The organism is Bacteroides sp. 43_46 (assembly GCF_001915455.1).
Classification (GTDB): domain Bacteria; phylum Bacteroidota; class Bacteroidia; order Bacteroidales; family Bacteroidaceae; genus Bacteroides; species Bacteroides caccae.
On sequence record NZ_MNQN01000112.1, the window covers coordinates 1 to 55,811 of the forward strand.

General features: G+C 43.1%; 43 protein-coding genes. 30 read left to right on the forward strand and 13 right to left on the reverse strand.

The genetic code is table 11. The annotated features are described in order from the left end of the window. Positions 1–264 precede the first annotated feature (264 nt). Positions 265–738: a 23S rRNA (pseudouridine(1915)-N(3))-methyltransferase RlmH gene (gene rlmH / locus BHV72_RS10940; protein ID WP_005678559.1), complete on the reverse strand. Its 474-nt coding sequence runs from the start codon at positions 736–738 to the stop codon at positions 265–267. Positions 739–865: 127 nt separating this feature from the next. Between rlmH and BHV72_RS10945 the strand changes: the two genes are divergently transcribed. From BHV72_RS10945 to BHV72_RS10975, 7 genes are all read left to right on the forward strand, one after another. Next, positions 866–1,258 (forward strand): DUF4783 domain-containing protein, encoded by a 393-nt coding sequence (locus BHV72_RS10945; RefSeq protein ID WP_005678560.1) that lies wholly within the window; start codon positions 866–868, stop codon positions 1,256–1,258. Continuing rightward, positions 1,251–2,099, forward strand: a complete 849-nt coding sequence (gene nadC / locus BHV72_RS10950) for a carboxylating nicotinate-nucleotide diphosphorylase (RefSeq protein ID WP_005678561.1) — start codon at positions 1,251–1,253, stop codon at positions 2,097–2,099. Before BHV72_RS10945 ends, nadC begins: the two co-directional genes overlap by 8 nt. A gap of 249 nt (positions 2,100–2,348) precedes the next feature. Then, a complete protein-coding gene (locus BHV72_RS10955) occupies positions 2,349–2,900 on the forward strand; it encodes an RNA polymerase sigma factor (RefSeq protein WP_055171863.1) in 552 nt (183 codons plus the stop codon). After that, entirely contained in the window at positions 2,884–3,936 is a 1,053-nt protein-coding gene (locus BHV72_RS10960; RefSeq protein WP_286855936.1) for a putative outer membrane beta-barrel protein, read from the forward strand. Before BHV72_RS10955 ends, BHV72_RS10960 begins: the two co-directional genes overlap by 17 nt. 12 nt (positions 3,937–3,948) lie before the next feature. Next, complete coding sequence (locus tag BHV72_RS10965; RefSeq protein WP_005678564.1) at positions 3,949–4,470, forward strand: DUF4943 family protein; 522 nt, start codon at positions 3,949–3,951, stop codon at positions 4,468–4,470. Positions 4,471–4,509: 39 nt separating this feature from the next. After that, complete coding sequence (locus BHV72_RS10970) at positions 4,510–5,226, forward strand: DUF4858 domain-containing protein (protein ID WP_055256072.1); 717 nt, start codon at positions 4,510–4,512, stop codon at positions 5,224–5,226. A 170-nt stretch (positions 5,227–5,396) separates the two neighbouring features. Further along, positions 5,397–6,332, forward strand: a complete 936-nt coding sequence (locus BHV72_RS10975) for an NAD(P)H-dependent flavin oxidoreductase (RefSeq protein ID WP_122264070.1) — start codon at positions 5,397–5,399, stop codon at positions 6,330–6,332. A gap of 248 nt (positions 6,333–6,580) precedes the next feature. On the opposite strand, the gene BHV72_RS10980 is transcribed toward BHV72_RS10975, so the two are convergent. From BHV72_RS10980 to BHV72_RS10990, 3 genes are read right to left on the reverse strand one after another with little or no spacing between them, the layout of a single operon-like run. Further along, on the reverse strand, positions 6,581–7,912 hold the full coding sequence (locus tag BHV72_RS10980; protein ID WP_122264069.1) for a RagB/SusD family nutrient uptake outer membrane protein: 1,332 nt from the start codon (positions 7,910–7,912) through the stop codon (positions 6,581–6,583). Between the two features lie 12 nt (positions 7,913–7,924). Next, positions 7,925–11,233 carry a SusC/RagA family TonB-linked outer membrane protein gene (locus BHV72_RS10985; protein ID WP_122295453.1) on the reverse strand — a complete coding sequence of 1,103 codons (3,309 nt, stop codon included), beginning with the start codon at positions 11,231–11,233 and terminating at the stop codon, positions 7,925–7,927. Between the two features lie 33 nt (positions 11,234–11,266). Next, positions 11,267–13,897 (reverse strand): zinc-dependent metalloprotease, encoded by a 2,631-nt coding sequence (locus BHV72_RS10990; RefSeq protein WP_122264067.1) that lies wholly within the window; start codon positions 13,895–13,897, stop codon positions 11,267–11,269. A gap of 197 nt (positions 13,898–14,094) precedes the next feature. Here BHV72_RS10990 and BHV72_RS10995 point away from each other — a divergent pair, with 197 nt between their 5' ends. From BHV72_RS10995 to BHV72_RS11020, 6 genes are all read left to right on the forward strand, one after another. Next, positions 14,095–15,747 (forward strand): M23 family metallopeptidase, encoded by a 1,653-nt coding sequence (locus BHV72_RS10995; RefSeq protein WP_286855974.1) that lies wholly within the window; start codon positions 14,095–14,097, stop codon positions 15,745–15,747. 21 nt (positions 15,748–15,768) lie between these two features. After that, entirely contained in the window at positions 15,769–17,409 is a 1,641-nt protein-coding gene (locus BHV72_RS11000; protein WP_122264066.1) for a C69 family dipeptidase, read from the forward strand. 185 nt (positions 17,410–17,594) lie between these two features. Further along, a complete protein-coding gene (locus BHV72_RS11005) occupies positions 17,595–19,169 on the forward strand; it encodes a tetratricopeptide repeat protein (protein ID WP_286855942.1) in 1,575 nt (524 codons plus the stop codon). 35 nt (positions 19,170–19,204) lie between these two features. After that, entirely contained in the window at positions 19,205–20,368 is a 1,164-nt protein-coding gene (locus tag BHV72_RS11010; RefSeq protein WP_286855944.1) for a DUF4934 domain-containing protein, read from the forward strand. Between the two features lie 7 nt (positions 20,369–20,375). After that, positions 20,376–21,551 carry a DUF4934 domain-containing protein gene (locus BHV72_RS11015; RefSeq protein WP_286855946.1) on the forward strand — a complete coding sequence of 392 codons (1,176 nt, stop codon included), beginning with the start codon at positions 20,376–20,378 and terminating at the stop codon, positions 21,549–21,551. A 132-nt stretch (positions 21,552–21,683) separates the two neighbouring features. Further along, on the forward strand, positions 21,684–23,429 hold the full coding sequence (locus BHV72_RS11020) for a phospho-sugar mutase (protein ID WP_286855947.1): 1,746 nt from the start codon (positions 21,684–21,686) through the stop codon (positions 23,427–23,429). A 356-nt stretch (positions 23,430–23,785) separates the two neighbouring features. Here BHV72_RS11020 and BHV72_RS11025 read toward each other — a convergent pair whose 3' ends face one another. From BHV72_RS11025 to BHV72_RS11065, 9 genes are all read right to left on the reverse strand, one after another. Continuing rightward, positions 23,786–24,958 carry a DUF418 domain-containing protein gene (locus tag BHV72_RS11025; protein WP_005678583.1) on the reverse strand — a complete coding sequence of 391 codons (1,173 nt, stop codon included), beginning with the start codon at positions 24,956–24,958 and terminating at the stop codon, positions 23,786–23,788. After that, positions 24,927–26,018 carry an acyltransferase family protein gene (locus BHV72_RS11030; RefSeq protein WP_258908704.1) on the reverse strand — a complete coding sequence of 364 codons (1,092 nt, stop codon included), beginning with the start codon at positions 26,016–26,018 and terminating at the stop codon, positions 24,927–24,929. Before BHV72_RS11030 ends, BHV72_RS11025 begins: the two co-directional genes overlap by 32 nt. 82 nt (positions 26,019–26,100) lie before the next feature. Next, positions 26,101–26,664 (reverse strand): Crp/Fnr family transcriptional regulator, encoded by a 564-nt coding sequence (locus BHV72_RS11035; RefSeq protein ID WP_005678585.1) that lies wholly within the window; start codon positions 26,662–26,664, stop codon positions 26,101–26,103. A 6-nt stretch (positions 26,665–26,670) separates the two neighbouring features. Beyond that, the gene (gene nudC, locus BHV72_RS11040) at positions 26,671–27,465 is read right to left on the reverse strand and encodes an NAD(+) diphosphatase (protein ID WP_286855976.1); all 795 of its coding nucleotides are present in this window, start codon (positions 27,463–27,465) and stop codon (positions 26,671–26,673) included. An 80-nt stretch (positions 27,466–27,545) separates the two neighbouring features. Beyond that, positions 27,546–29,198 (reverse strand): ABC-F family ATP-binding cassette domain-containing protein, encoded by a 1,653-nt coding sequence (locus tag BHV72_RS11045; protein WP_022042122.1) that lies wholly within the window; start codon positions 29,196–29,198, stop codon positions 27,546–27,548. A 646-nt stretch (positions 29,199–29,844) separates the two neighbouring features. Then, positions 29,845–31,218: an FAD-dependent oxidoreductase gene (locus BHV72_RS11050; protein WP_286855953.1), complete on the reverse strand. Its 1,374-nt coding sequence runs from the start codon at positions 31,216–31,218 to the stop codon at positions 29,845–29,847. A 99-nt stretch (positions 31,219–31,317) separates the two neighbouring features. Further along, positions 31,318–31,899 carry a DUF417 family protein gene (locus tag BHV72_RS11055; protein WP_005678592.1) on the reverse strand — a complete coding sequence of 194 codons (582 nt, stop codon included), beginning with the start codon at positions 31,897–31,899 and terminating at the stop codon, positions 31,318–31,320. An 86-nt stretch (positions 31,900–31,985) separates the two neighbouring features. Beyond that, positions 31,986–32,825, reverse strand: coding sequence for an AraC family transcriptional regulator (locus tag BHV72_RS11060; protein ID WP_005678594.1), 840 nt, complete (start codon positions 32,823–32,825; stop codon positions 31,986–31,988). Between the two features lie 2 nt (positions 32,826–32,827). After that, a complete protein-coding gene (locus BHV72_RS11065) occupies positions 32,828–33,310 on the reverse strand; it encodes a cytidine deaminase (protein WP_005678595.1) in 483 nt (160 codons plus the stop codon). A gap of 110 nt (positions 33,311–33,420) precedes the next feature. On the opposite strand from BHV72_RS11065, the gene BHV72_RS11070 reads away from it, so the two are divergent. From BHV72_RS11070 to BHV72_RS11150, 17 genes are all read left to right on the forward strand, one after another. Then, the gene (locus tag BHV72_RS11070) at positions 33,421–34,326 is read left to right on the forward strand and encodes a glucosaminidase domain-containing protein (RefSeq protein ID WP_286855956.1); all 906 of its coding nucleotides are present in this window, start codon (positions 33,421–33,423) and stop codon (positions 34,324–34,326) included. Positions 34,327–34,428: 102 nt separating this feature from the next. After that, positions 34,429–35,799: an NAD(P)/FAD-dependent oxidoreductase gene (locus BHV72_RS11075; protein WP_022042119.1), complete on the forward strand. Its 1,371-nt coding sequence runs from the start codon at positions 34,429–34,431 to the stop codon at positions 35,797–35,799. Positions 35,800–35,981: 182 nt separating this feature from the next. Next, the gene (locus BHV72_RS11080; protein ID WP_122264059.1) at positions 35,982–37,229 is read left to right on the forward strand and encodes an efflux RND transporter periplasmic adaptor subunit; all 1,248 of its coding nucleotides are present in this window, start codon (positions 35,982–35,984) and stop codon (positions 37,227–37,229) included. Positions 37,230–37,239: 10 nt separating this feature from the next. Then, positions 37,240–38,535, forward strand: coding sequence for an ABC transporter permease (locus tag BHV72_RS11085; protein WP_122350542.1), 1,296 nt, complete (start codon positions 37,240–37,242; stop codon positions 38,533–38,535). A gap of 35 nt (positions 38,536–38,570) precedes the next feature. Beyond that, positions 38,571–39,866: an ABC transporter permease gene (locus BHV72_RS11090; protein ID WP_005681526.1), complete on the forward strand. Its 1,296-nt coding sequence runs from the start codon at positions 38,571–38,573 to the stop codon at positions 39,864–39,866. A 68-nt stretch (positions 39,867–39,934) separates the two neighbouring features. Next, positions 39,935–40,600 carry an ABC transporter ATP-binding protein gene (locus BHV72_RS11095; protein WP_005681524.1) on the forward strand — a complete coding sequence of 222 codons (666 nt, stop codon included), beginning with the start codon at positions 39,935–39,937 and terminating at the stop codon, positions 40,598–40,600. Positions 40,601–40,684: 84 nt separating this feature from the next. Next, positions 40,685–43,294 (forward strand): ABC transporter substrate binding protein, encoded by a 2,610-nt coding sequence (locus tag BHV72_RS11100; protein ID WP_286855962.1) that lies wholly within the window; start codon positions 40,685–40,687, stop codon positions 43,292–43,294. A gap of 175 nt (positions 43,295–43,469) precedes the next feature. Next, complete coding sequence (locus BHV72_RS11105; protein WP_286855963.1) at positions 43,470–44,948, forward strand: TolC family protein; 1,479 nt, start codon at positions 43,470–43,472, stop codon at positions 44,946–44,948. 101 nt (positions 44,949–45,049) lie between these two features. Beyond that, complete coding sequence (locus BHV72_RS11110; protein WP_005678609.1) at positions 45,050–46,405, forward strand: sigma-54-dependent transcriptional regulator; 1,356 nt, start codon at positions 45,050–45,052, stop codon at positions 46,403–46,405. A 79-nt stretch (positions 46,406–46,484) separates the two neighbouring features. Continuing rightward, on the forward strand, positions 46,485–47,819 hold the full coding sequence (locus BHV72_RS11115) for a sensor histidine kinase (protein ID WP_005681521.1): 1,335 nt from the start codon (positions 46,485–46,487) through the stop codon (positions 47,817–47,819). Positions 47,820–47,916: 97 nt separating this feature from the next. Continuing rightward, positions 47,917–50,469 carry a DUF5686 and carboxypeptidase-like regulatory domain-containing protein gene (locus tag BHV72_RS11120; protein ID WP_234109824.1) on the forward strand — a complete coding sequence of 851 codons (2,553 nt, stop codon included), beginning with the start codon at positions 47,917–47,919 and terminating at the stop codon, positions 50,467–50,469. Positions 50,470–50,577: 108 nt separating this feature from the next. Beyond that, complete coding sequence (locus BHV72_RS11125) at positions 50,578–51,867, forward strand: inositol-3-phosphate synthase (RefSeq protein WP_005678613.1); 1,290 nt, start codon at positions 50,578–50,580, stop codon at positions 51,865–51,867. A 99-nt stretch (positions 51,868–51,966) separates the two neighbouring features. Beyond that, the gene (locus tag BHV72_RS11130) at positions 51,967–52,446 is read left to right on the forward strand and encodes a phosphatidylglycerophosphatase A family protein (RefSeq protein WP_122295461.1); all 480 of its coding nucleotides are present in this window, start codon (positions 51,967–51,969) and stop codon (positions 52,444–52,446) included. A 14-nt stretch (positions 52,447–52,460) separates the two neighbouring features. Then, positions 52,461–52,928: a GtrA family protein gene (locus BHV72_RS11135; protein WP_005681519.1), complete on the forward strand. Its 468-nt coding sequence runs from the start codon at positions 52,461–52,463 to the stop codon at positions 52,926–52,928. A 43-nt stretch (positions 52,929–52,971) separates the two neighbouring features. After that, positions 52,972–53,622: a CDP-alcohol phosphatidyltransferase family protein gene (locus BHV72_RS11140; RefSeq protein WP_286855971.1), complete on the forward strand. Its 651-nt coding sequence runs from the start codon at positions 52,972–52,974 to the stop codon at positions 53,620–53,622. Positions 53,623–53,668: 46 nt separating this feature from the next. After that, on the forward strand, positions 53,669–54,604 hold the full coding sequence (locus tag BHV72_RS11145) for a phosphoinositol dihydroceramide synthase (RefSeq protein WP_005678618.1): 936 nt from the start codon (positions 53,669–53,671) through the stop codon (positions 54,602–54,604). Between the two features lie 23 nt (positions 54,605–54,627). Next, positions 54,628–55,620: a lysylphosphatidylglycerol synthase transmembrane domain-containing protein gene (locus tag BHV72_RS11150; protein ID WP_005681518.1), complete on the forward strand. Its 993-nt coding sequence runs from the start codon at positions 54,628–54,630 to the stop codon at positions 55,618–55,620. Positions 55,621–55,811: the final 191 nt, after the last annotated feature.

Consider the following 55,811-nt stretch of genomic DNA (forward strand, 5'->3'; position numbering starts at 1 on the left):
ACATGTAATAAGTTCTGCAAGAACTAAATAAACTAACTACTTCTTCCATATATAACAAATACATACTAAATTACTCATTCCCTCATATTTACAAACTATATGATATTCGGCAAATGTCTCTCTTTGGGAATAATTATTGTTGAGTAGAGCGCAGTTTCATATTATCTTAGCTCAGTATTTTAAACCATGAATATTCCTGTATGTATACAGGAAAATCATGAAAGAGGGTAGTACTTCATTCCTCTGTGATTTGTTCGTTAAGTATTACTCATGATGATACGGTCCGCCATTCAGTATCGTCATTGCCCGATAAATCTGCTCCACGAATATTAATCGGATCATCTGATGCGAAAAAGTCATTTTCGACATTGAAATTTTTTCGTTTGCTGCTTGATATACCTTTTCTGAAAATCCATAAGGGCCTCCGATAATGAAAACTAGCCGCTTGTTGACTGTGTTCATTTTTCGTTTCATATAATCGGCAAATTCGAGAGAACGCATCTCTTTTCCATGTTCATCAAGTAATACGATTACGTCTCCCGGTTGGAGTGATTTCAATATCAGTTCTCCTTCTTTTTCTTTCTGCACTTCCATTGAAAGGCTTTTTGTGTTTTTTAGTTCGGGGATTACTTCCATATCAAAAGTAATATAGCGTTTGGTGCGCTGAATATAGTCATTAATGGCAGTTATATAGTGTTGTTCTACGGTTCGTCCAACGACGAGCAGGATTGTTTTCATACGTCTGTTATTCTGATTAATGCACAAAAATAGGCATTTTTTATGTTATTCTGCAATTAATGATTACCTTTGCCTATCATTAGTTGAAAGTTTAAGGCTTTAAACTTCAACTTTAAAGCTTGTATTTATGAAAAAACGAGTGCTTGTAGGAATGACCGCTTTGCTTCTTTCTATCTCGTTGCTTATGGCGCAAGAGATACCGGCAGGAGTGATTACGGCATTTAAAAGAGGAAGTTCGCAAGAGCTGAGTAAGTATATGGGGGGCAAGGTAAACTTGGTGCTCCAGGGTCGCTCGACAAACGTTGACAAGCAGAAAGCAACAGCTATGATGCAAGATTTCTTTACGGAGAATAAAGTCAGCGGATTTAACGTAAATCATCAGGGAAAACGGGATGAATCGAGTTTCATTATTGGTACATTGGCTACTACCAGAGGAAACTTCCGTGTAAACTGCTTCCTGAAGAAAGTGGAGAATCAATATTTAATACATCAAATAAGAATTGACAAAATCAATGAATAAGGAAAAAGAACTGATCGACAAGCTGATCGATCTTGCTTTTGCAGAAGATATAGGGGATGGGGATCATACCACCCTTTCATGTATTCCCGCTACTGCTATGGGAAAATCAAAATTGCTTATCAAAGAGGCCGGTGTGCTGGCAGGTATAGAAGTAGCCAAAGAAATTTTCAATCGTTTCGATCCTACGATGAAAGTCGAGGTATTTATCAACGATGGAACGGAAGTGGAACCGGGTGATGTGGCAATGTTGGTAGAAGGAAAAGTGCAGTCACTACTTCAGACTGAACGCCTGATGCTGAACGTGATGCAACGTATGAGTGGTATAGCGACAATGACCCGCAAATACGCTAAGAAATTGGAAGGTACCCGTACTCATGTGTTAGATACGCGTAAGACAACTCCCGGAATGCGTATCCTCGAAAAAATGGCAGTAAAGATTGGCGGTGGTGTAAATCATCGTATCGGACTTTTCGACATGATTCTCCTGAAAGATAATCACGTGGATTTTGCCGGAGGTATTGATAAAGCTATTACCCGTGCCAAAGAATATTGTAAAGAAAAGGGCAAAGATCTGAAAATCGAAATTGAAGTTCGGAACTTTGATGAACTGCAACAAGTTCTCGACTTGGGTGGTGTGGACCGTATTATGTTTGATAACTTCACTCCTGAAATGACGAAAAAGGCAGTAGAGATGGTAGCAGGTAAATATGAGACCGAATCTTCTGGCGGTATTACTTTTGATACTCTTCGAGACTATGCCGAATGTGGCGTAGACTTTATTTCGGTAGGAGCTTTGACTCATTCGGTGAAAGGGCTGGATATGAGTTTCAAGGCATGCTGATTATAAGCGGTAAACGATAAACAGTAAACGGTGAACGATAAACAGTCAATGGTGAATACTTTGCAGCACGGTAGTGTATAGTGCTGTTCATTGTTTACCGTTTATCGTTCACCTTTTCTTTTTCTCCATTTATTATTTATCGTCTCTTTAACTTCTTTTAGCAATATTCATTGCAGCATTCCTCAAATTCTTGCGTCTAATGGACAAACGACGCAGACATACGTTCGATTTTTAAAAAAGGTAATTGACTTGGAAAACGAGATAGAACTGATAAAGGGCTGTCGGGCAGGAAAGGATTCAGCCCGGAAGGAACTTTACACCCTCTATTCCAAACAGATGCTGGCGGTATGTTTCCGCTATACGGGCGATATGGATGCAGCGCACGATGTATTGCATGATGGTTTCATTAAGATTTTTACCAACTTCTCGTTTCGGGGCGAATCTTCGCTTAGCACATGGATTACCCGGGTAATGGTCACCCAGTCGCTCGATTATTTGCGGCGTGAGAAACGAGTCAGTCAGTTGGTGGTGCATGAAGATGAGCTTCCCGACATACCTGATATATCGGACTCGGGAGGAGGGGCTGGAATCTCAGAGGAACAATTAATGGCTTTTATTGCCGAATTACCGGATGGATGCCGAACCGTTTTCAACCTTTATGTGTTTGAAGAGAAGTCACACAAGGAGATAGCCAAGATGCTTCATATTAAAGAGCACTCGTCTACTTCGCAGTTACACCGGGCCAAGTATTTATTAGCAAAAAGAATTAAAGAGTATAGAAATCATGAAGAAAGAAAATGATGAAATAACCGATCTGTTTCGCACTCGTCTCGCTGATGCCGGGATGAATGTCCGGGACGGCTTCTGGGAAGAACTCTCACAGGAGATTCCTGTGGCTTGCCAGCAACGTCGTCGGTTACTACTCTTCCGTGTAGCAGCTGCGGCATCTGTGTTGCTTGTCTTGGCGGCTTCATCGGCTACCTTCTTATATCTTTCTCCAAAAGAGGAAATGGAAGAAGCATTTACCAAGATAGCCGTGGCGAACGGAGGGCAGTTGGACGGAGATGGAATACGTGTCAATCAACTACCGTTGCCGGTAGAACCAGTGTTGCCGAAACCGGCTCCTAAATCTTATGGAATGTTGTCTCAATACACAGAAGAAGATTCGCTTTCCATTACCTTCTCTATGTCGTTCTCTTTCTCGGCTACGACTTCCACCGGAAATGGAAACCGATATGGAAACCAAGGCCATAATGGCTATTGGCAGGCAACGAATGGTAATACGGAATCATCGGATTCGCGAAAAGAACAATATGAAACGGGCGAATCAGCAGTCCGGAAGATCTCTACAAAGAAAAACCGCTGGGCGATGAAAGCCCAAGTTGGTACGGCACTTCCAGCAGAGGATGGCGTCTATAAAATGCCGGTTTCTGTAGGTGTAACCGTAGAACGGAAATTAAATGATTATCTGGGTATTGAAACCGGATTGCTTTATTCAAATCTCCGCTCGGCAGGGCAGCATTTACATTATCTTGGTATTCCCGTCAAAATTAACGTGACATTGTTGGATACAAAAAAAGTTGACCTTTACGCTACAGTAGGAGGAATTATAGATAAATGCATTGCCGGTGCACCGGACAACAGTTTCAAAGAAGAACCTGTCCAATTGGCTGTGACCGCTGGTATTGGAATTAATTATAAGATAAATGATCGCCTCGCGCTTTTTGCCGAACCGGGTGTTTCTCATCATTTCAAAACTGATTCGAAACTAGCTACGGTACGCACGAAACGGCCGACTAATTTTAATTTGCTTTGCGGACTTCGCATGACGTATTAATCCTTGAAGAAAATGAAAAAAACACTTGTAATGCTGTTGGCTATTTGCCTGATTGTATCCTTTACTGGGTGCGGCAGCGAAGAAATGGATTATAACAATCCGGATGTTACCCTTTTTGTGAAGCAATTGAAGACGGGTACGTATAAGATGAAGAATGACAAAGGAGTGGTGGAGGTCCCTCATTTTACGGAAGAGGATATTCCCGAACTTCTGAACTATGCGGAAGATCTGACTATTATTCCTTCTTTCCCGTCGGTTTATAATATGAATAATGGTAAAATCCGTTTAGGTGAGTGTATGCTTTGGGTGATTGAATCTATTCGTCAAGGTACACCTCCGTCGTTGGGTTGCAAAATGGTGTTGGCTAATGCCGAGAATTATGAAGCACTCTATTTCCTGACAGACGAAGAAGTACTTGATGCTGCCGCTTGCTACCGTCGTTGGTGGGAAGAAAGACAATACCCGAAGACGCGGTGGACGATTGACCCGTGTTACGATGAACCGCTTTGTGGTACAGGGTATCGCTGGTGGTAAAAAAGAGGAGAATCTTCGGGAAATAAAAAAACAATAAAAATGAGGAAACGTTTATTTATATCGGCAGTATCACTGCTGCTGACAGTGGTATGCTATGCCCAGTGGTCTGTACAGGATTCACTCAAATTGCAGAAGCTATTGGAGAGCAGTGAGGAGTTGAAGCTGAATCCGAAAGCAGTTAGGCAGATTGATTTCGGCAGTGCGGTGGGTACTCCCCGGATGTCGGAGGAGAAAAGCTGGATGCTGCCTGACGAATCGCTTCCCGAAGCATTGCCTAAACCAAAAGTAGTTCTTTCTTTGATGCCATATAAGGCTAATACCCGTTTTAATTGGGATCCGGTTTATCAAAAAAAGATAAGGGTGGATAAGAATACATGGCGGGGAGATCCTTTCTATGAGATTCGACACCAAAGATCGTATACCAACTGGGCACGGAATCCGATGGCAAAAGGTATACGGAAGTCTTTAGAGGAAATACAGGCGAGCGGAGTACGGTTCCGTCAGTTAAGTGAACGTGCCAATGGGATGATGGTGAATTCGGTGGTGACGGATAGTCCTATTCCTTTGTTTGGTGGTAGCGGAGTGTATATCAATGGAGGAACTATTGGAGGACTTGATCTGATGGCTGTCTTTACAAAGAACTTCTGGGATAAGAAAGGAAGAGATCGTCGTGAACGTACGCTGGAAGTTTTGAGAGCTTATGGGGATTCTACCACGGTGTTGATTAATAAACCTATTGAACAGATTATCCGTTGAGGGTGTTTATATAAATGTGCTAATGTCGCGATACGACAATATACTGACTAGGGAACGTTTGTAATTGAATAATTTATATATTTGTATATTGTTGTATTAGCGCATTAGTAATTTAGCTGGTTATTCTAGCCGGTATATTAGTAAATTAGCACATTGATAAATTATTAATTATGAATAGAATTACTTCTCTTCTGGGGATTCAATACCCTATTGTTCAAGGTGGAATGGTATGGTGCAGTGGTTGGAGGCTTGCTTCCGCAGTGAGTAACGCTGGTGGTTTGGGACTGATTGGTGCAGGTTCTATGCATCCGGAGATTTTACGCGAGCATATTCGCAAATGCCGTGTAGCTACAGAGTTTCCTTTTGGTGTGAACATTCCTTTGATGTATCCGCAGATAGAAGAAATCATGAATATTGTGGTAGAAGAGGGAGTGAAGATTATTTTTACTTCTGCCGGGAATCCGAAAACATGGACAGGATGGTTGAAAGAGCGTGGAATTACGGTTGTTCATATCGTTTCTTCTTCCCGTTTTGCTGTGAAGTGTGAGGAGGCCGGGGTAGATGCAGTGGTAGCGGAAGGTTTCGAAGCCGGCGGACATAACGGGCGTGAGGAAACTACTACTTTTTGTTTGATTCCTGCTGTACGTGAAGCAACGACTTTACCTTTGATTGCAGCAGGAGGTATCGCTACGGGAGAAGGAATACTGGCTGCTATGGTATTAGGGGCTGAAGGTGTTCAGATAGGAACTCGTTTTGCATTGACTGATGAGAGTTCTGCAAGTCCGCTATTCAAGGAATATTGTTTGAGTCTGGGTGAGGGGGATACTAAGTTGCTGTTGAAAAAATTAGCTCCGACTCGTCTTGTGAAAAATAGTTTCCGGGAAGCTGTAGAGAAGGCCGAAGATAGTGGAGCTTCCATGGAAGAATTAAGAGCTTTATTGGGACGGGGGCGTGCCAAAAAAGGCATCTTTGAAGGAGATCTTGAAGAAGGAGAACTGGAAATAGGACAAGTATCGTCGATAATTTCCCGTCAGCAGCCTGTGGCGGAGGTCATGAAAGAATTAGTGGAAGCTTGTCAACGGGCAGCGAAAAAAGATTATTTGTAGTTTAATGAGGTTGTGCCGGCATTTTGAAGTGCACCCCAAAAGTTAGACACAACCTCATGTTTTAGAACAGAATGTCGTCTGCGTTGAGATGAATAAGTAGTGCATAGAGTGGTTGTTTATAGACATTCATTGTCCTGTTTTTGATTTTCATGCTTTTTCCATAGAGACCCACTCGTGTTATGTTATTATTAAAGGGTTCTGCAAGATCATATCTGAAAGGAAGTACTTTCTTGTCTTAGTCTTGATTATTAATGCTGTAATTCTGGATTAGCATCAATAGCAGCCTGTGGAATACGCAATGTATAGCGTGCATCGTCTTTCTCTAAAATATACGTTTTACCATCGATAACTTTTTCGATGCGTGGGCGGGTAGTGCGTCGTAAATCAAACCAACGATGACCTTCGAAAGCGAGTTCTTTAGTACGTTCTTCTTGAATTTCAGCAAGAAGCGCTTCTTGGGACATTACTTCTATTTCATTTTTTTTCAGTGTATAACCTTCCGGGGTATATCGGTTTTCTATAAGCTTTAATAATCGACCACGAGCCTCCGAGAGCTTATTTAAGTGAGCAGCGGCTTCTGCTGCATTCAGATAAATTTCTCCCGTGCGGAAAGAACATGAGAATTGCGTAGAACCGCATTTTAGAACAGGAAAATTACCATTTTTGTCTGCTACGTCAAAGTATTTGTTAGGGCGTAAATCATTTCTGTCATATTTTTCTTTCAGCATAGGTGTGGCTCTAAATGCTTTATCGACATCTTTACATACATATTCATAGGCTGTGATGACCTCTGTTGATTGAAAATCATTGGGAATTTTAGAATTCTCTTTATTAAAATCTTCTAATGATGATTTTTGTGATAAGACCTTTTCTGCACTATTATAAGTTTCTTGCCATTTTCCCATATATAAATATACGCGTGATTCCATAGCATCTACCGATATAGTTGAAAAACGATATGAGTATTGTTTCTCCCACTCTTTGCAATGGATCAATTTACGAGCTGATTCAATATCATTTAAAATCGCTGTATATACTTCACTAACAGTATTACGGGACGGAGTTTTTTCCAAATCAATATCTAACTTTATTGGAATTGCTTTAGTTTCCGGAGCTCCATCTTTTGTATATGGTTGTCCGTAAAGATTCACTAATAGAAAATGCATATATCCTCTAAGTAGATATGCTTCTCCTACAAGTTGATCGATGTCTTCCTGAGTTCCTTCTGTTATTTTATCTCTATTATCTATTATGGCGTTGGCATAATAGATAATGCTATAATAATTGCTCCAAGCAAATTCACGTGTACCGGGAATAGGATTAGAGTCGTTCCATTTCTCAATTTCCGAATAATAGTTTTGATCATATTCATTATCTCTGATTGTCACCTCATCGGTACGAAATTCAGTAACTCCTCTGTCGAAGAGAGGCTGGGAATATGCTTCTGTTAGCAATGCCCGATATTCTGATAGAGTATTTGGAATTACTTTTCCTATAGGTTGGATATCTAAAAAACTGTCACAGGAAGTTATTAATAGGCTTCCCAATAATGCAAAAGTAATATATAATTTCTTAGTCATGCTTATTCTTTTTTAGAAGTTTAGGCTTAAATTGAATGTCACTGATTTTGCAATGGGAGTTGCATACAGATTTCCCATTGATTCAGGGTCCAGATAATTCTTGTAGCTGGAACCGAATACAAATAAGTTACGTGCCTCTACAGCGACGGTTGCTCCGTTGATGTTTATTCTGTTTAGTAACTTTGAAGGAATCTGGTAAGCTAAACGTATATTTTGCAAACGTATATAATTTAACTTTTTGACCCAAATATCTAAGGAGTTGTAAATACGTGGTTGATCAAACAACAAACTATATTCTGCAGGATTAGAAGCAGCTGTCAATATGGCGGGGAATTTTCCGTTTTTGTTTTCAGGAGTCCATCTATCCAGAATATCCCGATTGGTATTGCGGCTCGCATCAAATTTTGTCAGACTGTAAGAAGGTGTTGTTTTTACATAAGCCCCAAAATTATAGGAGAAGTTCAAGTTCAATTCCCAACTCTTATAATTAAAGGTATTCATAAATCCTCCGGTATATGGAGCGTCGGATGTTCCTATATAGCTATAGAATTCTCTTTCTTCAAGAGTTGATACTTGAGGAGTATAGATTCCGATTCCCCATTCGTCTATTGCTACTTTATATAAATCTTCAAGAAACATGCTTTTTCCGTTCTTTGCCTTTACGCGAATACGTCCGGTTTCAGAATCAATGCCATCAGTCTTCAAAGCAAAAATAGCTCCGACAGGATAACCTTCAAGACTGGGAGTTTCTTGTGAATCCGGAGTATTAATTTTCAGTACTTTATTTTGGTTATATGCAAAATTGAATGTTGTGTACCATGAAAATTTTTTGGTGGTAATATTGCGTGTTTGCAGATTTATTTCTACTCCTTTATTCTCCATGCTGGCCCAATTAATCGTCATTGTTTCAAATCCGTTTTCTAACGGCAGAAGTTTTTTCCCAATCAGGTCCGTTCCTTTTCTATAGTAATAGTCTACACTTAAATTGATTGCCTGGTTTAATACGGAGAAATCTAATCCAAGGTTATATGAAGCAGTTTTTTCCCAACGTAATTTGCTGTTGGGAGCACCTTCTATTTGGATAGTTTGTTCTTCGTCATATCCGGGTAAGAGTCCTACATTGTCATAGGATCCTACTAGGAATGGTGAAGTAGTTTTATCGATATTTCCTTGCAGACCGTAAGAAAGACGAATTGCCAGGTTATCAATCCATTTGTATCGTTGTATAAAAGGTTCATTGGAGGCGCGCCACATACCACTAATTGAATAAATTGGTAAATAGCGATATTTCTTATCTACTCCGAAAAGGTCAGAGCCATCCATACGTACACTTCCCCCTATCGTATAGCGGCTCATGAATGAATATGAACCTGTAGTATAGAAGGACGCAAAAGCATTTTCTTGATAAGTTTTAGTATGTAGTTTATATTTCTCTGCATCCTTGTCATTTCTGATATTCAGTGGCTTTGTTGTCAATGTTTTGGGATCATAACCATATCCGGCTGTAAATTGAGTGTTATACCAGTTCTTTCTTATTTCAGAACCTGCCATTATTTGAATATCATGGATATCATTGAATGTATTTTTGTATTCTCCTTGTACTTTCCATGTAATTTGAGAAGTCGTAGCATTATTTACAGTATGCATTCCTCCTTTGGGAACAATGTATTGATTTTCGTCATAGCTACTATCTTCGCGTATGTTACGCATATTGAATGTATTTTCTCCTACATATTGTTCCTGAGAAGATTGATCCCATTGAATACCAACTTGAGAACTGAGTTTCCATTGATCGTTAAAACGTAGTTCTGTGTCGAAGATTGAATTGAATGAAGAAATGATTGTTTCATTATCTGTATTTTCTCGTTCTTCAAAGATATTAAATCCACGTTTTAAGTCAGGTTCATCTCCAGGGAGGATATCATAATCATATTGGTAGTTGTGCTCTGCATCATACGGATAAAAATAGGGATTGGCCGTACGAGAGTAGAATACAGGATTGGAATAACCATACTTATCAGATACAAAGTTTTGATTCTTTCGTCTGTTGGCGAAAATAGAGACACCAATTTTTAATATTTTGTTGATTTGATAAGAAGTCTTACTTGTCAGATTGAAACGTGTCATACTAACTCCCGGTACATTACCATTTTCTTTGGAGTAGCCTAATGAGTTGTAATACGTTGTTTTCTCTGTGCCTCCTGAAATACTTATATTGTATTCTTGTGTGAAAGCATCTCTAAATAATATATCATTCCAATCAGTCTGCATCGTTTTTAATTGATTGATAGCATTCTGAGCTTCGGGGGATAATCCCTCCCAACCATTTTGCAGATATTGATTCATTAAATTGTATTTATTCAAAATGGTTGCAACGCCACCTTTGTTGGGATATATGCTTTGATTGTTTTTTAATAATTGTAGTTCTAGATCTACTTTTTCTTGTGAATTTAACAAATTCAGACGGGAAGTGTCTAGATTAGGAGTATAAGTTAATTTCGTGTTGAAATTAATGATTGGTTTTCCTGTTCTTCCACGTTTGGTTGTAACTACGATGACACCATTAGCAGCACGTGCGCCATAAATTGCAGTAGCGGCAGCGTCTTTCAAGATAGTGATACTTTCTATGTCATTTGGACTTAATCCTGCAATAGATGATTGTTGCATATTGACGATATCATTATCTGTTGCATCATCTAATTTAGGAATATCTGTTCCTTCTAAGGGCATACCGTCTAATACCCATAACGGGTCCTGGGTTCCATTTAAAGAAGCCGTTCCCCGAATACGGATACGTGCCGGAGCTCCTGGTGCACCTGAAGTTGTTGTGACGGCTACGCCGGCGATTTGTCCGGTTAGTGCTTGGTCGATACTTTTATTCGCTCCGATCATGGCATCAGATAATTCTACCTTTGCAATAGCTGCCGTTAATTTTCGACGTTCTAATGTCTGGTATCCCGTTACTACCACATCCGCCAGAGCATGTGCCGAAGGTTGTAGTACAATACGGTAGTTTTTTTTATTTCCTTGCAATATAATCGCTTGTTCTTCGAACCCAATATAGCTGCAATGAATACGAGTCACTTTTTCCGGAACGGAAATAGAAAACTTACCGTCAATATCAGTGATAGTACCCAAAGAGGTTTGTGATACTCCGGCTTTTTTCAGATCATCGGCGTGAACATATACAGAAGCACCAATTAGAGGTTCATTGTCTTCACCAGAAATGACAACACCAGTTATCGTGTGGTTGGTAGCACTGGCAAAAACCAGTGCATTCACAAATAAGCATATAATAATGCACAAAAATTTGATTCTCATTAATTGTAAGATAGTTTAATTAACAGGTTTGTTTTACTTGATTCCCAAAGCGGTATTAATACGTAAAATCATATCTTCATAATGATAACGTGTAGCGGTATCGGAAGTCCCCAGACGATTTTGCAATAACTTCTTGATACGCAATAATTCACCACGTTTTACAGAAATGGCATCTGAAATGCGGTTAAGTTGACTTCCGTAAAAATTGAGTACACGTGGAGCACCCATGCGGTCTTCTTGACGAAGTGCACGTTGTTCGGCAGCATAGCAGCTACAGAAAGGAGTGGTATGGTCAAGCAAAAAATGTTCGTTGGCGATCTTCTTGTTGATTTTTACAGCTTCGGGCTCTGCGGCAGCGGTAAGTAATGCATCCAGAAAGTTTTTCTGCAAAGAGCGTTCCATAACGTTAGGGATACCTCCGCGTTCAGTAATACCGAAAATATTTTTGTGGAGTCCGTTCATTAGTTCAACTACCGTGAATGCTTTCTTACCGTTGACGGATTCATTCTCAATCATACGCATTAGGCGGGTATTGCCTAGTAAATCCCAAAGAATATAGGCTTGTGCATTCTTAAGGATTTGAGTGGGTGCATTTTCTTGCTTTCCGATCGGAGTGTTGCGGAGCAGATAAGTATATTGCCCGACTTCCGTATCAAATAACCATTTAGGATATGTCAGGACTTCATCCATTAGGAATTTCAGGGCTGCCTGTTGCTTTTCTTTTTCAACAAATGTGTAGGTTTTCACTCCGTCGCCTACTATGGTGTTTTCAATATAAATACCGCCGATATTGGCAAGTACATGATATAGATAATTGTTCCATTGGTTGATGACGGCATAGTAGAGGCGTGACGCTTCTTCATAAGTCTGTCCCTTTTCTCCGGTAGTAGTCCACTGAAGAATTTGCGGAACGATACGTTTCAAGTTAGCAATGCCAAGTTGTGACGAACGAACCGGGTCGTCTCCCAAATCTTCGTTCTGGGCACGCGGGTCTACGGCGTCACGTACATCTTGTGCCTCACTATATTTGTAAAGACGGTCTGTATGTTTACTCAAGAAATCGAAAAGAATATCCTTTTCTTCTTCCGGAGTATTCTTGCCATACCAGCGATATCCATATTCGATAGCAAACATATCATAAGGACCGATATGCGGGGACAGTACTTTTACACCGTCTCCCGGTTGGGCGATATAATTGAAACGCGCATAATCCATAATAGACGAAGCAGTCGAATTCATTCGGGAAGTGAATGCCGCAGAACGCAATGAGTCTGTTGGGAATGCCCATGAACCCATCATGTTGTGACGTAATCCTAGTGAGTGACCTACCTCATGGCAAGCAACAAAACGAATGGCATCCCCCATTAACGAATCAGGTAATTGTACGCTGCGAGCTTCCGGACAAACAGTTCCTGTCTGAACAGTAATCCATTCACGTACCATAGAAAGTACATTGTGCCACCACATGATATCTGCTTCCAGAATTTCTCCCGAACGAGGGTCGAGTAGGGAAGGTCCCATTGCGTTTTTCTTTTCTGATGCAGCATAAGTCAGTACCGAGTAATTGACGTCATCCATGTCTACATGCATACTGTCTGTGATTTCTTTAGCGATAATTGCATTTTTGAAACCGGCTTTTTCGAAAGCAGTCTGCCAGTCTTCTATTCCTTTCTTTATGTATGACCGCCATTGATAAGGAGTCGAATTATCGATGTAGAACACAATTGGCTTAATAGGTTCTACTGTCTGACCTTTTAGATATGCTTCCCGGTCTTCTGGTTTGGGTTCCATACGCCAACGGGTAATATATTGTTTCTTATCCGTTCCTTGTTGTGCGTCACTGAAACTTAATAACGGATTGGTGAAGTAGCCGACTTTCTGATTGTCGAAACGTCCTGTCATCGGTTTTTCCGGTAATAAAAGAATAGAGGAACTAACTTCCACCGTCACATATACGCTTGTCGTTCCTTCTGTCACTTTAGTGGTCAGCTCAGAAGTTGCTACAACGTTGTTAGGGAAAGATTTGATCGACAAAATACGTGATAAGTTCTTGATAGCGGAAGTCCCTAAATTAATGTTTGTAAAAACATTATTGATACTGGTTTCCGTACCATCGTAAATATCATTCACTTTGATCACCAATGCAGTGGAGTCCTGATTGATAGCTTCTATTTTGAAAGCGGCAATCAGTGGCGAGATAAAATTGTCCTTTACCGAACGGAAGATAGCGTCCGTTTGAGGAGCCAGTGGTAATGGGCGTTGTTGGCGAAACATCAGTTTGCCGGTTGCCTTGTCCCATTCCATACTAACCATTTGGTTCTCGTAGTTCACTCCGCGGTTCACTCCTGCGTCATTCAGTTCGGCAGGTACCCGTTGCAGTTTATTGACAATTAATAAATCACGCCCTAAAAGTGATGTAGGAATTTCAAAATAATAATCGTTCTTTTTTTGATGAACAGCAAACATTCCTTTGGTAATTTTGCTACCTTCCACAAGCTTTTCGTAGTCGCTTTTGGTTTTCTCCTCTTGCTCTGGTTTCTTCTTTCTCTTTTTAAACCAACTCTGATTTTCTGTAGCAGGGATAGTTGCAGATGTTGAGTGTGTTTCTCCACTCATCAATATACATGCAATGACCGCTGCCATTACCTTTACATACATTCTCATTGAGTCCTTTTATGTTTAATTATTATTAAAATCGGGCACAAAAGTACTAATATAAATAACATAATTGCTACAGATTTGCAATGAATATAATAATAAAAAGGATTATTAACTAGTATTTCCGCTTATCATTCCTTTCGGATATTTCGTAGTTTAGTGGGAATAGTGTACATTTGCGGGAGTAAAAAGTGAATGGAATGATGAGACGATATATCACCACTTTGATGTTGGCTTGCTGCATCGGAGGATATGGGCAAGAAAAGAAGCAAGCCACCTTTGTACCACCTTTTGACTTTCCTCTTACATTGAGCGGAAACTTCGGAGAAATCCGTTCTAATCACTTTCACGGCGGATTGGATTTTAAAACGGGAGGAGTAATCGGTAAACCTGTTCGTGCATTGGCAGAAGGCTATATTTCACGTATCCGTGTGACGAATGGTTCGGGCTATGTACTTGATGTCTGCTATCATAACGGTTATTCTACTATCAATCGTCATTTGAGCGGTTTTATTTCCCCTATTGCCGAAAGGGTGGAAAAACTGCAATATGAAAATGAAAACTGGGAAGTAGAGATTATCCCCGAACCGGATGAGTATCCAGTAAAAGCGGGACAACAAATAGCATGGAGTGGGAATACCGGCTATTCATTCGGACCGCATCTTCATTTGGATGTTTTTGAAACGGAGACGGGAGATTATGTAGATCCCATGCCTTTTTTCAAAACGAAAATAAAAGATACGCGTGCTCCGAAAGCGGACGGCATAATGTTTTTTCCTCAACTTGGTAAAGGAGTAGTGGATGGTAAGCAAGAAAATAAAATGATTCTTCCGAACACCGGACGTCCGGTGGAAGCATGGGGTGTGATAGGTACAGGCATCAAGGCGTATGACTATATGGATGGAGTGAGCAATCATTACGGAGTGTATTCTGTAGTGCTTACAGTAGATGAGAAAGAAGTATTCCGCAGTACTGTCGATCGTTTCTCACAAGAAGAAAACCGGATGATTAACTCTTGGACTTGCGGGCAATATATGAAATCCTTCATCGAGCCGGGAAATACATTACGTTTATTAAAGGCATCGAACACTAATCGTGGTTTGGTGACTATTGATGAAGAACGCGATTATCGCTTCATGTATACTCTGAAGGACGTTTTTGGCAATACTTCTAAATATAGTTTCACGGTTAGGGGGCGAAAACAACCGCTTGAGCCATTGCAACATCGCGAAAAGTATTTCTTTGCGTGGGATAAGGTAAACTATCTGCAAGAGCCGGGTTTGAATCTGGTTGTTCCCAAAGGAATGTTATATGACGATGCCCCCCTTAATTATCAAGTAAAAGCTGATAGCGGTGCTGTTGCGTTTACATATCAGTTAAATGACAAACCGATTCCGCTTCATGCAAGCTGTGAATTGCGTATTGGCTTACGTAGAAAGCCTATAACTGATACTACAAAATATTATGTAGTCCGTGTCACCCCGAGAGGAGGAAAATATAGTGTCGGTGGAAAGTATGAAGACGGATACATGAAGGTATCTATTCGTGAATTGGGAACTTATACGGTTGCCATTGACACAATTCCGCCTGAAATTATTCCTGTTAATAAGAAGCAATGGGGAAGAACCGGAAAGATTATCTATCGTTTGAAGGACAAAGGAACGGGTATTGCATCCTACCGTGGAACGATTGACGGCGAATATGCACTTTTCGGACGACCGAATATTGTGAAATCGTATTGGGAATGTGTACTTGATCCGAAGCGTGTGAAGAAAGGTGGAAAACATATCGTTGAATTTACGGTAACTGATTATTGCGGAAATGAAACCGTATCCCGTGAAAGTTTTATCTGGTAAATTATTAAAAGAAAATCATATATGAAGAAAAGACTTATTTTTTGTGCTGCTCTATTCCTGGCGGCAGTGGCGGATACTTTCGCCTGTACTAATTTAATTGTCGGCAAGAATGCATCGACTGATGGTTCGACTATCGTTTCCTATTCTGCCGACTCGTATGGCCTGTTTGGAGAACTTTATCACTATCCTGCTGCTACATATCCTAAAGGAACCATGTTGAAAGTGTACGAATGGGATACCGGTAAATATTTGGGAGAAATCGAACAGGCACGCCAGACTTACAATGTAGTGGGTAATATGAATGAATATCAAGTTACTATTGGTGAGACAACTTTTGGCGGACGCCCTGAATTGGCTGATTCTACAGGAATTATCGACTATGGAAGTCTGATTTATATTGGTCTGCAACGTTCGCGTACAGCTCGCGAAGCGATTAAGGTGATGACTGATTTGGTACAGCAATACGGTTATTACAGTGAAGGGGAATCTTTTACCATTGCCGACCCGAATGAAATTTGGATTATGGAAATGATTGGTAAAGGTCCCGGTATCCGTGGAGCAGTATGGGTAGCTGTACGTGTGCCGGATGACTGTATCTCGGCTCACGCCAACCAATCACGCATTCATCAGTTCGATATGAACGACAAGGAGAATTGTATATACTCGCCGGATGTCGTATCTTTTGCCCGTGAGAAAGGCTATTTCAGTGGTGTGAATAAGGATTTCAGCTTTGCCAATGCGTATGCACCGTTGGATTTCGGAGCCCGTCGTTTCTGTGAAGCTCGTGTGTGGAGCTATTTCAATAAATTTACAGATAACGGTAAAGATTATCTTCCTTATATAGAAGGAAAGACTAATACCCCAATGCCTCTTTTTGTGAAGCCGAAGCATAAGCTTTCCGTGCAGGATGTAAAAGACATGATGCGTGACCATTATGAAGGTACGCCTCTCGATATTTCCAATGATTTCGGGGCAGGTCTTTACAAGACTCCCTATCGTCTTTCTCCTCTGAATTTCAAAGTAGGCGACCGGGAATATTTCAACGAACGTCCGATTTCCACTCAACAAAGCGGCTTTGTATTTGTGGCGCAGATGCGTGCCAATAAACCCGATCCGATAGGTGGTGTGCTTTGGTTTGGAGTAGATGATGCGAATATGGCGGTGTTCACACCTGTTTATTGCTGTGTAACTAAAGCTCCGGTATGTTACACACGTGTGGACGGAGCTGATTATATCACTTTCTCATGGAATTCGGCTTTCTGGATTTTCAATTGGGTGTCTAATATGGTTTATCCCCGTTACAGTTTGATGATTGATGATGTACGTGCAACTCAAAAAGAACTGGAAACGACTTTCAATAATGCTCAGGAGGGCATAGAAGAAATGGCTGCCAGACTTTTGGCTAAAGATAAGTCTGCTGCAGTTGAATTTTTGACGAATTATACCAATATGACGGCTCAGAGTACTTTCGATACTTGGAAACAATTAGGCACATTCCTGATTGTGAAGTATAACGACGGAGTAGTGAAACGAGTAAAGGACGGTAAGTTTGAACGTAATTCTATCGGACAGCCTGCCGGTGTTATTCGTCCGGGGTATCCGAAAGAATTTCTGGAAGAATATGTGAAGCAGACAGGAAAAAGATATGAAGTGCCGGAATAATAGTTGTTTTAGTTGTTATTAAATCATATATAATGTCCACATCATTTCTGCTTTGCGGGTGATGTGGATTTTTATTATGTTGATAATCAGTAATGTATTTGCCATGTATTTGTCCATTCCAAATATTTGGATTCTTTTCTGCTGCTGCCTATCTTTGCCTTATTCTATTTCAAACACCAACTACTATGCGAATCATCTTTATTATATATTACTTGCTTATCACATTACTCTTTGTTTCTTGCCAAGAGTCATCATCTGTTGAAGTAGAGAGGGAAAAGATAGCCTCTCTGTTACAGAAGGGTGACAGTTGCCGTCAGGTTGGTAATGAGGAAAATTCAATAGCCTTCTATTATCGTTCGTTGGAATTAGCTAAGCAAACGGGAGAACAATCGTTGGAAGCGGCTGCTAGTGATCGTCTCGGAATTGTTTATTTATATCGTGAACTTTATTATGATGCACTCGATTTATTTCGGCAAAGTGCGTCGATTTATGCATTGACGGGAGAAAATATCCGGTTGGCATTGGCATTGCGTAATATAGGGCGTACGAACTTGGTGTTGCATCATTCCGATAGCATAGCCTGTTATTATGAGCAGGCTATTGAGGTGGCTTCCTGCTTGGAAGATAAGAAGTTACTGCATACTATATCCAAAGAACTGGAAGCTATCTATTCAAAGGCGGGATTTTACGATTATTCACCTCGTCTGATGTTGAAGTGTTTGGATAGCGTATCTGATGACGATTTTTCCAATTTGCTTGCAGGGGAGTACTATATCGGTATGAATAATGCCGAAGAAGCGAGAATTTGGTTGAAGAAAGCTGTTCAGACGAGCGATATGTATATATGTTCGAGTGCATATCAGCTTTTATATGAAATTGAGAAGAGAACCAATCATCCGGACACTGCCGTTAAGTATGCCGAATATTATATCCAGTGTAAAGATTCGCTTGATAAACAGATTTCGGTTTCTTCGACGATTCGTGCTTTAGGACAGAATTATGAAAAAGAACGTCTTAAATGGGAGAATCAGCAATTGCAGAATGAGCAACTTCGAAAGCGTATGTATTATTTGATCATTCTGTCAATTTCATGTTGCTTGCTGGTAGTAGGGTTGGTTTTGTATTATCGGGAGAAGTGGAAGAAAGAGAAGGTATTGGCTGGTGTTATGAAACGTTTACGTGACAATGAGCGTCAAATAGAGAATTACACAGCTGTAATAGAAAAGAATAGGCGTATTATCAGTGATTTGAAAGGAACTCAGCAGAAGAATGCGTTACTGTTACGTGAAGAAAAGAACAAATCTATAAATTATGAGAATCTGCAACATGAGAATTTGTTGTTGATGAAACAACTGCATATATTGCATTCCGATAGGGAAGGATTGTTACAGCAACTTCAAATGGGAACCAACTCATCTATTTCTTCACAACGGATTACCGCTTTCACACAACTTTGGCTATTGAAAAGTGAACCTTATTATGGAATCATAGAGACACAAGAAGAATGGAACCGATTGTTTGAACTCATTGACCTGTTTTATGGGAATATTTCCGCCAGACTGAATGGTTGTGAGTTATTGAGAGAGCATGACAGAAGAATCTGTTATTTGCTTCATGCCGGGCTTGACAATTCAGCTTTAGGGATATTATTCAATATAGATAATACTTCTGTGACTAAATCCAAGCAACGTATAAAGAAAAAACTGGGACTGGGCCCTAACGATGTGCTGGAAACATTTCTTAATGAGAATAAAAAATAGTATATAGATTGTTTCACTTTAAATATAAAACAGCCATGAAAAGACTATTATTTACCTTTTTAGCTTTATGCCTTGCCGTTGCCGGTTCGGCTCAGTCGGGGCAGATGACTTCCAAACTGCCGACTATTGATATCACTAAGGAATATCCGAAAAAGAAATTAGTATTGCAAGATATTGCAACTGCTGAATACATTCCGCTGGAAACATCGGATAAAGTGTTGCTGGACGGAGTGGCTACTCTGCATTGTTCATTTACCGAACACTATATAACAACGTATAATGCCAATGAAGGGCAAATCTTCGTATTCGACAGAAAAGGGAAAATATGCCATACATTTAATCATAAAGGAGGGAGTGGGGAAGAATACAACTATCCTTTGCAGTTACGCTTGGACGAAAAGGCTAAAGAGTTGTTTCTGCTTGACATATCTAATAAAATACAGGTCTATTCGATAGAGGGAAAATACAAGCGTTCTTTGTCTATTCCCAAAGATGTACGGATTGAAATTATGTACAATTGTGATGAGCAACATTTGTTGGGTTACGATAGTTATATGTTGGATAGAAAAGATAAACAGCCCAATAGTCGTCCCTATTTACTGATTTCGAAAAAGAACGGAGCTGTTTCCCGCCTTCCGGTAACTATCCACAAACGTGTGGGAAAACGCATTTATATTACTCAAGGGGGACAGACGGCTACCGTTTCAATGTCTCTCTATCCGTTAGCAAATAGCGGTTCGGAGTTTATCTTTGCAGATTTGGCAGGTGATACTGTTTATTCTTATTGTAATCATAAGTTGACCCCGTTGTTTGTACGTACTCCGAAAGCAGATGCTTCCGAGCCAAGACTCGTTATGCAATGTTATGCCAAGATTGGGAGCTATCTGTTAATGTCGACTGCATTGAAAAAGTATGAACCGGGGAAAACTTCGTTTGATACTAAAGAATTTGTTTATGATACGGTTGAGAAGAAAGTATATGATTTGGAATTTGAGAATCAAGACTATTCGCCCGCCCGTTCAATGCGAATGGGAGGCGTATTATCGGCATTACCTGAAAAATGTGTTTTCGATTCGTGGGATACTGACCGTTTATTGGATATGTTGGAGAAAGGAAAGTTGACGGGAAACTTGAAGAAGGTGGCGGAGAAGATGACAGTTGATGATAATCCTTTACTCATATTGTACAAATTCAAATGAAACGTAGATGAAGATTATATGGTTCTTTTTCTCCTTGTGTCTGCTGGTAGGATGTAAACGTTCGGATGTGGCGGTATCGGTGGAACAAACGTTGCCGGTGATAGATTTGAATGCTGCTTATCCTGAAAAGAAACTGGATTTGGCAGAGGTGGCGAGTCCTGAATATATTCCTTTGTATACAGTCGGGGCGGATTCATTAGATAGATATAGTCTGACTTCAGCGAGTGTTTCGCCCCATTGGGTAGTAGCTTATAATTGGCAGCAGACAATTATGGTTTTTGAACGGGCAACCGGAAAACTTCGTTATCGTTTTAATCATCAGGGACAGCAAAAAGAACAATATTATTATATATTCTCGGTGTTTGTAGATGAAGAACGTGAAGAAATATATGTAGTCGGTTCAGTTTTCAAAATCCAGGTTTATAGCCTGTCCGGCAACTATAAGCGTACGTTGAATCTTCCCTATGATATGTCTTTCGAACAGGTGTTTGATTATGATAAAGATTCATTGATATTTAACGACGGAAGGGAAGATGTAGATAATCCTGTCCAAAAAGGAACTTATTATTATTTAATGTCGAAAACTGACGGAGGAATGCGTTCTTTGCCTTTTCATGTAAAGTATCGTATTACGAACCGCTTTCGCATCCGACTAAGGAATGGAGACAGGCAAGGGGTAATTTCCTGTATGTTTTCCGTAAAGCCATTGTTGAAGAATGGTGATGAAATGATATTATCCGAATTTTCCAATGATACCGTTTTCTCTTATGGGAAAGAAGGAACGAAACCTTTGTTGGTACGTACTCCGGCTCCCCGTTCTACTTTTCCTTTGAAGTTAATGTCGGTTTCAGCTTGTAGCAGACGTTTTCTGTTTTTGGATGTGATAGAGAAAGTGTATAGACGGAATATCAAGAAGTTGGACGGAGACTCGTTTGTCTACGATTACCGCGAAAAGGAGATCTTTACTCCGGTGTTGGTCAATAGTGATTTTATCCCTGAACTGCCGGTTGAGATAGATAATATGAACGGAAGTTTTCCGAAATATGCCGGTGCGTCTTCTATTCATTCCCGGGAGTTTATGCAGTACTATCGGAGAGGAAATTTACAGGGGCGGGCATGTGAAGCGGCCTCTTGCTTGACAAGAGATGATATTTATGTTTTAGTGCTGTATCATTTTAACTGAATAGAGCCGGTAAATGTATTCTTACGGTTATTATTTTGAGGAAAAATGTAGGATTTATAAACTTATTATTTTACATTTGTGTGCTCAAGAAATAGATAGTAATAATTCATTAACCAATAAACAATAATCGAAATGGAAAATCAGGAACTTATTAAACAGGTCACTGAAAAAGCCGAAAAATGGTTGACCCCGGCATACGATGCTGAAACTCAGGCTGAAGTGAAGCGAATGTTGGAAAACGATGATAAAACCGAATTAATAGAAGCATTCTACAAAGACCTCGAATTTGGTACCGGTGGTTTACGCGGTATCATGGGCGTAGGTAGCAACCGTATGAACATCTATACGGTAGGTGCCGCTACACAAGGTCTTTCTAATTATTTGAAGAAGAACTTTAAAGATCTGCCGCAGATTTCTGTTGTGGTTGGTCATGACTGCCGTAACAACAGCCGTTTGTTTGCGGAGACCTCTGCCAATATTTTCTCTGCCAACGGTATCAAAGTATATCTGTTCGACGATATGCGTCCTACTCCCGAAATGTCTTTCGCTATCCGTCACCTCGGTTGCCAGAGCGGTATCATCCTGACTGCTTCTCACAACCCGAAGGAATATAATGGTTACAAAGCATACTGGGATGACGGTGCGCAAGTACTGGCTCCGCACGATAAAGGTATCATCGACGAAGTAAACGCTATTGCCTCTGCTGCTGATATCAAATTCCAAGGCAATCCGGATTTGATTCAGATTATCGGTGAAGATATAGACAAAGTTTATCTGGACATGGTGAAGACAGTTTCTGTTGATCCGGAAGCAATCGCCCGCCACAAAGACATGAAGATTGTTTATACTCCGATTCACGGTACAGGTATGATGTTGATTCCGCGTGCTTTGAAGATGTGGGGATTTGAAAATGTGTTTACTGTTCCCGAACAGATGATTAAGGACGGTAACTTCCCGACTGTCATCTCTCCGAACCCGGAAAATGCCGAAGCTCTTTCTATGGCTGTGAATCTGGCTAAAGAAATTGATGCAGACCTCGTTATGGCTTCCGACCCGGATGCAGACCGTGTAGGTATCGCTTGTAAGGATGATAAAGGTGAATGGGTGCTGATTAACGGTAATCAGACTTGTATGATGTATCTTTACTATATTCTCACTCAATACAAACAACTGGGTAAGATTAAAGGTAATGAGTTCTGTGTGAAGACAATCGTAACTACGGAACTTATCAAGAAGATTGCTGATAAGAATAACATTGAAATGCTCGACTGCTACACCGGATTCAAATGGATTGCACGTGAAATCCGTCTGCGTGAAGGTAAGAAGAAATACATTGGAGGCGGTGAAGAGAGCTATGGTTTCCTTGCCGAAGACTTCGTTCGCGACAAAGACGCGGTATCAGCCTGCTGCTTGATTGCAGAAGTTGCTGCATGGGCAAAAGATAACGGTAAGTCATTGTATCAATTGTTGCTGGATATCTACGTAGAATACGGATTCTCTAAAGAATTTACTGTGAACGTAGTGAAACCGGGCAAGAGTGGTGCTGAAGAAATCAAAGCTATGATGGAAAACTTCCGTGCTAATCCTCCGAAAGAATTGGGTGGTTCGAAAGTGATTCTGAGTAAAGACTACAAGACTTTGAAACAAACAGACGATAAAGGTAATGTAACTGCTATTGATATGCCGGAACCGTCTAATGTCCTGCAATATTTCACAGAAGACGGCAGCAAAGTTTCTGTTCGTCCTTCAGGTACAGAACCGAAGATCAAATTCTATATGGAAGTACAAGGTGAAATGGGTTGCCGTAACTGTTATGCTTCTGCCGAGTCTGCTGCAATGGAAAAGATTGAAGCAGTGAAGAAGTCATTGGGTATCTGATCTTATTTCTTCTGATAGTTCAGAATAAATAATAAATAGCGCCTCCATAGTCTTTTCGAAGATTGTGGAGGCGCTTCTTTATATCTGTCCTGCATCTGTTTCCCACTATTCAAGCCGGTTTAGTACAGTTCTTTCATTTCCTTTGCATTCTTTAAGTCCCCTTTCTAATCATTCTTCCGGGAATCTTGTTGTATTGGCATCATCTCAATTTAAGCACGCAGGCTACGGATATACACACTTTTGTTGATGCTTTAGAGTGATACGCTAAGTTTCATTTTCGTAAGTTGTTCGTTTGTAGTTTGTGTGTATTTCGTGGCCTGCTTTTTGGTTTTATTCTTTTCTAACGGTTACTTTTTTTATTTGCTCCCTATCCAAGTCCATTTATGCCATATCGTCTCCAATGGTCCCTGTTTATGTCCGGACAGCCACCATTTACAGAACTGAACCTGTAAGATACAAAGAACAATACCTATAATCAAGCTTAGAGTATATCCGCAGTAAGGAGCCAGATAAAATCCGAATGGGAAATAGATAATGGCACCCAGAACAGATTGGGAAATATAGTTTGTCAGGCTCATCTTGCCGTAAAAGCGGAGGCTGGAAACAGCTTTTTGAAACTTAGCTTTCTGATACAGTAGGATGAAGGAGGAAATCAATACGATAGTGAACGCGAATTTCTGCCACATATCAAAAGCGGTACCCACTGTCTGTTGAATCAGACTGTTGTCACTCTGCATGATTTGCTCTTTCAAAGAGTAAAGAGGTGCGAAGCTGATAGCAGCAATGATGAGCGCTTTTACCCAAAATTTCAAATGAGATTCGGTGGTGACGAATAACTGTTTGCGTCCGATGTACAAGCCGAATAGGAAAAGTCCGGCAGTTTGTAAGAAACGTCCGGCGCCGATAGCCCAAAACAAACTGGCTTTCTGTCCCAAGGTGACATTACCTATCAGGAATTCCCAGAAGTTCCCACCTTTGGTATAAGCTGCTACTTCAGCATACATCGCTCCGACATTTAAGTCGGGCAGGGTATAGGCAGGATTGAAAAGGCTCATAATGTAGTGGAACCATTCAATCGGTTGTAGTGAGAAGAAGATAGCAGTGATTAAAATAGCTTTGTCACTCCATTTGCGTACGATAAACAGTACGATGCCGACCACAACGAACAGAAGCAACACATCTCCTGCCGGAAAAAAGGCAGCATTGAGAGTAGCAAAGCCTGCAAGCAATACCATTCTCCATAAGAAACGGTAGCCGAAGTCTTTTCCTTTCAACTGCTGGTTGTGCGATTGGATATAGAAAGTGAATCCGAAAAGCAGGGCGAAGATTGCATAAGATTTTCCTGCAAACAATGAGAATGTTGCATTAAATACTCCGGCATCTAAAATGGTAAGCCATTCGGGAGAACTTTCCGGATAGACGGGGAAAATGAAATGCTCCAGGTTATGTACCAAGAGGATAGCCATTACGGCAAAACCTCTGAGAGCGTCTACTACTTCAATTCGCGGTGTTTTTGTTGATAATTCCATGGGGTTGATTTATGATTGTTTTTTTAGTGAATATTCGTTTTACCCATTTGTTGGCAGGCTTTTCAAAATAATAAAAAGAAAGCAGGCTGAGTATAATGGTGATGCAGAGAATGACGGGGACACTTATTGTCCATTGTATCTGCCAATGATAGTGGGCGGACATTCGCATATATGCATCTATGATAAACAAATGTATCAAGTAGAAACTATAACTGATTTCTCCGCCTATGATTAAGAACCGGTTGGATAGCAATCGGGATATGCCTCCCTGTTGTAAGGCGAATATAAGAATGATTAGCGAGACGGGTAACCAGTAATAACAAGAATAGCGATAGACTTTAGGAATGTCTGCGGCGCAGAGGAAGAACAGTAAAAATAAGGCAACGGCTCCTGCCTCTAATAAAGTTCCGGTGGAATAAGAAAGTTTTTTATTACATAATGACCGGTAGAACTGGTAAAGCAGGACACCTACGAAAAAGTCAGGCAGGCGGGTGAATGGATTTACATACCAGTATGCTTTGATTTGCTCCTCGTTGGTCAGATACATGCCTGCCAGCATAATTGGAAGACAGATGAGCAGTGTGATAAACAGGCTTCTTTTGGTATGCAAGAAAGGAACAATCAGAGGAAAGCAGAAATAAAACAACTGTTCGCATCCCAAACTCCACGAAGGACTGTTGAATGAAAAGAAGTAGTCGGCAGAGGGGAAGAACGGTTGTAGGAGAAAGGTGGAGGCGGCAAAGTGTTTTATCCAGTCTGCCGTGCCGCTATATTGAACGTATCCTCCTATGCATACGGCAATTAATAATGTCAGTAAATGCAAGGGATAAATGCGGGCGAGGCGTGCTACCCAAAATGTTCGTTTGGTAGCGGTCTTTTCCAATAACTTCTCCTGATAGTTGTAAGCAATAATAAAACCGCTGAGCACAAAAAAGAAACTGACTCCGACAAACCCTTCTTTAAAGAAATGAGCATCGAAACTTGAATCAATGACGTAGCAGTGCGCCCCAAATACCATTAGGGCAAAGAATATCCGTAAAGAAGTTAATGTGTTAATCACGATACTTATCAGTTTTTTTGTATTCGACTGCAAAAGTAGTGTTTTCTTATGAGATAAAAATTCACATAGATTAAAAAAGAACTTAGGATTCGGAACGCAGACGGCTAAGATGTTGGGGAGTCATGCCAAGAAAGGAAGCTATATACCCCAGTTGGGCACGGTGAATGACATCGGGTTGTTCACGTAAGAGTTGTTCGTAACGTTCCTTAGCCGGAAGATAGAGCCGGTTGATATGGTGCATATCCATATATAGCAGGCATTCCTGATGAATAATCCGTCCCCAGTTGGCAATCTCGATGTTGGTTTCATAAATCCGATTCAAGTCTTCGATACGTATGGCATATAATTCGCAGTCCTCCAACAATTCTACATATTCGTATCCCGGTTCGTCGTGATACAAGTCTTTCATGGCAAAAGTGATATCACCTTCGCGTGAAAACCATATCGTGATTTCTTCGCCGTCGTGTAAACAATAAGACCGGCAAAATCCTTTTTCGATAAAGTAGACGTGACGGTCTGCTACACCACCGCGTATCAGTAAGTGTTTTTTAGGAAGTTCCAGCTTTTCCATATGACTGAAAAGAACCTCCAGAGAACTGTCCGATACCGGATAATATTGCCGGATACCTTTGATGATGTTTTCCATAGCCGATTATTTGTGAGAGCATTCCAGCCACCAGTCGATCATCTTTCGTGCGAGGCTCAGCTTTCGGGGAAGTTCCGGCAAGTTGTCCCGTGTGTAGAAGTCTCCGGAACTCAGTTCTTCCTCCTGCAACTTGATTTCCCCTCCGGCATAATCTGCAATGAACCCAACCATTAATCCGCTGGGATAAGGCCATGCTTGATTGCCGAAATAGGTGATGTTCGTCACATCCAGTCCCGTTTCCTCTTTCACTTCACGCGCTACGCACTCCTCTAATGTCTCGCCCGTCTCCAGGAACCCGGCTACGAGGCTGTTGAACGTTCCCTTGAAGTTACGGGCATGGACCAGGAGCAATGAATCCTCTTTTCTTACTAAGACGAGAATTGCAGTAGAAATAGAAGGATATACTTCCCGTCCGCATTTCGGGCAACGTTTCATGATGTCCTCTTTCTGTTCCATAGGAGTGCCGCAGGCAGAACAGAAACGACTGTTCCGGTCCCAGTGCAGAATCTCATGCGCTTTTCCTGCTGCCTGATAGTGAGATAGCGGGAGATAATCATAAGAGGCACGAAGTCCGGTCATTACATACTGTGTCGATTCTTCAAAAGGCGAGGAGAGGGAGAAAGACTTACAAGTCTTTCCCTCTAATGTTGTGATAGTATGTACCGTCGTTTTTTCTTTAATAGTGATAGGCGGAATTTCTCCATAAGGAAGAGCAAATGTGCCGTTCTCTTTCTTCTCAAGTAATAACTGGTCTTTATAAAAGACGAACCACCATGATTGCGTTGTTTTATTCATTTTAATCTTCTTCTTTTGCTTCGCGCTGCGAAGGTATAAAAAACTGTATTGATATTTAATACTTTGTCTGATAAAATGTCAATGGATTAACTTAATACAATACGCTGTTCGATACCGATTTCTCGAATGAAATAATTATCGTGCGAAATGGCTATGACGGTACCTGTATAGTTCCTGATAGTCGCAGTGATGATGTCGATACTCTGTATATCCAGATTGTTGGTCGGCTCGTCCAAAATAAACATATCCGGTGTGTTGTTGCTGATCATCAGGCAGCAGAAAGCGAGCCGCATCTTCTCGCCGCCGCTTAATTTCCGGCAGGACTTGTCCCATTCGGAAGCGGGAAACAAGTAACGGTTCAGGATGATCTTTATTTCATGTTCCGGCAGATTGCGGTTGTTGAAAGCGTAAACCTGTTCAAGGACACTGTTCCGGTCGTCGATGATAGAATACTCCTGATTCAGATAAACATAAGAAAAATCTGCCCGTGTGAGTGTTCCTGTCTGTGGTTGAAGTTGTCCGGTGATGATTTTCAAGAGAGTAGTCTTTCCGCTGCCGTTGGTCCCTTCTATGCGGAGGCGGTCGCCACTCTTTAACTGAAAACTGACGGGAGTTTGCCAAAGCAGTTGTTCCGGCAGGTTATTTTCGGAAGGTTCGTTATCGCTTTGGCTATCGCTGTCGTTCGGAGCAGAATGATAACCGAAGTTGATATCCTTTGCCGTAATTAACGTTTTTCCGGTGTGCAGGGAAGAACCGTTGAAATCTGTTTTAAGCGCAGCCGTTGGAGAGAGAGAACCCCGGAGTTGGTTACGTTCTTCTGTCAGTTTGTCGGCTTTCTCCTGATGCACGCTGTTAAGTTTGCCGGTACTTTTTTCTGATTTTCCCTGCAATGCATTTAGTACAATGCGTGGAACACCTCTTTTAATATTAGCTTTCTCACCGCGTACATTCTGTTTGTCTCTTCGTTCGGCTGTTTCACGGGCTACCTTGCGTGCTATCCGCAGTGCTTTTTCTTTTTCTTCGATACGCTGTTGTAAGGCTTCCCGCATCAGAGTTTTCTGTTCTTTGTAGAATTCGTAGTTTCCGCCATAATAAGTGAGTTGATGTTTCTCCAATTCACATATTTCGGGAAGAAGATTGAGCAGGGTACGGTCATGGCTCACGACCAACAACGTAGAGTGACATTTCTCTACCCAGTCATACAAACGTTGTCGGCCCGACGAATCAAGATGATTGGTCGGTTCGTCCATGAGTATGACAGAGGGATTATGAATATCCATACCTGCCAGAAAAACACGGGTCTTTTCTCCGCCGCTAAGCAAATGCATTGGGTAGGACAGGGGAAACTGGCCTAATCCCCATGAGTCAAGAGCGGCAATGGAACGTTCTTCGATATTCCAATCATCGTCCAACTGGTTAAAATTCTCCGTTGAGGCATCTCCTGCCAGGATAGCTTGCAGGGCTTGTTGCTTGCGGTCTATCCGCAAGGCTTGGGCAATGGTCAGCGAATCATATTGTCCGAAATGTTGGGGGATGTAATAAATGTCGTCTGGGCGGACAATAACGCCGGAAGACGGTGATAGTTGTCCGGCAATAATTTGCAGCAGGGTAGATTTCCCGCAGCCGTTATTACCGACTAATCCCAGTTTCTGTCCTTTACTAATGGCAAAGTTGAGGTCACTGAATAATACTTCTTTATCCGGGTGGATATAGCTGATTTGTTGAATACTTATAGGCATGGTTGTCTATTGGGGTTGAAGTGAAAGAAATAGTGAAAGATAATCACGGGGCAGGGGGCGACAAACACAATACCGGCTAAACAACACGGATTCCGTGATGCTTAACAACGAGGAAAAAGCATATAAGAAAAGTGATGTTTACTTAGAAGTGTTGTCTTACTTGGAAATTCTCATTGCGGTAAGTATATAGTTTAACTTGGGCGCAAAGATAGCACTTTTGGGGAAGAATCCTATTCTATTTCAGTAGAAAAGTTATTTCAGAGGCTCCATTTACTCAATTCAGACCTTCTGTTCTGCTGAATCAGAATCTTTGTCTGCCCTGTTTAGAGGCTCTGTTTCGGTAGTCCGGAACGTGAATGGAGAAGTTTTTCTGAGTTAACGACAAAGTTCTGAGCATTAGGGACTAAAGTTTCTTTCTATTGGTGGTAATCTATAAACGCAACTTGTATTTATAAAAATGAAGCTTTCATTTATAAAAACGCAGGTTGCATTTATAAAAACAAAAGCTTCGTTTATAGTTTATTGTTAGGGTCTGATAAGTTTAGTATTCGTCCGGGATAAGTTTGTGAGTAGGCAAGAGGAAGTTTATTGCTAATCAACTGGTTTATAGTCTATATCTTCCTTTATTTCTTTACCATTCTATTTCTTATATATCGAACAATTCATTCAAGCCTTCACTCATACTAGGATGCGTAAAGATGAAATCCCGCAGGAATGTATAATGTTGTCCTGTTTTCATCGCCATGGCAACGATATTGATTATTTCCGGGGCTTCGGCGCAAAACAGTGTACACCCCATGATCTTTCCGCTATGGTCGTTTACAATTGCTTTCAGCATGCCGTCTGTCTGTTTCAACGTGCGCGAACGTACCACAGAAGTAGCCGGCAAATGGGAAACCTTAAAAGAATATCCTCTTTTCAGTGCTTCTTCTTCGGTAAGTCCGATATGAGCCAACGGCGGGTCGATAAATACGGCATAAGGAACAGGGTCACGATCTCCGATGTCCCGTTTCTTGTCTCCGAAAAGCTGGTCGCGGATGATCCGGAAATCATCTAATGAGAGATAGGTAAACTGCGGTCCGCCTTTCACATCACCCATTGCCCAAACGTGAGGGACGGTTGTGCGTAACTGGTCATTCACCACGATAGCCCCGTGAGCATCCACCCCTATACCTGTTGCTTGCAGGTTCAACCCTTCAATCATAGGCTTTCGCCCGGTTGCGATAAGGATAGCGTCACCGTCTACAAAATAAGGAGTGCCGTCGGATACGTCCGAATAAGTCAGCGTCACACCGTCATTCGTATCATGGATAGACTGTGCACGGGCATTCAGATGAATCTCTATCCCTTTCTTTTCCAACACCTCTTTCACGCTGTTCGCTATATCCTGGTCGTTGCGGGGCATGAACCGGTTGCCTCCTTCGAGAAGGGTAACTTTGCTCCCGAACTCGGCATACATCGAAGCAAATTCCAGTCCGATATATCCTCCGCCCACGATAATCAGGTGTTGAGGCAGCACGTTCAAGTCCAAAAGAGTAGTGCTGGTATATACTTTCTGACTCTCCTTAATCCCGTCTATTGCCGGAATAATCGGTGTGGAACCCGTATTGATGAAGATTTCTTTCCCTTGCAGTTCGATATCCCCTTCCGGCAGCGCCACCTTGATGATATTAGCCGAAACGAAAGAACCTTCTCCCGTGTAGACCGTTACATTGGGACGTTTGCTTAACCTTTCATAATTATTGTTTCTTAAGAAAGACGTCAGTCTGTTTTTCCGGCCGATAGCCTGTTTGTATAAGTTCGCCTGTTTCGGATAATCATCGTGATAGAGCAAGGCGGCAATGCCGGCTTCGTGCACGAGCGTTTTCGTCGGGATACAGGCGATGTTGGGACACGTTCCTCCATACATCATGCTTGAACGTTCCACGACGGCAACTTGCCAGCCGCGGTTTGAAAGTTCGGCAGCAAGAGTCTTTCCTGCTTTGCCGAACCCTATAATGATTGCATCATATTGTTTCATAACTTCTTTCATTAACGATTAATATTCAACTATATAACAGTGAGATGAATTATTTGTTTTCGTCGTTTCGAGAAGTTAAGGAATTCAAAAGTAGTGAGGTTAGTCTTTTTTCAATGTTTTGAGTACACGTTGTGACGAGTCGGATAGAAGCACTACTGCACCTGCCAGTATGACGATATCTTTAATCACCAGCCGTCCTGCACCGGACAGTAACGGGAAACCGAATTCTCCGCTCCCCAGGTTGGGTACCCAGACCTCCGGCGTGGTGACGAGGAACGAAAGTGTACCGAGCGTCATGATGATAGCGAGCGAATCGCCCACCAGTCCCACTTTGGGGAAGAAGATGCCCAAGAACACCAGAATACCGATACTCATGATAAGCGCTCCCAGTCCGTAGGAGAAAGTATATGTGTTGTTCGCTTCGTGCCATGCACGGTTTTCGGGTACCAGAGCACCTTCCGGATTCTTGAAGTTTTTGTACTCCGGCGCTTCCTTTGCATAGAAGAAGCTCATGAACGGGCTGTTGGCTACAAACGGAACAATCCCGTCGGCTTCGTAGTGGAAATACTTCAGCCCGCCTATCCATACGAATACGACTAGAATGGCTACACGGATAAACTTGGTACCAAAATTTCTCAGACTTGATGTGAAGGTCAGTAATGCGATAAATTTTTCTTTCATATTGTTGTCGTTTATGAGTTTAACTTACACCGCAAAGGTCGCGCTTTCCTCATAACCTCCAAATGGCAATACTGCCGCATTACTTATCAATTCTTCCCAATCTGCTCATTTCTGAACTGCACGGCACTCTGTCCCGTCATGTTTTTGAAGAAACGGCTGAAAGAAGCCTGATCTTCAAACCCCAGAATATCGGCTATCTCTTTGGCACTTTTGCTGCTGTACAGCAACAGGCGTTTCGCTTCCGCTTCCACCCGTTCATGAATCACACGGAGTGGGGAAGGCAGTTTGCACGTAGAAAAGATATTCGACAGGGTTTTGGGTGATTTGTGCAACATATCGGCATAGTCCTGCACCTGTTTCTTAGTCTTGTAATACTCGTCCACCAGATTGTAGTACTGGCGGACAATCTCGAAGCCGGATTCCTTTTCCCGTGTAATGTCCAACCGGTGACGGGCTATCCGGGTACATTGGATGATAAACCTTTTAAGAAGGATGCGCAGCATTTCTTCCTGAAGGCTGTCCGAAACGGTGAATTCGTTTTCCATGGCTACGGTGATATCGTTCAGTTGCCGGCGTTCCTGCTCGTTGAGGGTGAAGCGGACAAGGTGGGACGAACCGTTGAAGAGGAAACCGCTGCACGACACCTCATGGTCATTGCCGTAGATGCAATAGAAATTACTGTTGAACAGTAAAGTTGTATATTCCCCGTCGATTGATTTGAACTCAAGATGTTGCAGGTGTGTCAGTGAAATCACATCATCCTGCGACATCAGCATTTCCTGGTGGTCGATTTCCACCGTGATACTTCCCTTGCGCACCCATATAAACTTGTAGAGTCCTTTTTCTTTTTGCAGTGTCTTCTCTGTCTGATAAGAATCCGTAAGCGCGAGTGTTCCTTTAAGTTTTGTGTGATATTGTTGCAGCATAATTAATCCTCCATAGCTGATGCGTCAAATGATAACGGCAGTAAGTCGCCTATACTTTTAATTTCGTAGATGCATTCTTTGCCGTAAAGCAGAATGCGGATCGGTTGCCCGTAGCGTTTCTCCGTTTCGAGAATCACCTGGCGGCAGGCACCGCAGGGAGGAATCGGATTATCAATAAAGTCTTTCTCCGTTCTGGCGGCGATAGCAAGTGTGATGACGGGCTGGTCGGGGTACCGGGAGTTGGCATAGAACAGTGTGGTACGTTCCGCGCAGAGTCCCGACGGATATGCGGCATTTTCCTGATTCGTGCCGGACACCACAGTTCCATCGCCCAGCAGTGCGGCTGCACCCACTGAGAAATGCGAATAAGGGACATAGCTGCGTGCGGTTGCTTCCTTGGCAGTGGTCACAAGAGCCCGGTCGGCCTCATTCAACTCATCATATTGATATACTTTAATAATTGCGGTAATTGTGAGGTCTCTCATATACGTTAGGGGATTGGTTTCTACAATTAATGTTACAAAGTTAGGAAAGAGATTGATAATCCCAATTATTTTTCAGATTTTTGTGCCTTATAATCCACATCTGAAATAAAATGGAGAACAAACTGTATAGACTGGTCTTTTTAACTATGGTTTTCTTCTTTGCAGTAGGAGCGCAGGCGCAACGAAGAAATTCCCGTTACGTAGAATATATAAATAAGTATAGTGATCTGGCTGTGGAGCAGATGAAGCTTCATAAGATTCCGGCTAGTATAACGCTGGCGCAGGGATTGTTGGAAAGCGGAGCCGGATATAGCCAGTTGGCACGCAAGAGCAACAACCATTTTGGTATCAAGTGCGGCGGCAGTTGGCGGGGGCGTAGTGTCCGCCATGATGACGATGCGCGTAATGAGTGTTTCCGTGCGTACAGTAATCCGCGTGATTCGTACGAAGACCACTCTGAGTTTCTGAGACGCGGAGCCCGCTATGCCTTTCTTTTCAAACTGGATATTACAGACTATAAAGGTTGGGCACGGGGATTGAAGAAAGCCGGATATGCCACCGACCCTTCTTATGCCAACCGTCTGATTACTATCATCGAAGATTATGACCTGTATAAGTACGACCGTAAGGGTGTCTACTCCGAACGTAAGCTAAGGAAAAAACCCTGGTTGATGAATCCGCATCAGATTTACATAGCCAATGATATCGCCTATGTTGTCGCCCGCCACGGAGATACTTTCCAGGATTTGGGCAAGGAATTAGGTATCAGTTGGAAGAAACTTGTGAAGTATAACGACTTGCATCGTGAATATACCTTAATGGAAGGAGACATCATCTATCTGAAATCCAAAAAGAAGAAAGCCTCCAAACCTCATACTGTATATGTGGTGAGGGACGGTGATTCCATGCATGGCATTTCCCAGAAATACGGTATCCGGCTCAAAAACCTGTATAAGATGAATCGTAAGGACGGTGATTATGTCCCCGAAGTGGGCGACCGCCTGCGTCTTCGTTAGGCAGCTTTGAACACGCTTTTTTTCCTTTTTGTAAAAGTTGGACAAAAGGAAAACTAAATGACTCATCCGGATGTTATTATTAGGATAAAACATGATTGGAGTATGAGTCTAAATATTGCAAAAGTTGACAAGAAGCGTGTCGTCATAGTAGGCGGTGGTTTCGGTGGCCTGAAGTTAGCTAATAAGCTGAAGAAATCAGGCTTTCAGGTGGTATTGATTGATAAGAATAATTATCATCAGTTTCCCCCGTTGATTTATCAGGTGGCTTCGGCGGGTATGGAACCTACTTCCATTTCGTTCCCTTTCCGTAAAATTTTCCAGCACCGGAAAGACTTTTATTTCCGAATGGCGGAAGTACGCGCCATTTTCCCGGAAAAGAACATGATACAGACTTCCATTGGGAAAGCCGAATACGATTACCTCGTCTTGGCGGCAGGCACTACCACCAACTTTTTCGGTAATAAGCATATCGAAGAAGAGGCCATGCCGATGAAGAACGTCTCCGAAGCCATGGGACTGCGGAATGCTCTTTTGGCTAATCTCGAACGGGCGCTGACCTGCTCAACCAAACAGGAACAACAGGAACTGCTGAATATCGTCATTGTAGGCGGAGGAGCCACAGGCGTAGAAGTGGCCGGTGTACTTTCGGAAATGAAGAAGTTTGTACTGCCGAACGATTATCCCGATATGCCGGCTAGCCTGATGCATGTCTATCTGGTGGAAGCCGGACCACGACTGCTTGCCGGAATGTCGGAGGATTCATCCGCTCATGCGGAAAAATTCCTTCGTGAAATGGGAGTGAACATATTGCTGAACAAGCGTGTGGTCGACTATCGCGATCATAAGGTAATGCTAGAAGACGGTAGCGAGATTGCCACCCGTACCTTTATTTGGGTGAGTGGTGTGACTGGTGTTACTTTCGGAAACATGGATGCTTCGTTGATAGGGCGTGGCGGACGTATTAAAGTCGATGAATTTAACCGGGTGGAGGGAATGAAGAACGTCTTTGCCATTGGTGACCAATGTGTGCAGTTTTCTGATAAAGACTACCCCAACGGACATCCTCAACTGGCACAAGTCGCTATCCAGCAGGGTGAACTCCTGGCAAAGAATCTGATGCGCCTTGAAAAAGGAGAGGAGATGAAACCTTTCCATTACCGGAATCTCGGCTCAATGGCAACTGTCGGTCGTAACCGTGCCGTGGCGGAATTTAGTAAGATAAAGACGCAAGGTTGGTTTGCCTGGGTGTTGTGGCTGGTAGTTCATTTGCGTTCTATTCTTGGCGTGCGCAACAAGGTGGTGGTACTACTTAACTGGATATGGAACTATTTCACTTACGACCAGTCCATGCGTATGATTGTCTATGCCCGGAAAGCAAAGGAGATTCGTGACAGGGAGGTCGTTGAAGCGACTACCCACTTAGGAAAAGACCTGCTGCACGAACCGCAACAAAGCGGACAGGAAAAAGCATAATGTCGTCTTATGCGGCACACCGTTCTGTTTCTGAACGGTAAATTCGTACAGGGTGTTCGATTTCGGACACCCTTTCTTTTGGGCTACATTCTCTATTTCAGTAGTTTATGATTCTGGCACGGATTTGGTATATATAAGTTCCGAATGAATATAATACATGATAAAATCATAAACAATCAGATATGGACAGAGAAATTCCTAAGGAAGTTCGTCAGAAAGAACGTAATAAGAAAATCATTCGTTATTCGGCCATAGGGGTGGCAGGAGTTATTGTTGTCAGTGTACTCATCTCTTTGATGAGAGTGGGAGTAGAAGAAAAAGATCTTGTGTTCTCTACAGTCGACAAAGGAGTGATCGAAGTCAGTGTCAGCGCGTCGGGAAAGGTGGTTCCTGCTTTTGAAGAGATAATCAATTCGCCTATTAACTCCCGTATCCTTGAAATCTATAAAAAAGGAGGCGATAGCGTGGAGATAGGCACTCCGATTTTGAAACTCGATCTTCAAAGTACGGAAACACAATACCAGAAACTGTTGGATGAAGAACAAATGCGTCGTTATAAACTTGACCAGCTTCGTGTCAACAGCCAGACCAAACTTTCCGATATGGCGATGCAGATCAAGGTTTCAGCCATGAAACTTAGCCGGATGAAGGTGGAACTGCGGAACGAACATTATTTGGACAGTCTCGGGGCAGGAACAACGGATAAAGTCCGTCAGGCGGAACTAAGCTATAATGTTGCCCAGCTCGAATACGAACAACTTCAACAGCAGTTTAAAAATGAACAGGAAGTGGCCGCCGCAGAGTTGAAGGTGCAGGAACTTGATTTCAATATCTTCCGTAAGAGTCTGGCGGAGATGAAGCGTACGTTTGAGGATGCGCAAATACGTTCTCCCCGAAAAGCTATCCTTACCTTTATTAATAATCAGATTGGTGCACAGATTTCGCAGGGCGAACAAGTGGCAGTCATCTCCGATTTGAGTCATTTCAAAGTGGAAGGCGAGATTGCCGATACGTACGGCGACCGTGTGTCGGCAGGGGGAAAAGCGATTGTGAAAATCGGCAGTGATAAATTGGAAGGAACTGTCAGCAGTGTGACACCGCTTTCCAAGAATGGGGTGATCTCTTTCAGCGTACAGTTGAAGGAGGATAACCACCGCCGTCTGCGTTCCGGATTGAAGACGGATGTCTATGTGATGAATGCCGTGAAAGAAGATGTGATGCGTATTGCCAATGGCTCTTTCTATGTGGGACGCGGTGAATATGAACTGTTTGTCTGCGATTCGGATAGCGAACTGGTCAAACGTAAAGTACAGTTGGGCGATTCCAACTTTGAATATGTAGAAGTGCTGAGCGGGTTGAGACCGGGCGACAGGGTAGTGGTGAGCGATATGAACTCCTATAAAAACAAGAATAAACTGAAACTAAAATAAGGTAGAAGATATGGCTGTCAGGGTATATTTGAAACAAGCGTGGAACTTAATGAAGCAGAATCCGCTTTTCAGCACGCTCTATATTGTAGGAACAGGGATTTCTATCGTTATGACAATGGTAATAGCTATTGTGTATTATGTGCGGTTGGCTCCTGTTTATCCGGAGACGAACAGGATGCGTACATTGGTGGTGAAATCCGCTAAAATGACAAACGATGAGAGTACTCATTCTGCCAATATCAGTTATGCAATGTTGAAAGACTGGTTCTACTCGTTGGAAAGTGCGGAAGTAAGTACCGGAGTGTCTGGTACAAGTTATGCCCGGGTGACAAACGACAAAGAAGAAATTCCGACTTATGCAAGGTATACGGACGAGAACTTTTTCCGTGTCTTTCCTTTGGTCTTTCTGGAGGGGAAGCCATTTACTGAGGCCGATCGCCGTAGCGGTATTCATAATGTAGTACTGACAGATAGTTATGCACAGCAGCTTTTCGGAACAACTAAGGGAGTGGTCGGTAAAAACTTCTTAATGGATTATACCAATGTAAAAGTGGTGGGTGTTGTGAAAAGTGGCAGTTTTCTTACACCGGACTCGTATGCCCAAGTTTATCTTCCTTATAGTTGTCGCGATGGCTATGATGATGAAGGAAGCCATTGGGCGTTGGGAGGTTATCGTGTCTACATTTTGATGAAGGAATCGAAAAGTGTCACAGATGTACAAGATGAAGTACTGGAACTTGTCCGTAAATTTAATGTATCGGATATGGGTGACGGGTGGAAGCTGGATTTAGTGGGACAACCCGAACTTTATTGGCATAGCACTTTCCGCCTCTGGAGTAATGTCGCTGTCGACTGGGGCAGGGTGATATGGATGTTTGTAGGTATCTTTATGGTATTACTTTTTGTTCCCGCTTTCAATTTGAGCGGCATGATTTCTGCCCGTATGGAACGCCAGTTACCGGATTTGGGTATACGTAAGGCGTTTGGTGCTTCCCGCAGGCGGTTATTGGTACAGATTATCTGGGAAAATCTACTCCTTACAGGCTTGGGAACTCTTCTCGGATTGGTAATAGCTTGGATTGTACTTGCTTTGTCGGGATATGAGATATTCAGTTTATTCGAAGTCTTTCCTAAGTTTCCTCCTAAAGGAGTGAATTTGGGAATGGGAATTGATATGTTTTTTGCTCCGTTAATCTTTGTGGCAGCGGCTCTGTTCTGTTTATTACTGAATCTGATATCAGCGTTAATACCCGCATGGAATGCATTACGCCATCCGATAGTTGAATCTTTGAATGAGCAGAAATAGGGTTATCACTTTATATATAATAGAATTAGATCATTATGTTGAAACTGATACTGAAAAATCTTTGGGCACGGCGAGTCCGGAATGCGTGGTTGCTTGCCGAACTGATACTGGTCACTGTTCTGACCTGGTATATCACTGATCCTCTCTTTGTGTTAAGTTATAATCAGACGTTGCCTTTAGGATACGAACCGGACGGGTTGCTGATTGCTCCTATCCGCAGTTTGCCTTCCACTGCTCCTGATTATAATAAGGAAGAAGCGGATTCTCTTCATACAATGGAAAATATGCATCGTATGTTACGTAAGTTGCGTGATTATCCCGGTGTACAGAATGCTGCTCCTTTGGTGACTTTTGCTTTTCCGGGTTCGGGAGGGAGTTCGTATAATACTTATGCATACGATACATTGGCAATACCGGCGTCCATATCCTACTTTATACCCCATACCGGATTCTTTGAGACTTTTGGTTTCAAAACCTTTGAAGGAAAGACATTGGGAGAATTGGACAATATGGATTATCAGAGAAATGATCTTGTTGTATCTGCTGATTTGTTGCAGATCCTTCCGAAGGTCGGCCGATTGACCGGAAAACGACTGTTTTATAATAGCGATGACGATGAGAAGGATACAACTTTTTTCTCAATAAAAGGAGTCGTGGAGAAAGTGCGTTCCCGTAATTATGAACAAGGTATGTATTCTTTCTTTGAACCGCAATTGAATGTTCGTTCGAAAGAAGTATGGAACGGGGGATCTTTTTTGATTCGTCTGCAACCGGATGTGTCCGAGCAACGTTTTCTGCATGACTTCCGTACTTGGGCATACAGTAATCTGAAAGCCGGTAATCTTTATATACGGGAGGTCTCTACTTACAAGGAACAATTGGATTACTTGGAATATGGCTCCGGTGTTACCAATAAATACCGGATGAATATAATATTAGCGGTTTTCTTTCTTATTAATCTGGCGTTAGGAGTCACCGGTGCTTTCTGGCTCCAAACTCGTAGCCGCCGTGAAGAAGTGGGAATTATGTTGAGCTATGGGGCAGCACCGGGTAATATATGCAGGCTATTAATGGGAGAAGCTGCTATATTGGCTTCGTTTGCCTGGTTGGTGGGGTGTCTGATTTATTTGCAGTATGGACTGGCAGAAGGCAACTGGTATGAACAGGGCTATGTCGTGCCTTCACTTTGGATTAACAATTTCTGGCTGCATTATATAGTAGTGTCACTTATAGTTTATATCATTATTATCGTTGTGGTGTTGCTCGGAGTCTTTATTCCGGCTTACAAGATAAGTAGGATTCCTCCCACCGAAGCCTTGCGTGATGAATAAATGATGAAGATACGACCGGAAAAAGAGAAAGACAGATTATAATAATAACGATTTAAATACTTACGACTGTGATTAAATTAGTTGGCATTAATAAGATTTATCGCACCAATGAGATTGAGACGGTAGCGTTGGAGGATGTAAACCTTACAGTGAATAAAGGAGAGTTCCTGAGCATTATGGGGCCGTCAGGTTGTGGTAAATCCACTTTATTGAACATTATGGGGCTATTGGATACACCAACCGGTGGAAGTATAGAAGTAGCCGGAACAAGAATTGAAAGCATGAAAGATAAGGAACTTGCCGCTTTCCGTAATAAGAAACTGGGATTTGTGTTTCAGTCCTTCCACCTGATAAATTCGCTCAATGTGCTGGATAATGTTGAGTTGCCTTTACTTTATCGTCGTATGAGTAGCAGTGAACGCAAGCGGTTGGCACAGGACGTTTTGGCAAAGGTGGGGTTAAGTCACCGGATGCGTCATTTCCCGTCTCAGCTCTCCGGTGGTCAGTGCCAGCGTGTTGCTGTTGCCCGTGCGATTATCGGCAATCCGGAGATTATCCTTGCTGACGAGCCGACCGGTAACCTGGACTCCAGAATGGGAGCGGAAGTTATGGAACTGCTTCACCGGTTGAATAAGGAAGACGGACGGACGATTGTTATGGTGACGCATAATGAAGAACAGGCAAAACAGACTTCGCGGACAGTTCGTTTCTTTGACGGGCATCAAGTGCAGTAAAAAGTTAAGGCTATTTGCATTGTTTTCAATATAATAACTTATCTTTGTGCGAATAATATTGAAAGAGGTGCAGATCTTTTGCTTATGAAACAACGATATTTCTGTGTGTTTGTAGTTCTGTTTATTGCCGTTCTTTGTCAAGCGGCAGCATCGGAGCGTACATACAATGTGCTTTTTATCCAATCGTATACTTCGCAGACTCCTTGGCATCGCGATTTGAACCAAGGTTTGGTGAAAGGCTTTAAAGATAATGGATTGAAAGTGAATATAACGACTGAATATCTGGATGCGGATTTTTGGGCATTCAGATCTGAGAAAGTCATTATGCGTCGTTTCTGTGAGCGTGCCCGTAACAGGGAAACCGATTTGATTGTGACATCCAGTGATGAGGCTTTCTATACGCTCTTTGCGTGTGGAGACTCGTTGCCCTTGCAAATACCGGTTGTATTTTTTGGTATTAAGTATCCGGATGAGAAGCTGTTTGCCGCTCATCCCAATGTCTGCGGATATACGGTCAATCCTGATTTTGATATTATTTTGCGGGAGGCACAGCGACTGTTTCCCAAACGCAAAGAGGTTATTTGTGTGATTGATAATAGTTTTCTGAGTAACAAGGGACTGGAGGATTTTCAGGAGGAATGGGAAGTCTTTCAGAAAGATAATCCCGATTATGACATGAAGATATATAACACACAAAATCAGACAACCAGCCATATTATTTCTGCTATTTGCTATCCGCGTAATAGTTACGGACGTGTGGTAATTGCTCCCAAATGGTCTCCTTTTCTTTCTTTTGTAGGCAAAAACTCGAAAGCCCCTGTTTTTGCTACACAGAATGTTGGTTTGACCAACGGAGTGTTCGGTGCTTATGATTGCGATGCCTATACTTCGGCAATGCAGGCCGCACAGAGAGCTTCTTCCGTATTAAAAGGAACATCTCCCAAAGACGTCGGGGTTACTGAGATTCCGCAAGGGTTTATATATGACTACAAGCAACTGGAATTTTTTCATGTCAATCCTGACAAGATAGGCTCGAAAGGAACTGTTGTCAATGAACCCTATTGGGAGAAATATAAACTCTTGTTTATTCTTCTTTATCCGTCTATTTTGGCATTATTGATTGCGTCTATCGTATGGTTGATACGTGTTAATCGTCGTGAGGCCAAACGGAGGGTACAGGCGCAGACCCGTTTGTTGGTACAGAATAAAATGGTGGAACAACGCAATGAGTTTGACAATGTCTTCCATTCCATTCGCGACGGTGTCATTACATATGATACCGATTTACATATCCATTTTACCAACCGTTCCCTGTTGCAAATGCTACATTTGCCGTTCGATATAGGTGGACGTGTGTATGAAGGAATGATGGCGGGAAGCATTTTCAAGGTTTATCATAATGGTCAGGATATCCTCCATAAAATGTTGAAGGAAGTAGCAAAGACCGGAAAGAGTGTTATGATACCGCAAGGTGCCTTTATGAAAGAAGTACATAGTGACAAATATTTCCCCGTATCGGGAGAAATCGTGCCTATCTTTTCAAGGGAAGAAATTACCGGTATGGCTCTTTCTGCACGTAATATATCGGATGAAGAGATGCAGAAGCGTTTCTTCGACATGGCAGTGGACGAGAGCGCTATTTATCCGTGGCAGTTTGATATGGAAACAAATTGCTTTATTTTTCCGCAAGGCTTTCTGGTGAGGTTCGGTTATGATGAAGCTGTTACTACCATTTCTCGCGAAGAAATGGATCGTACGATTCATCCGGATGATATAAAAGAAATACGTGTTCTTTTTGACAAGGCCTTGTCGGGTGAAGAAGAAAGCACACGTTTGAACTTCCGCCAGCGTAATGTGAAAGGCGAATATGAGTGGTGGGAATACCGTTCTTCTATTGTTACCGGCTTGACGCAGGATTCTCTCTATAATATATTAGGTGTATGTCAGAGTATCCAGCGGTATAAGACTGCTGAGCAAGAGATGCGGGAGGCGCGTGATAAGGCGCTTCAGGCGGATAAATTGAAGTCGGCCTTCCTTGCCAATATGAGCCACGAAATCCGCACTCCGCTGAATGCTATCGTCGGTTTCTCCGATTTGTTGAGTGATACGAGTAACTTTACCGAAGAAGAGGTGACGCAGTTTATTGCCACAATCAACAAGAACTGCGGATTGTTACTGGCTTTGATTAACGATATTCTCGATTTGTCGCGCATCGAATCGGGAACAATGGAATTTATGTTTGCGGAACATAACCTGCCTTTATTGCTCAAAACTGTCCATGATTCGCAGCGCCTGAATATGCCTGCGGGTGTAGAACTGGTACTGCGTATGCCTGCGGGCGACAAGAAATATCTTACGACAGATAATGTCCGCCTGCAACAGGTAGTCAATAACCTTATTAATAACGCTGCCAAGTTCACCGGTAGCGGCTTTATCACTTTCGGTTATGAAGAAGATGAAGAACCGGGTTATACCCGGATTTTCGTAGAAGATACGGGAGTCGGTATTTCGGAAGAAGGTATCCGCCATATCTTCGAGCGGTTCTATAAGGTCGATAACTTTACGCAGGGGGCAGGTTTGGGATTGAGCATTTGCCAGACTATTGTCGAACGTCTGAAAGGAACTATCAGTGTCACTTCCGAAGTAGGCAAAGGCACCCGCTTTACGGTACGTCTTCCTAACTACTGCGAATAGACACCCGTACCTGCTACAAACAATACTAAAACGGCTGCATACATAATCGAACGTTCATTTTTGAGCATAGTGTCCGAAAATGAACACTGCTCTTATTCTTTAATTGATTGAAAATAAATACCTTATTCTTTTGGCACATCGTTTGAACCTCCTTAGGTGAAAAATATAGTGCGTAATGAAAAAGAAAAGTATATTGTTTGCTCTTGCTGCTGTTTGCCTGCCTGTGGTATTATCGGCACAGCAGGAAAGGAAGATAACCTTGAATGAAGCTATTGCTATGGCACGCGTGCAATCCGTAGATGCCGCCGTTGCCCTGAATGAATTGAAAACTGCCTATTGGGAATATCGTACCTTCCGTGCCGATCTTTTGCCGGAAGTCAACCTGACCGGTACATTGCCTAATTACAACAAGTCTTATGGCTCCTATCAGAATGCAGACGGTTCATACAGCTTTGTCCGTAACAGTGCTTTGGGACTTTCCGGCGACCTTTCCATTGACCAGAACATCTGGCTTACCGGCGGTAAACTTTCATTGGTGTCTTCGCTCGACTATATGAAGCAGTTGGGCTCCGGAGGCGACCGTCACTTTATGTCTGTTCCCATTACGCTGAAACTCACGCAACCGATTCTTGGCGTAAACAACGTGAAATGGAACAGGCGCATTGAACCGGTACGTTATGCGGAAGCAAAAGCTGCTTTTATCACCGCTACCGAAGAAGTAACCATGCGGGCAATCACCTATTATTTTAATCTCCTGCTGGCCGAAGAAAACTTGGGGACAGCCAGGCAAAACCTCTCCAATGCCGACCACCTCTACAAAGTAGCACTTGCTAAACGTGAAATGGGGCAGATCTCCGAAAACGAACTCTTGCAACTGAAACTTTCCGCCTTGAATGCAAAAGCTTCTTTGACGGAGGCCGAAAGTGACCTCAATGCCAAGATGTTCCAGCTTCGTGCCTTTTTGGGAGTGGGAGAGGATGAAAATCTGCGTCCCGTCATTCCCGAAACTGTGGACGGAACGAAAATGGAATACAATCAAGTGTTGAGCAAAGCTTTAGAACGTAACTCATTTGCTCAGAACATTCGTCGCCGACAGTTGGAAGTTGATTATGAAGTGGCCACGGCACGCGGTAACCTGCGTAGCATCGATCTGTTTGCAAGTGTGGGGTATACCGGAGAGAATCGTGATTTCCCTGCTGTTTACAAGAATTTGCAGGATAACCAAATTGTGCAGGTCGGCGTTAAGATTCCTATTCTGGACTGGGGAAAACGCCGGGGTAAAGTTCGGGTTGCCAAGAGCAACCGTGAAGTGGTGCTTTCCAGAATCCGTCAGGAACAGATAAACTTCAATCAGAACATTTTCCTGTTAGTGGAGAATTTCAATAATCAGGCGCAGCAGTTAGCTATTGCAAAGGAAGCTGATCTCATAGCGCAGCAACGTTACAAGACCAGTATTGAAACCTTTCTGATTGGCAAGATTAATACGCTGGACCTGAACGACGCTCAAAGTTCCAAAGATGCGGCGCGTCAGAAGCACATTTCCGAGCTCTATTATTATTGGTATTATTTTTATCAGATTCGTAGCCTGACGCTTTGGGATTTCCGTACCAATACCGAACTGGAAGCCGATTTTGATGAAATAGTGCGACAATAAAAAAGGAAAGGTCCATAAAGACAGTATTTTTTTGTAGATTTGCATCATCACAGTAATAGAAAAGGAAGCTCTGATAGAATATAGAATAAGGAATACGAACTATGATTCTGATAATTGACGATGATAGCGCGGTACGTTCTTCGCTTAGTTTTATGTTGAAGCGTGCGGGATACGAAGCACAGGTAGTTCCCGGTCCCCGGGAAGCTATCGAGGTAGTGCGTACGGTAGCTCCGGATTTGATACTTATGGATATGAACTTCACTCTCTCAACGACAGGTGAAGAAGGTTTGACTCTGCTCAAACAAGTGAAAGTGTTCCGTCCCGACACTCCGGTGATACTGATGACAGCTTGGGGGAGTATCCAACTTGCCGTGCAGGGAATGCAGGCAGGAGCTTTTGACTTTATTCCCAAACCGTGGAACAACGCTGCCCTGCTGCAACGTATCGAGACGGCCTTGGAACTTTCCACTGCTCCTAAAGAAACAACGCAGGAACAGAACGACGCATTCAATCGTAATCATATCATCGGTCGTAGCCAAGGCTTGACGGACGTATTGAATACCATTGCCCGCATTGCAAAGACCAACGCCTCCGTATTAATAACAGGCGAAAGCGGTACAGGTAAGGAACTGATAGCCGAAGCGATCCATATTAACAGCCAGCGTGCTAAGCATCCTTTTGTAAAAGTAAACCTCGGAGGAATTTCCCAAAGCCTGTTTGAAAGTGAAATGTTCGGGCACAAGAAAGGAGCTTTTACCGACGCTTCCGCCGACCGTACCGGACGTTTCGAAATGGCAGACAAGGGAACGATCTTCCTTGATGAAATAGGCGACCTCGACCTTTCCTGTCAGGTGAAGCTTCTGCGTGTATTGCAGGATCAGACCTTCGAAGTGCTCGGCGACAGTCGTCCCCGCAAAACGGACATCCGTGTAGTTTCCGCCACCAATGCCGATTTGCGCAAAATGGTGAATGAACGTACTTTCCGTGAAGACTTGTTCTATCGTATCAATCTGATAACCGTTAAACTACCCGCTTTGCGCGAACGCCGTGAGGACATCCCTTTGCTGGTGCGTCACTTCGCTGACCGTCAGGCAGAGACGAACGGATTGCCTCGCACGGAATTTTCCGCCGATGCCATGCAATTTTTGAGCCGCCTGCCTTATCCGGGAAATATCCGCGAATTGAAGAACTTGGTGGAACGTACGATACTTGTCAGTGGCAAGCCTACTCTCGACGCATCCGATTTCGACGCCCAGTATATCCGCCATAACGATCAGAAAGCAGCCGAAAGTACTTCTTTTATCGGCATGACTTTGGACGAAATAGAGCGTCAGACCATACTTCAGGCTTTAGAACGGCATAAAGGTAACCTGAGTCAGGTAGCTATGGCATTAGGTATCAGTCGTGCCGCCCTTTACCGGAGGCTTGAAAAGCATAATATAAATTATACGTTATAATAGCTTGTATATTGTAGCTCTGTCTGATGATACAGACAGATAATTACCAGTGAATCATATAACTTAAAACTATTTGTCCGTGCGAATCAAAGGCTTCTTTTACATATTCGTCATCTTGTTGCTGATTTTGGGAATTGGCTTGCTTTGCCTTTCCGGCCAGTTACGTCCGGCTTTCTTTTATGTAGGAGAGGGGCTGATCCTGTTCATCTTGGTCTATCTGGTTTTCTTTTATCGTAAGATAGTGAAACCTTTGAACACGATTGGAAGCGGTATGGAATTGTTACGCGAGCAGGATTTCAGTAGTCGACTGAGCCGGGTGGGGCAGTACGAAGCCGACCGTATCGTGAATATCTTCAACCGCATGATGGAACAACTCAAGAACGAACGCCTCCGTCTGCGCGAACAGAATCATTTTCTCGATTTGATGATTAAGGCTTCTCCTATGGGAGTTATCATCACCTCCCTTGACGACGAACTTTCGGAACTTAACCCTATGGCGTTGAAAATGCTCGGTGTCCGCTTCGAAGATGTTCAGGGGAAAAAGATGAAAGACGTTGACTCCCCGTTAGCCGGGGAACTTGCCAGTCTGCCGAGAGGTGAGACAGTAACCGTCCGCCTGAATGACTCGAACATTTACCGATGCACCCATTCCTCCTTTATCGACCGTGGATTCCAACATCCTTTCTTTCTGATCGAAAGCCTTACGGATGAAGTGATGAAAGCTGAGAAGAAAGCCTATGAGAAAGTAATCCGTATGATAGCCCACGAAGTGAACAATACCACTGCGGGAATTACCTCTACGTTGGACACCGTAGAGCAAGCGCTTACTACGGAAGAAGGTATGGAAGACATCTGTGATGTGATGCGTGTCTGCATTGAACGCTGTTTCTCCATGAGCCGCTTCATCACTCGCTTTGCCGATGTAGTGAAGATTCCCGAACCGACGTATTCTCTTGTCAATCTCAACGACCTAGTCTTTGCTTGTAAACGTTTCATGGAAGGAATGTGCAACGACCGCCACATCACTCTCCGCATGGAGATAGACGAAAGTCTGCCGGACGTAAAACTGGACAGCTCCCTGTTTGAACAAGTGCTTGTCAATATCATTAAGAATGCGGCGGAGAGTATCGCACCGGAGGGGAAAAGCATTGTGCCTGAAGACGAAAGTCCGGAACCCAAAGGAGAAATCATTATCCGTACCCTGTCTCCTGCTACGATCGAGGTGATAGACAACGGCAGAGGGATCAGTAAAGAGACAGAAGCCAAACTGTTCAGCCCCTTCTTTTCAACGAAACCGAACGGTCAGGGGATCGGGCTTATCTTTATCCGTGAAGTCCTGATGCGTCACGGATGTACTTTCTCTCTGCGTACTTATTCCGACGGATTAACCAAATTTCGTATTCTTTTTCCTTAAATGTGATAAATGAGAACAGTTCTTCCGTCAAACAGAACTATTAATTGTCCCCAAATACCCTTACCTTTTCCCCGCTCAATTCAATAGAATTTAAGGTATGAGACTAATGGTAAAAGGTGTACTAACGCTCTTTCTTTTCTTGACTATCAGTATTCCGCTAAGCGCGCAGTATATACTGCAAGGCGTGGTGACTGATTCTCTGACAAAGGAACCTTTACCTTATGCATCTGTACGTCTGAAAGACACGACCGAAGGAACGACCACCGGAAGCGACGGACGTTTCTACTTCAAGACCAGCCGTTCCGAAGCAGTGCTGGTAGTTTCAGTGATAGGCTATAATGATTACAGCCGGCAGATTCGTCCTGCCCGGAATGCATCTTATAAAATCGCCCTTTCACCCACTTCGTATTCCCTCAATGAAGTCGTAGTAAAGCCTAAACGCGAACACTACCGTAAGAAAGACAATCCTGCCGTAGAATTTGTCCGTCACATGATAGAGCATCGTGACGACCATTCGCCTGACGAAAAAGATTTCTGGCAACGTGAACGCTACGAGAAAACTACCTTCGCACTGAACAACTTTGATGAAGAAAAACAGAAAAAATGGCTCTACCGCAAGTTCGATTTCCTCACGGAATATGTAGATACCTCCGCCGTGACCGGAAAACCGATCCTTACCGTATCCGCCCGTGAACTGCTCGCTACGGATTATTACCGTAAATCCCCTCATGCCGAGAAACAATGGGTGAAAGGCCGCAAACAGGCAGGTGTCGACGAGTTTCTTTCCAAACAAGGAATGCAGGCAGCTATCAACGAGGTGTTCAAAGACGTTGATATTTACGAGAATAACATCTCCTTGTTCACCAACAAATTTGTCAGTCCCCTGTCGCGCATCGGTACAGGATTCTATAAATACTACCTAATGGACACCTTGCAGATAGCAGGTGAACAATGCGTAGACCTTGCCTTCACTCCCTTTAACTCAGAATCTTTCGGCTTTAACGGACACCTGTATGTGACACTCGACTCCACCTATTTCGTGAAGCGTGCCGTATTCAATTTCCCGAAAAAGATAAACCTGAACTTTGTCGATTATATGTTGCTCGAACAGGAATTTAAACGTGCCGAAGACGGTACGCGCCTGCTCGACCACGAAAGTATTACCGTAGAATTCAAGCTGACCGAAGGACAGGACGGTATCTTTGCCCGTCGCGTAGCGGATTATACGAACTACACATTTACTCCCACTGCCGAAGCGGACAAAGCCTTCGCCAAGCCGGAGCGTATCATTGAAGAAACGGAAGCCCTGTCCCGTCCCGCAACCTTCTGGGCGGAGAACCGTCCGCAAGCCGCTATCTCCGAACAGGAGAACTCCGTGGACAAGCTGATGACGCAACTGCGCGGTTATCCGGTTTACTACTGGACGGAGAAGATTCTCTCTATCCTCTTTACCGGATACATTCCTACTTCCAAAGAAACCCCTCTTTTCTATATCGGCCCGATGAATGCCACCATTAGCGGTAACACGCTCGAAGGTCCCCGTCTCCGTGCCGGAGGAATGACTACCGCATGGCTCAATCCGCACCTTTTCGGTAAAGGTTACATCGCCTACGGCTTCAAGGACGAACGGGTGAAAGGACTGGCGGAACTGGAATACTCTTTCAAGAAAAAGAAAGAGTACGCCAACGAATTTCCTATCCACTCGTTAAAACTACGTTACGAGTCAGACGTCAATCAATATGGGCAGAACTATCTCTACACAAGTAAAGATAACGTATTCCTTGCCCTGAAACGCGAGAAAGACGATCGCATCGGTTATTTCCGGCAAGCCGAGTTGACCTATACCAACGAGTTCTACTCAGGTTTCTCCTTCCAACTGACGGCACGTCGTCGGACAGACGAGTCCTCCTACCTGATTCCCTTTCTTCGGAAAGAAGGTGATGTGCTGACTCCGGTCAAAGAATACTCCACCAGTGCAGCCGAATTGAAACTGCGCTATGCTCCGAATGAGAAGTTCTTCCAGACGCAGTGGAACCGTTTCCCCGTGTCGCTGGATGCTCCGGTGTTCACGCTCTCCCATACCATTGCCGGAAAGGGAGTGCTGGGAAGCGATTACACCTACAACCATACCGAAGCGGGAGTGCAGAAGCGTTTCTGGTTCTCCGCCTTCGGCTATACGGACGTCATACTGAAAGCAGGAAAAGTATGGGACAAAGTGCCTTTTCCGTTGCTGATAATGCCTAATGCCAACCTTTCCTATACCATTCAGCCCGAATCCTATTCATTGATGAATGCCATGGAGTTTATGAATGATGAATATTTCTCTTGGGACGTCACTTATTTCCTCAACGGCTGGCTGTTCAACCGTATCCCGTTGTTGAAAAAACTGAAATGGCGTGAAATCGTTTCATGCCGGGGATTGTATGGTCATTTGAGCGATAAGAATAATCCGGAATTGAGCGACGGATTGTTTGCTTTTCCGATAGCGGATACCCGTGCCATGGGGAAAACGCCTTACGTGGAAGTGGGCGTAGGTATCGAAAACATATTTAAGGTATTACGCTTGGATTACGTCTGGAGGCTTACCTACCGTGATTCACCCGGAATAGACAAGTCCGGTTTGAGAATAAGTCTCCACATGACCTTTTAAAAGTTAAATCCTGCTAATTGCAATGTTTATATGACAAATAAAGACTGTATTAGTAATTAATTAATCTTATTTTTGCATCAATTTTAGTTTAATTTTAATAGAATAGAAATGAAACAAGAAATTAAACCCGCTACCGGACGCCTCGGTGTGTTGGTAGTTGGAGTCGGTGGTGCGGTTGCCACCACAATGATTGTAGGTACACTAGCCTCTCGCAAGGGACTGGCAAAACCGATAGGATCTATTACCCAGTTAGCCACAATGCGCATGGAAAACAACGAAGAAAAACTCATCAAGGACGTTGTGCCCTTGACGGATTTGAACGACATTGTTTTCGGAGGTTGGGACATTTTCCCGGATAATGCATACGAAGCTGCTATGTACGCTGAGGTTCTGAAAGAAAAGGACCTGAACGGAGTGAAAGACGAATTGGAAGCTATCAAGCCTATGCCGGCTGCTTTCGACCACAATTGGGCAAAACGTCTGAACGGTACGCACATCAAGAAAGCTGCTACCCGTTGGGAAATGGTAGAGCAACTGCGTCAGGACATCCGCGACTTCAAGGCTGCCAACAACTGTGAACGCATTGTGGTACTTTGGGCTGCAAGTACTGAAATCTACATTCCGTTGTCAGACGAACACATGTCACTCGCTGCTTTGGAAAAAGCGATGAAGGACAACAACACAGAAGTGATCTCTCCGAGTATGTGCTATGCATACGCTGCTATCGCAGAAGGCGCTCCGTTCGTAATGGGTGCTCCTAACCTGTGTGTAGACACTCCGGCTATGTGGGAATTCTCCAAGCAGAAGAATGTACCTATCGCAGGAAAAGACTTCAAGAGCGGTCAGACACTGATGAAAACCGTATTGGCTCCGATGTTCAAGACCCGTATGCTGGGTGTGAACGGCTGGTTCTCTACCAACATTCTCGGTAACCGCGACGGCGAAGTGCTTGATGATCCGGACAACTTCAAGACAAAAGAAGTCAGCAAACTGTCTGTAATCGACACGATCTTTGAACCCGAAAAATATCCTGATCTCTACGGAGACGTTTATCATAAAGTACGTATCAACTACTATCCTCCCCGCAAGGACAACAAAGAGGCATGGGACAACATCGACATCTTCGGTTGGATGGGCTATCCTATGGAAATCAAGGTAAACTTCCTTTGCCGTGACTCTATCCTCGCTGCTCCTATCGCGCTCGACTTGGTATTGTTCAGTGACTTGGCTATGCGTGCAGGTATGTGCGGCATCCAGACTTGGTTGTCATTCTTCTGCAAGAGTCCGATGCACGACTTCGAACACCAACCCGAACATGACTTGTTTACTCAATGGAGAATGGTAAAACAGACATTGCGTAACATGATTGGCGAAAAAGAACCCGATTACTTAGCTTAATCAGGAACCAAGAATAATAAAGTTGAGATTGAGGTTTGCCTTACTGAAAAGACGGGTGGATGCTCAACCTCAACTTTTTAATTAGTAACTTGTAATTTAATGAAGAAAGCTCCTTTTCTACCTGTATTGATAGGCACGGGCTTTGGCTCCGGTTTTTCTCCTTTTGCTCCCGGTACCGCCGGGGCGTTGCTGGCTTCTATCATCTGGATTGCACTTTATCTTCTGCTCCCTTTTTCTGTTGTCTTATGGATTACTGCCGCGTTGGTGATTGTGTTTACTTTCGCCGGGATCTGGGCTGCCGATAAGCTGGAGGCTTGTTGGGGGGAAGATCCTTCGCGTGTAGTGGTGGATGAAATGGTCGGAGTGTGGATACCATTGCTTGCCGTTCCCGACAATGACAAATGGATATGGTATGTAGTGGCGGCTTTCGTCCTGTTCCGTGCATTCGACATTGCCAAGCCATTGGGCATCCGCAAAATGGAGAGTCTCAGAGGTGGGGTAGGTGTGATGATGGATGATATACTGGCAGGGGTATATGGTTTTATCTTGTTAGCAGGAGTAAGATGTGTGATTGGCTGAGAAAAGTTGCACGGATGATTTCCCAGAAGGGTGGCTTCTTCATGTTTTTGAGGGCGCAGCTTTCGGCTCAAATGGCAACTATTGCAGACTTTCTGGTTACAATTCTTCTGGTGAGGCTGTTTGAAGTCTACTATGTATATGCTACCCTCGCAGGGGCTGTATACGGAGGAATTGTCAATTGCGTAATTAATTATAAATGGACCTTTAAATCGACAGGAAAGAAAACGAACGTTGCTGTAAAGTTTATCCTTGTGTGGGTATGCAGCATCTGGCTGAACACGTGGGGAACGTATGCGCTGACGGAATCATTGGCAAAGATTCCTTGGGTGCGCGATACGCTCAGTCAGTATTTCGGCGACTTTTTCATTATCCCCAAAATGGCGGTAGCGGTTATCGTCGCATTATTCTGGAATTATAATATGCACCGCTTTTTTGTATACCGGAATATAAACATAGGAAGTTTGTTCAGAAAAAGAGATTGAAATAAAAACAGAAGATTTAGATAAAAACAGATTTAGACACAATATGAATTACAGAGATTATTTGCAACAGTTGATTTATAAGATTATCAATCCTTTGATACACGGAATGATTAAAATCGGAATCACTCCCAATTTTATCACTACAACCGGATTTATCCTGAACGTGGTGGCAGCAGGAATGTTTGTCTATGCCGGTATCTGTGGCGGCCGGAACGACCTTGCTATCGTCGGTTGGGCGGGAGGTGTTATTCTGTTTGCCGGATTGTTCGATATGATGGACGGTCGTGTGGCGCGGTTGGGAAACATGAGTTCCAAATTCGGTGCACTCTATGATTCGGTGCTCGACCGTTACAGCGAACTGATGACATTTTTCGGTATCTGCTACTACCTGTCGATGAAAGATTATTTCTTTTATGCCCTGATTGCGTTTGTGGCATTGATCGGTTCGTTAATGGTGAGCTATATTCGTGCACGTGCCGAAGGATTAGGTATCGAGTGTAAAGTAGGATTCATGCAGCGTCCGGAACGTGTGGTACTCACCAGTCTGGGAGCGTTGTTCTGCGGTGTATTCAAAGATATCACGGCTTTCGACCCGATGTTGATACTGATTGTACCTTTGGCTTTCGTTGCCGTATTTGCCAATATCACAGCTTTCGCGCGTGTGAGACATTGCTATAAGGTAATGATGAAATAATTGTCCGAAAAGCTAAATAGTATTGGTATATTAACACCTTATTAGAATGAAAATAGTTATTGAACTGCCGTCAAAGAATGAAGCCCTGATTACTGTAATCACTATGGCTCTTTTTCTTTTGCTGACAGGTGTCTTCATCGGACTTCGTTCCGAACATTTCTTAATGGTGGCACTCTATCTGGTCTTATTCTTTGCCGGGCTACCCACCCGTAAACTTGCATTAGCCCTGTTGCCTTTTGCCATTTTCGGAATCTCCTACGACTGGATGCGTATCTGTCCCAATTACGAAGTGAACCCGATTGATGTAGCCGGATTATACAATCTGGAGAAATCTCTTTTCGGGGTCATGGACAACGGTATCCTGATTACCCCGTGCGAATATTTCGCTGCCCATAATTGGCCGGTTGCAGATGTCTTTGCCGGCATCTTTTATCTGTGTTGGGTTCCCGTGCCTATCCTGTTCGGTCTTTGCCTGTACTTCAAGAAGCAGAGAAAAACATATCTCCGCTTTGCGTTGGTATTTCTGCTGGTCAACTTAATCGGCTTTGCCGGTTATTACATTCATCCTGCTGCCCCCCCCTGGTATGCCATTAATTACGGTTTCGAACCGATACTGAACACTCCGGGCAACGTAGCCGGTCTGGGACGTTTCGACGCTTTCTTCGGTGTGACGATTTTCGACTCTATCTACGGGCGCAATGCCAATGTTTTTGCCGCAGTGCCTTCGCTTCATGCCGCCTATATGGTGGTGGCTCTGGTATATGCTATCATCGGCAAATGCAGGTGGTATGTGATTACTCTCTTTGCCGTTATCATGCTGGGCATTTGGGGAACGGCTGTTTATTCCTGTCACCACTACATCATTGATGTGTTGCTCGGTATATCCTGCGCATTACTCGGTTGGCTGGTGTTTGAATACGGGCTGATGAAAATTCCGGCATTTAATAGATTCTTTGACAGGTATTATAAGTATATAAAGTAAAATATATAGGTATATAAGAAGCAGTGAAGAACAAGTACCGCAATATATTCCTCGCTTTTGGCATCATTGCCGTCCTGATAATGATATTCACATTCGATATGGATTATCGGGAACTTTGGGTGAATCTGAAGCGTGCAGGAATATATTTGCCCTTGGTCTTGTTGCTTTGGCTGTTTGTCTACCTTATTAATACGCTGTCATGGTATATCATCATCCGTAGCGGAGGCAAACCGGGCTTTTCCTTTTCCCGGCTTTATAAATTTACCGTAACAGGCTTTGCGCTCAATTATGTGACACCCGTCGGGCTCATGGGAGGCGAGCCTTATCGGATTATGGAGCTGAAACCCTTTATCGGAATCGAAAGGGCTACCTCTTCGGTGATTCTCTACGTGATGATGCACATCTTCTCCCACTTCTGTTTCTGGCTGACTTCCGTCCTGTTGTATGTCTGTCTCTATCCCGTAGGGTGGGTCATGAGCGTTATTCTGGGAGCTATCACTTTATTCTGCCTGCTGGTTACCGTCCTTTTTATAAAAGGCTACCGGCACGGTATGGCAGTTGCCTTTATCCGCATGGGTAGCCGTCTCCCTTTTCTAAAGAAGAAAGTACTTCATTTTGCCGAAACTCATAAAGAGAAACTGGAAAACATAGATAAGCAAATCGCCCTCCTTCACCGGCAGAAGAAACGTACTTTTTATTCGGCCCTCTTTCTAGAATACACGGCTCGTGTTGTCAGTTGCCTTGAGATCTGGCTGATACTTAATGTGCTGACAACAAACGTCAGCTTTGCCGACTGCTGCCTGATTGCCGCCTTTTCCTCCTTGTTGGCCAATCTTTTGTTCTTCTTGCCGATGCAGCTCGGTGGACGTGAAGGAGGCTTTGCACTTGCCGTAGGTGGCCTCTCCCTTTCCGGAGCCTACGGGGTTTATGCTGCACTGATTACCCGTGTCCGCGAAATGGTCTGGATCGTGATCGGGCTTGCTCTGATGAAGGTTGGAAACAGGAAAGGAAATTAGCCGGCATACTGCGTCAATTTTAAGCCGGAAAAGAAAATTCTCGTTTGGCTTTGAAAAATGATTCTTCTTCAAATTTGGTGGTAATTTAACTAGTCGGTGGTATCTCCATTCCCCTCCTTCGGGGAAGGAGGGGTGGCTGAAAGCCGGGGTGGTAGGTGGATACACAATGTTGATAATAACCGACTTACGCA

Bases quoted from the DNA above. Each gene is read 5' to 3' on its own strand.
- BHV72_RS10960 (WP_286855936.1), top strand. From the start codon at position 2,884: ATGAAGAAAGAAAATGATGAAATAACCGATCTGTTTCGCACTCGTCTC.
- BHV72_RS11080 (WP_122264059.1), top strand. From the start codon at position 35,982: ATGGACAGAGAAATTCCTAAGGAAGTTCGTCAGAAAGAACGTAATAAG.
- BHV72_RS11130 (WP_122295461.1), top strand. From the start codon at position 51,967: ATGAAGAAAGCTCCTTTTCTACCTGTATTGATAGGCACGGGCTTTGGC.
- BHV72_RS11110 (WP_005678609.1), top strand. From the start codon at position 45,050: ATGATTCTGATAATTGACGATGATAGCGCGGTACGTTCTTCGCTTAGT.
- BHV72_RS11120 (WP_234109824.1), top strand. From the start codon at position 47,917: ATGAGACTAATGGTAAAAGGTGTACTAACGCTCTTTCTTTTCTTGACT.
- BHV72_RS11000 (WP_122264066.1), top strand. From the start codon at position 15,769: ATGAAGAAAAGACTTATTTTTTGTGCTGCTCTATTCCTGGCGGCAGTG.
- rlmH (WP_005678559.1), bottom strand. From the start codon at position 738: ATGAAAACAATCCTGCTCGTCGTTGGACGAACCGTAGAACAACACTAT.
- BHV72_RS10965 (WP_005678564.1), top strand. From the start codon at position 3,949: ATGAAAAAAACACTTGTAATGCTGTTGGCTATTTGCCTGATTGTATCC.
- BHV72_RS10980 (WP_122264069.1), bottom strand. From the start codon at position 7,912: ATGACTAAGAAATTATATATTACTTTTGCATTATTGGGAAGCCTATTA.
- BHV72_RS10975 (WP_122264070.1), top strand. From the start codon at position 5,397: ATGAATAGAATTACTTCTCTTCTGGGGATTCAATACCCTATTGTTCAA.
- BHV72_RS11015 (WP_286855946.1), top strand. From the start codon at position 20,376: ATGAAGATTATATGGTTCTTTTTCTCCTTGTGTCTGCTGGTAGGATGT.
- BHV72_RS11140 (WP_286855971.1), top strand. From the start codon at position 52,972: ATGAATTACAGAGATTATTTGCAACAGTTGATTTATAAGATTATCAAT.
- BHV72_RS11075 (WP_022042119.1), top strand. From the start codon at position 34,429: ATGAGTCTAAATATTGCAAAAGTTGACAAGAAGCGTGTCGTCATAGTA.
- BHV72_RS11090 (WP_005681526.1), top strand. From the start codon at position 38,571: ATGTTGAAACTGATACTGAAAAATCTTTGGGCACGGCGAGTCCGGAAT.
- BHV72_RS11010 (WP_286855944.1), top strand. From the start codon at position 19,205: ATGAAAAGACTATTATTTACCTTTTTAGCTTTATGCCTTGCCGTTGCC.
- BHV72_RS10970 (WP_055256072.1), top strand. From the start codon at position 4,510: ATGAGGAAACGTTTATTTATATCGGCAGTATCACTGCTGCTGACAGTG.
- BHV72_RS11035 (WP_005678585.1), bottom strand. From the start codon at position 26,664: ATGGAAAACATCATCAAAGGTATCCGGCAATATTATCCGGTATCGGAC.
- BHV72_RS11020 (WP_286855947.1), top strand. From the start codon at position 21,684: ATGGAAAATCAGGAACTTATTAAACAGGTCACTGAAAAAGCCGAAAAA.
- BHV72_RS10945 (WP_005678560.1), top strand. From the start codon at position 866: ATGAAAAAACGAGTGCTTGTAGGAATGACCGCTTTGCTTCTTTCTATC.
- BHV72_RS10985 (WP_122295453.1), bottom strand. From the start codon at position 11,233: ATGAGAATCAAATTTTTGTGCATTATTATATGCTTATTTGTGAATGCA.
- BHV72_RS11005 (WP_286855942.1), top strand. From the start codon at position 17,595: ATGCGAATCATCTTTATTATATATTACTTGCTTATCACATTACTCTTT.
- BHV72_RS11065 (WP_005678595.1), bottom strand. From the start codon at position 33,310: ATGAGAGACCTCACAATTACCGCAATTATTAAAGTATATCAATATGAT.
- BHV72_RS11070 (WP_286855956.1), top strand. From the start codon at position 33,421: ATGGAGAACAAACTGTATAGACTGGTCTTTTTAACTATGGTTTTCTTC.
- BHV72_RS11125 (WP_005678613.1), top strand. From the start codon at position 50,578: ATGAAACAAGAAATTAAACCCGCTACCGGACGCCTCGGTGTGTTGGTA.
- BHV72_RS11105 (WP_286855963.1), top strand. From the start codon at position 43,470: ATGAAAAAGAAAAGTATATTGTTTGCTCTTGCTGCTGTTTGCCTGCCT.
- BHV72_RS11145 (WP_005678618.1), top strand. From the start codon at position 53,669: ATGAAAATAGTTATTGAACTGCCGTCAAAGAATGAAGCCCTGATTACT.
- nadC (WP_005678561.1), top strand. From the start codon at position 1,251: ATGAATAAGGAAAAAGAACTGATCGACAAGCTGATCGATCTTGCTTTT.
- BHV72_RS11085 (WP_122350542.1), top strand. From the start codon at position 37,240: ATGGCTGTCAGGGTATATTTGAAACAAGCGTGGAACTTAATGAAGCAG.
- BHV72_RS10990 (WP_122264067.1), bottom strand. From the start codon at position 13,897: ATGAGAATGTATGTAAAGGTAATGGCAGCGGTCATTGCATGTATATTG.
- BHV72_RS11025 (WP_005678583.1), bottom strand. From the start codon at position 24,958: ATGGAATTATCAACAAAAACACCGCGAATTGAAGTAGTAGACGCTCTC.
- BHV72_RS11100 (WP_286855962.1), top strand. From the start codon at position 40,685: ATGAAACAACGATATTTCTGTGTGTTTGTAGTTCTGTTTATTGCCGTT.
- BHV72_RS11050 (WP_286855953.1), bottom strand. From the start codon at position 31,218: ATGAAACAATATGATGCAATCATTATAGGGTTCGGCAAAGCAGGAAAG.
- BHV72_RS10995 (WP_286855974.1), top strand. From the start codon at position 14,095: ATGAGACGATATATCACCACTTTGATGTTGGCTTGCTGCATCGGAGGA.
- BHV72_RS11135 (WP_005681519.1), top strand. From the start codon at position 52,461: ATGATTTCCCAGAAGGGTGGCTTCTTCATGTTTTTGAGGGCGCAGCTT.
- BHV72_RS11045 (WP_022042122.1), bottom strand. From the start codon at position 29,198: ATGCCTATAAGTATTCAACAAATCAGCTATATCCACCCGGATAAAGAA.
- BHV72_RS11060 (WP_005678594.1), bottom strand. From the start codon at position 32,825: ATGCTGCAACAATATCACACAAAACTTAAAGGAACACTCGCGCTTACG.
- BHV72_RS11055 (WP_005678592.1), bottom strand. From the start codon at position 31,899: ATGAAAGAAAAATTTATCGCATTACTGACCTTCACATCAAGTCTGAGA.